Genomic DNA, 57,154 nt, shown 5'->3' with positions numbered 1-57,154 from the left:
GGTGCATGTTCGGCAGGCCGATCCAGTCGGCCTGGGCCACCGCGCCGAAGCTCACCCTCGGGTGCGCGTCGACCGCGCCGGTGCCGGCGTTGTAGGCGGTGATGTCGCCGAAGATCCTGTCGGCCCCCCAGGAGAGGAGGAAACCGATGATCAGTCCGAGCAGGATGCCGATCCGGCCGATGAACCCCTTGAAGAGCACGATGATCAGGAAGGTGACGCACATCGTGATCAGGGCGATCCACTGGTCCTGCGGCCAGTAGATGTCCGCGACCACGTACGCCAGGCCGAACCCGATCAGCATGACGACCGCGCCGGTGACGACCGGCGGGAAGATCCGATGGATGATCTGCACGCCGACGTAGTGGATCGCCACGCCGATGAGCGCGAGCACCAGTCCCACGACGAGGATCGACCCGGTGACGATCGCGTCGGCCATGGGGACGTCACCGCCGAAGGCCGCCCGGATGGCGAGCACCCCGCCCACGAACGACGCGCTGGTCCCGAGATAGCTGGGGATCTTCCCCTTCACGATGAGCAGGAACATGATCGTCGCGACGCCCGAGAACATGATGGCGACGTTCGGGTCCAGCCCCATGACCAGGGGGAAGACGAACGTCGCACCGAACATCGCGATGACGTGCTGCGCGCCGAACCCGACCATGCGCGGCCAGGAGAGCCGCTCGTCCGGTTTGACGACCTCTCCCGGTGCCAGGGTTTTTCCGTCGCCGTGTTTTGTCCAACCTGCAACCATCAAGCCCACCTTTCACCGGGCCGTCGGTCGGTGGCCGCCCCGCAGGCATCCCTCCGGCGAATCCCCATGCTGTCGTTGCGGGCACATTAGGCCCGCGATCACGCCCTTACACCGTCATGATCTGCCAAATCTGAGTCGCTGACCAGTGAAAGCGTCGCGCACGATCGGCGAGAACGCCCGGTGAACACGCGAGGAACCACGAAGACCTCCCGCGCGCGGCCTCGCCGGGCCCTTCACGAGGCGACGGTGCGAACCGCCCGATTCAACCATCCAAGCGGTGCGTAACGCACCTATGCCAGGGCGGAACGGCTGCTTACCGTACTCCCAACTCACTTCTGGAGGCCCGGATGGCTGACACCGTCGGCATGGACGACTACTCGCTGGCACGTGTGCCCGCCGAAGCGCGCTACCCCTGGTGGTCGATCGCCGTACAGCGGTTCGGCCAGGTCTCGGCCCTGACCCAGTTTCTGCTCGGCGCGACGCTCGGCTTCGGGATGGACTTCTGGGGCGCGTTCTGGGCGTTGACCATCGGCGCGGTGATCCTGGAGTTCGGGATGATCTTCGTGGGTATCATCGGCATGCGCGAGGGCCTGTCCACCTCGATGCTCGCCCGCTGGACCGGGTTCGGCCGCGGCGGCTCCGCGGTGATCGGGCTGGCGATCGGGATCAGCCTGATCGGATGGTTCGGCGTCCAGTCGGGCGTCTCGGCCCGCGGCCTGTCGGCGCTGATCGGCGGGCCGCCGGAGTGGGTGTGGGCGATCGCCTTCGGCCTCGCCGTCACGGCCATCGTCATGCTCGGCTTCCACTCCATGGCCTGGACCGCCTACCTGACCGTCCCGCTCTTTCTCGCGCTGGTCGCCTGGTCGATCATCTCCGAGCTGAGCAGTCACCCGCTCGGCGCGCTCGTCTCCTCCCCGCCACCGGGGCCGGCCATGACCCTGCTCCAGGGGGTGGCGCTGGTCGCGGGGAGTCTCATGGTCGGCGCGGTGATCACTCCCGACATGACACGGTTCAACCGGAGCGCCGCCGACGTCGTCAAGCAGACGCTGGTCGGCGTCACCCTGGGCGAGTACGTCATCGGACTCTCGGGAGTGCTCCTCGCCCACGCGGTCGGCAGCTCCGACGTCATCGCGATCGTCACCTCCTCGGTCGGCCTGGTCGGCACGCTGGTGATCGTCGCGGGGACGCTGAAGATCAACGACTGGAACCTGTACTCCTCGGGCCTGGGCATCGTGAACTTCGTCGTCGTCATCACCGGCCGCCGCCCCAACCGGGCCGTGGTCACCGCGATCGTCGGCGTGGCGGGCACGCTGCTGGGCGCGGCCGGGATCCTCGACCAGTTCACGAACTTCCTGCTGATCCTCGGGGTGGTGTTCCCGCCGATCGCCGGGATCATGATCGCCGAATACTTCGTGGTGCGCCGCTGGCGCGACCGGCTCGCCGAGGGCCGCGCGGCGGGCGCCGCCCCGTCGAGCTCTCCGATGTGGGTCCCCGCGACCCTGGTGATATGGCTGGTCGCCTCACTCGTCGGCCAGTACGTCACCGCCGGGCTGGGCAGCGTCAACTCCCTGGTCGTGGCCTTCCTCCTCTACGTCGTCTGCGGGAAGCTCGGCCTGGTGAGAGAAGTGGGAACCGCTCCGTCCGACATCGCGATCTCCGAGGGGGCCCGGGCATGAGGATCGGCATCGACGTGGGCGGCACCAACACCGACGCGGTCCTGATGGACGGCGAGCGGGTGGTCGCCGCGGTGAAGCGGAGCACCACCCGGGACGTCACCGGCGGAATCGTCGCGGCCCTCGAAGGCCTGCGGGACCAACTCCTCCACGACCGGCCCGGGGCCGGATCCCCACGGGCCGCGGGCGGTACGGACACCGCGACACTGAGCGACGTGAACGCCGTGATGATCGGCACCACGCACTTCATCAACGCGCTGGTGGAGGCCGATCGGCTCGCCCCCACCGCGGCCGTACGGCTCGGCCTGCCCGCCACCTCGGCCCTGCCCCCGTTCGTGGACTGGCCGGACGCGCTGGTCGAGGCCGTCTCCGGCCGCGGCTACCTGTGCCACGGAGGCCACGAGTTCGACGGGCGGCTCATCTCCGAACTGGATCCCGACGAGCTGCGCCGTACCGCCGACGACATCCGTGCCCGCGGCATCCGTTCGGTGGCGGTCTCCTCGGTCTTCTCCCCGGTGAACATCGAGTTCGAGGAGCGGGCCGCGGAGATCCTCGCCGCCGAACTGCCGGGCGTGCCGATCTCGCTCTCCCACGAGATCGGCCGGATAGGCCTGCTGGAGCGGGAGAACGCCACGATCGTGAACGCGGCGCTCAGGGAGCTCGCGACCGGCATCGTGGACGGCCTGGCCGGGGCGATGGCGGGACTCGGCATCACCGCGCCCCTCTACCTCAGCCAGAACGACGGCACGCTGATGGACCTGGAGTTCGCCAGGCGCTACCCGGTCGCCACCTTCGCCTCGGGACCGACCAACTCCATGCGCGGCGCCGCGGCGCTGTCCGGCATCGGCACCTGCGCGGTCGTCGACATCGGCGGCACGACCAGCGACATCGGCATCCTCAGCGGCGGCTTTCCCCGCGAGGCGACGACCGAGGTCACGGTCGCGGGCATCCGCACCAACTTCCGGATGCCCGACGTGCTGTCGATCGGCCTCGGCGGCGGCAGCCGGATTCACCCCGACCACGGCGTGGGTCCCGACTCGGTCGGCTACCGCCTGCCCGAGCAGGCGCTGGTGTTCGGCGGCTCGACCCTCACCGCCACCGACATAGCGGTGGCCGCGGGCCGGGCGGAGATCGGCGACCCCTCGCTGGTCGCCCACCTGGACCGGAGCATGGTCCAGGCGGTCCTCAAGCGGATCGCCGACGAGGTGGCCGAGGCCGTGGAGCGGATGCGGACCAGCCCGGAGCCGCTCCCCGTGGTGGCGGTCGGCGGCGGATCGATCCTCCTGCCCGACGAGCTGCCCGGCTGCGGCACCCTGCACCGGCCGGGCAACCACTCGGTGGCCAACGCCATCGGCGCGGCCATCGCGCAGATCGGCGGCGAGGTGGACCGGATCTACACCGTCGCCCCCGGCCGCCGGGAGACCGTACTCGACGAGGCCCGCCAGGAGGCCGTTGACCGGGCGATCGCGGGCGGCGCGCAGCCGGGCAGCGTCCGGATCGTGGAGTTCGACGAGATCCCGGTGCCCTATCTCCCCGGGGACGCCACGCGCATCCGGGTGAAGGCCGTGGGCGACCTGGCGATCAAGGAACTTTCGACGAAGGGAACGGGACATGCGTGAGATCGGCCTCGACGACCTCGCCGACATCGCCACGGGAGCGGCGATCCTCGGCACGGGCGGGGGCGGCGACCCCTACATCGGCCGCCTCATGGCCCGCGCCGCCCTGCGGGAGAACGGCCCGGTGAAGCTGACGCCGCTGGCGGAGCTGCCCGACGACGCGGTGGTCCTGCCGGTCGCGTCCATGGGCGCGCCCACGGTGATGGTGGAGAAACTGCCCGCCGCCGACGAGCTCTCCAACGCGGTGGAGGCCCTGTGCGGCTACCTCGGCCGTCGCCCGACCCACCTGGCCTGCGCGGAGGCGGGCGGCGTGAACTCGCTGATCCCCGTCGCCGCGGCGGCCAGGACCGGCCTGCCGCTCATCGACGCCGACGGCATGGGCCGCGCGTTCCCCGAGCTGCAGATGTTCGTCCCCGGCCTCTACGGGGTCAAGGCCTCCCCGATGGCGATGTCCGACGACAAGGGCAACCGGGCGGTCATCCACACCGTCGACAACCACTGGACCGAGCGGCTCGCCCGAGCGGCCACCGTGGAGATGGGCGGCTCGTCCACGACCGCCCTCTACGCCATGACCGGCCGGCAGGCCCGCGAGTACATGGTGCCCGGAACGCTGTCGCTCTGCGCCGAGCTCGGCGCGCTGGTCGAGCGTCACCGGACCACCGGCGACACGGCCGAGGCGGTCGCGGAGCGGCTCGGCGGGCGGGTGCTGTTCACCGGCAAGGTCCTGGACGTCGAACGCCGCACCGTCGGGGGATTCGCCCGGGGCACGGCGAGGCTCACCGACGGCTCGGCCGAGCTGCGCCTGTCGTTCCAGAACGAGCACCTGCTGGCCGAGCTCGACGGGGTGCCCGTGGCGACCACGCCCGACCTGATCTGCGTGCTCGACCAGCAGACGGGCGTTCCGGTGACGACCGAGGGCACCCGGTACGGCCAGCGGGTCACGGTGCTGGTCGCCCCGTGCGACCCTCGCTGGCACACGCCGGAGGGCCTGGCACTCGTCGGACCGAGGTACTTCGGATACGACCTCGACCCCGTGACAACCTAGAGAGGTGATCACCGAGCAGGACGTCGCCGCCCTCGACAGTGGCTGTGTCCTGCTCGGTTCCGGCGGCGGCGGTCCCAGCGCCACGATGGCGACGCTGCTGCGGCAGCGGCTCCGCGCGGCCCCGGTACCGTTCCTGGCGGTCGCCGACCTCCCCCGTGACGCCGTGGTCGTGCCGATCGGGTTCATCGGATCGACCGGACTGCTGGACGAGAAACTCCCCTCCGGCGGCGAGCCGAACGAGGCGATCGAGGTGGTGGCCCGCTGGAGCGGCGTCCGGGTGGACGCGGTCATGTCCCTGGAGGCGGGCGGCGTCAACGGGCTCGCCGCGTTCTGCTGCGGGCGGCCGGTGGTGGACGCCGACCTCATGGGACGGGCCTTCCCCAGGCTCGGCCACATGTCCACCTCGCGGGCGAACGTGGCCGCCGGGCCGTACGCGATGGTGGACGCCGCGGGCCGGACCACGGTCATGGACCGGTGCGACCCCGACGCGGGAGAACGGATGATCCGCGGCGCACTGGCGGCGAGCGGCGGCTGGGCCGCGTTCGCGCACTGGCCGATCCGCGCCGTGGACCTCCCCGGGCAGGCGATTGTCGGCAGCCTCTCGCGCGCCCTCGCCCTTGGGCGCACCATGCTGTCGCTGCCGGGGCGCGCACCGCGTGCGGCGGCCCTCGGCGGCAGGCTCGCCGGGACCGGGCGGGTCGTCGAGGTGAACAGGAGCCCGAGCGGACGGGGCACCGTGACGGTCCTGGACCACGGTGGAGCCGTGCTGCGCGTGGAGATGGAGAACGAGTACCAGGTCGTGTTCCGGGACGGCGTGGCGGTGGCGACCACCCCCGACGTGCTCTGCCTGCTGGAGTCGCGGACCGGGGCGCCGATCGCCTGCCACAAGATACGGCCCGGACACCGGGTCGAGGTCGTCCAGCTGGCATCCCCCGCTCTCTGGCGCCGGCCCAACCGCCTCGCCCAGGTCTCCCCCGCGGCGTTCGGCATCGAGATCCCCCCGTGCCTGATGGAGGACGGCGACGCCGATGACCCGGCCCCCGCCGGAGGCGGCCCATCGCGCTGGGACGGCCCGCCGCACGGAGATGACCCGCCGATTGGAGACGGTCTGCCGCAGCGGGACGACCTGCCGATTGGAGACGGTCTGCCGCAGCGGGACGACCTGCCGGACGGAGAGGGCCGATGATCATCGCGGATCTGTTCGTCCGGGCCCCGCTGGTCGCGCTCGCGGGTGAGACATCAACGAAACGCCAGGTCACCGGTGTGCGCGTGGCGGCGAGAACGGCCGGCGCGACCCTCTCTCCCGGGGAGCTGCTCGTCCTGCTGGACCCCGACCGCACCGCCTGGCGGCTGGACGCCGAGCTGAGCCGGGTGGCCGAGGCCGGGGCCGCCGGGCTGCTGGTTCCGGGGACCGAACCGCTGCTGCGCAGCACGGTCCTGCTCGCCGACCGGTTGGAGATGCCCGTACTCGGCTGCGGGGAGGATCCGCTGGAGACGGCGATGAGGCTGGCCGTGCTGGTCGCCTCCCCCGAGGTGGACGTGGCACGGCGGATTCTCGCGGCACATCGGGTTCTCGACGCCGGTGCGACCGCCCTCGCGGAGATGCGCGACCGGACGAGCGCGGTCCTGGGAACCGAGGTCACCGTACTGGCGAGGGACGGGGCCGTACTGCTCGGCCCCGCCATACCGGCTCGGGTCAGGACGACCGTCCCGGTGCGTCAGCGGCTGACGGGCGGCGGCGTCGCGGTACCGGTCCTCGCCCCCGACGGCCGGACCCCGGAGCTGTGGCTCGTCACAGGCGGCACGGCGGGCGAAGCGGCGACCGGCTCGGCCGCGGTGGCCGGCGACGAGGAGGTTCTCGCGGTGGCCGCGGCGGCGGTCCAGCGATCGCTGGCACTGCGCCGGGTGGATGTGGAGCGCGATGCCCGGCGCAGGTCGGGCCTGCTCGGCGAGCTCCTTCAGGCGGGCGACGATCCCGGCCCCTCGCTACGCCGCCGCGCGGCGGAGGCGGGCTGGCGGCTGGACGGCTGGCACACGGGCATCCGCATCGGCGTGAGCCGCTCGGTGGACGTGGTGGCGCTGAGCACCGACGTGGTCTCCGCGCTGGCCGCCGAGGGAGTCGCGGCGGTCGTCGTGGCGGAGGACGACGGCTGGATGGCCTGGGTGACCAACGACACCGAGCCCGGTCCCGGACCGGTGAACCGGCTGGCCGCTCGCGTCCGGCAGGCTCAGCGACGCCTGGCCGACCTCGACCTCCACGTGGGCATGGCCCGGCCCCACCTCGGCCCAGGCGGCATCGCCCGCACCCTGTCCGAGGCTCGTGACGCCGCCCGCCTGGCCGGGTCGCGGGTCGAGACCGGCCGTTTCCTGCACGTCGACCGCCTCGGCCTGGCCCAGCTCCTGCTTGCCTGGACCAGAACCGACACGTTCGTCCCCGCCGCCAAGGCGCTTCTCGCCACCCTGGACTCCGAGCCGGGCGACCTGATCCGGACCCTCACCGTCTATCTCGACGCCGAGTCCTCCCTGATCGAGGCCGCCGCCGTCCTGGGCGTTCACCGCAACACCATCGCCCGGCGGATCGCCAAGATCGGGCAGCTCCTCGGCGTCGACCTCACCGACCCCGACACCCGCCTGGCCCTCCACCTCGCCTGCCGCGTCGCACGCATCTGAGCCGCGCGCCTGAGCAGGAACCCGCCCGTCCGGAGCCGTTCAGCCGCGTTATCCGTGAGAGGCCGCCCGTCCGGAGCCGTTCAGCCTCGCCATCCGTGGGAAGCCGTCCGTCCGGAGCCACTCAGCCTCGCCATCCGGCAACGGGGGTTCCGCCCCGGACGACGGCCACGGGTGAAGACCGGCGGAGGTCAGCTCGCGGGGGCGACCACGCGGATCTCGAAGCCGTCACCGGTCACGACCTGCCCCGTACGGATCTTGCAGGTCTTGCGGAGCTCGATCTCGCCGTCCACCATGACGTTGCCATCGGCGATGAAATGCTTGGCCTGGCCGCCCGTGTCGGCGACGCCGCAATATTTGAGCAGGTCGCACAGTGGGATGTACTCGGTTTCCAGCTCAAAGGTCTCGTTCACGACCCAGAGTTTAGGTCCCGCCGGTCAAGGTGCCGTGCATCCGCAGGACATGCGGGACCACGACGAGGTTGGATGCCCCGCATCCGCAGGGCATGCGAGACGAGGGCGAGGTTCGGGTGCCGCGCATTCCCAGGCGTGCGGGACGAGGCTCAGGTCTCATGCGTACACAGGATGTGCGGGGCGCCGCGCATTCCCAGGAGTGCGGGACGGGGCGGGGTTCAGATGCCGCGCATTCGGAGAACGTGCAGGGCGAGGGTGAGGTTCAGCCGTAGATGTGCGTCCTCGGTGAAGCTGCCCAGCATCCGTTCGAGCTTACCGATCCGGTATCGCAGCGTGTTGTAGTGGAAGTGCAGCCGCCTGGCCGTCTCGGCGACGTTGAGGTTGGTCTCCAGCAGCACCTGCAGGGTCCGGCGCAGGTCCGCGTTCTCCGCGTCGGCGTCGGAGGCGAGCGAGCCGAGCGTCTCGCGGACGAAGGAGTGCAGCTCGGCGGTGTCGTTCACCAGGGACAGCAGGCGGTAGACGCCGAGCTGGTCGAAATGGGCGACCGCGCCGTGGCCGTGGAGCTGGCGGCCCACCCGGGCCGCCTTCAACGCCTGACCGTACGCCTCGGGCAGGGCCTCCGCCCCGACGGCGACGCGGCTGGCACCGGTGGAGAAGGTGGCGGGCAGGCATTCGGCGAAGGCGGCGGCGGCGTCCCTGGCCAGGCGGCCGGCGTCGACGGCGGCGTCCACGATCGTCACGACCTCGTGAGAGAACCCGGCCACCGCGCCGCGCGGGTCGTGGCGGCGCATCGCGGCGGTCCAGCAGGTGACCAGGCGATCCTGGGCCACGCGCTCGTCGCCCTCCGGGTCGAGCTCGGCCACCAGCACGGTGACCGGGCGCTCCAGGTCCCAGCCGAAGGTCTTGGCCCGCGAGGCGACCCGCTCGGAGCTGCCCGCCCTCCCGGTGAGCACGTCACGCAGGAAGTCCGCGCGGTATTTGCTCTCGACCGCGGTGACCGCCTCCTGCCGCGTCACCACCAGCGCGGCGACCGTGGCGGCACGTTCCAGGATGCCGATGTCGCTGTCGCCGATCGACCCGACCGGGCCGCAGGCGACGATCCGGCCGTGGTGGTGCCCGCCGGCGACGACGGGAACCGAGGTGTGGCGTCCTTCGGGGGCGTCGCGCAGCGCGGCCACGTACTCGGCGGGTCCGGCGGAGGCCAGCATCTGGCCCGCCCCGTCCAGTACGGCCACCGCCACGTCGAGCAGTCCGGCGACCTCGGCCGCCACCTCGCGCAGCCCTCCCCCGGCGAGCACGACCTGGACCAGCGCCCGGTGTGCCTCCTCGGCCCTGGCCATCACGGCGGCCTGACGGTTGAGGATGTCGGTCAGGACCTGGTTCAGGATGTCGTCGAAGCCGACGTCGTCCGGAAGCTGGATCAGCGGGAAGCCCAGCCGGTCCGCCTGCTCCACCATCTCCGGCGGCAGCCGGTCCAGATAGCGGCCGAGCTTGATCGCCAGCGCCGCCAGGCCGCGCTCGTCCAGGTCGATCACCAGCCGGTCGAGCGACTGGGGGGTGTTGCGCAGCGGGTAGCCGGTGGTGAGCAGCAGCTCGTGAGGCTTCACCCAGGCGAGGATGTCCGGGACCTCCATGACGTTGAGCCGCTGCACGATCCGGCCCAGTCCCCGCTCCCCCGCGATCAGCCGGGCTCCGGCCAGTGTCGAGACGCCGAGGACCTCTCCGACGGCGACTCCGTGGATGATCGTGCCGGTGCTGGCCAGACGCACGGGGGGTTCCATGAGGTGATTGTGACTGATGCACCCGTCTGTCAGGAAGAGCCAACCTTTAGCCAGACTGTTGGCATCTTTCTCCGTACGGCCTGGATCCATGCCCGTTCTACCGTCGCCTCAAGGGATAGGGGTGTCTGTGAGCGAGCTCAGCGAGCGAACCGCTGGAAAAGGGCCTGGAAAAAGCCCTGTGGCAAAGGTGGCCACATGACCGTTGGAACGCGTCCGAGGGCTCCGCGCGCGCACGTGCGGACGCACGGGACCGGTGCGGTCAGCACGGCACTGCGCCAGATGCTGGAGACGCCCCGCCGCCCCGCGCGAGTGCTGGCGGCCTTCCCCTCCGGGATCTACCTGGAGGTCCGCACGGAGCTCGAACCGCATGTGATCGCGGTGGTGACCGGGGACGCCACCCGCCTGCCCAACGCGATGGTGGTCACCGGCTCGATGCCGCAGGTCGCCGTGGGCGACGAGGCCTCCGTCGGCGACGGCTCGATCGAGATCGGACGGCTCAGCCTGCGGGCCCACCGCTGGTGGAACCCGGCCCCGACGCTCGGGCCCGTGGATCCCGTACGGCTGGCCCGCTCGCTGCCCGTGCTGGCCGAACTGTGCGACCGCTCACCGAGGCGTCCGGGGCTGGAGGGCAACCGTGCCGCCGACCTGCTGACCGAGGGATGCGCCGAGGCCTCGCTGCTGAAGAGCGTCACGGCCGCCGAGCAACTGGTGGGCCTGGGCCCCGGGCTCACCCCGAGCGGCGACGACGTGCTCGCCGGGCTGCTGGTCGCGCTGCGCCACCTGGGTACGGCGGCCGGGGTGAGCAGGGCCGTCTGGCTGGCCGACTGGCTGGCCGCCGCGGTCACCTTCGACGCCCGCGGCAGGACCACCCCCATCTCGGCGACACTGCTGCACTGCGCGGCCAGGGGCGAGGCCAGCGGCGAGGTGCTGGCCGTACTGCGGGGCATGGCCGGACGGCAGTCCCTGGAGCCCGCGCTGCACCGCCTGCTCCAGCTCGGCCACACCTCGGGAGCGGACCTGGCCTGCGGACTGCGCATCGGCCTGGCCGCGGTCATCGATCTGGAGGGCGGGGGCAGTTGAGCACTGATGTGGTCCGGATACCCACGGGCGTCTACCACGTGGAGGGCGGGGGCAGTTGAGTACCGATGTGGTCCGGATACGTACGGGCGTCTACCACGACTCGGTGAGCCTGATGCGGGTCAGCCAGGCACTCACCGCGCTGCCGGGGGTGGAGGTCGCGGTGGTGGCGATGGCCACCGAGCTCAACCGCGACATCGCCACCGAGCTGGGCTTCGACCTTCCCCAGACCGGCCCCGCCGATCTGCTGATCGCGCTGCGGAGCAGTGGTCCCGATGTGCTGGAGTCCGCCGACGCCGAGCTGGAGCGGCTGCTGACCGGGCTCGCCGGCCGGACGACGGGCGCGACCGCGGCCGAGCGGCCACCGCGGACCGTGCGCGCCGCCGCCCGCGGCCACGGCGCCACGCTGGCACTGGTCTCGGTGCCGGGCCCGTACGCGTTCGCCGAGGCGATGGACGCGGTCGAGGCCGGACTGTCCGTGATGATCTTCAGCGACAACGTGCCGGTCGAGCAGGAGGTGCTCCTCAAGAGGCGCGCCGGGGAGCTGGACGTGCTGGTCATGGGCCCCGACTGTGGCACCGCCGTGATCGGCGGGGTCGGCCTCGGCTTCGCGAACGTGCTCCGCCCCGGACCCGTCGGCGTGGTGGCCGCCTCCGGGACGGGGGCGCAACAGGTGACCTGCCTGCTGGACCTGGCGGGCGTGGGGGTCAGCCATGTGCTGGGCGTGGGCGGCAGGGACCTGTCGGCGGACGTGGGCGCTCTGTCCACCCTCCGCGCCCTGGAGGCGCTCGACGCCGACCCGGCGACCGAACTGATCATCCTGATCTCCAAGCCCCCGGCCCCCGAGGTCGCCGACGTCGTACGGGAAGCCGTCTCGAAGCTCGTAACACCGGTGGTGACCGCGCTGCTCGGCCCCGGCCAGGGCGACCTGACGGCCGCCGCCGAGACCGCCCTGCGCACCCTCGGCGTGCCGATCCCCGCGTGGCCTTCATGGCCCTCCACCGTGCCGAGCCCTCCGGACGCGACCCGCCTTCCCGGTGACTCCGCCGCCTCTGATGCCTCCGGTACTTCCGCCGCCTTCGGCGTCCCAGACTCATCCGGCCCTCCCGGTCCTCCCGGTGCCCTGGAGACTTTCGCAGCTTCCGGCTCCCCCGGTTCTCCCGGTGCCTCGGATGCTTCCGACTCGCCCGGTTCTCCCGGAAGGACGCTGCGGGGCATCTACTCGGGGGGAACCCTGTGCGTGGAGGCCCGGCTGATCGCCGGGACCGGGGAGTTCACCGATTTCGGCGACGACGCCTACACCCGCGGCCGGCCCCATCCGATGATCGACCCGTCGCTCCGCCTGGAGGCCCTGGCCGAGGTGCCGCCGGGCGCGGTCGTCCTGCTCGACGTGGTGCTCGGGCACGGCGCCGACCCCGATCCCTCGGTACGGCTCGCACCCGCGATCACCGCGGCCGTCGCCAGGGGGGTCCCGGTGGTCGTCGTGCTGGTCGGCTCCTCCGGTGATCCCCAGGGGCTGAACGCCCAGGCCGAGGCGTTGCACGCGGCCGGGGCCACCGTGTTCACGTCCAACGCGCGGGCCGCCGGGTACGCGGCCGATGTCGTCGCGAACACCCTGTGACCCACTAACCCGTTCCCCGCTCAGGAGTCGTCGATGACGTTGCCCATGCTCTCCGGCGAGCCGGAAGTGATCACTGTCGGCGCCGACGTGCTCGGCGAGGCGCTGGACGCGCAGGCCGTACCCAGGGTGAGGGTGGACTGGCGTCCGCCGATGCCCGGCACCGACGACGACCTGGCCCGGGTGCTGGCCGATCCGCGCAGGACCGGTGCCAACGAGACCGCCGTGGGCCGCCTGCTGTCCGCCCGGCCCCAGCTCATCGGAGTACGGCCGGCGCACGAGGTGCTCGACCTGCCGAAGGGCACGTTCCTGCACGCCGGGCCACCGATCGACTGGGAACGGGCGTCGGGCCCGATGCGTGGCGCGCTCATCGGGGCGATGCTGCTGGAGGGGCTGGCCGCCGACGCCGAGGAGGCCGGGGAGCGGCTGGCCGCCGGGCAGGCGCGGCTGGACTCCTGCCACCATCACCGGACCGTCGGCCCCATGGCGGGCGTCGTCACCCCGTCGATGTGGATGTTCGAGGTCCGTGACGCCGAGCACGGCGGCACCGCCTACTGCTCGCTCAACGAAGGCCTGGGCAAGGTGCTGCGGTACGGCGCCTACGGCCCCGAGGTGCTGGAGCGGCTGCGCTGGATGGGCGAGGTGCTCGGCCCCGTGATGCGGGCCACCCTGGACAAGCTGGGACCGCTGGACCTCACGTCGCTGATCGCGCAGGCCCTGCAGATGGGCGACGAGCTGCACAACCGCAACCGCGCGGCCACCTCGTTGCTGGTGCGTGAGCTGGCCCCCGGAATCGTGGACGCCTCCCCCGGCCACGCGGCCGAGGTCCTGCGTTTCATCAACGGCAACGACCACTTCTTCCTCAACGCGGGCATGGCCGCGTGCAAGGTCAGCACCGACGCCGCCAGAAACGTTCCCGGTTCCACCCTGGTCGTCGCGATGGCCCGCAACGGCACGGATTTCGGCATCCAGGTCTCCGGGCTGGGCGATCGCTGGTTCACCGGTCCCGCGGGCGTTCCCGACGGTCTCTATCTCGGCGCGTACGGCCCGGCCGACGCCAACCCCGACATCGGCGACTCCACGATCACCGAGACGGCGGGCCTGGGCGGCTTCGCGATGGCGGCGGCCCCGGCGATCGTCAGGTTCGTCGGTGGCGACGTGTCGGACGCGATGGCGGCCACCAGGTCCATGTATGAGATCACCCTGGCCGAGCACCCCGCCTACCAGATCCCCGGGCTCGACTTCCGGGGCACGCCGGTCGGCGTCGACGTCACGCTGGTCGCCAGGACGGGTCTGCTCCCCACGGTGAACACCGGCATCGCGGGCCGGGTGGCGGGCACGGGACAGGTGGGCGCGGGTCTGGTGAGCCCGCCCGCCTCGGCCTTTACCTCGGCTCTCGCGGCGCTGGCCGAGGTCGCCGGGCACAACCGCGCCTCAGCTATGTGATTCCTGCCAATAAATTGTGACGAAGCTGACAGTGCTGCTATCACGCCGGAGCGCATTCACCGACGTCAGCCCCTCACTCGGAAGATCGACTCCGCAGCAAGATCTGCTTCCGATAGATACCGTTATGTGCTTTCTTTGCAGGTCAACTTCCGCTAGCGAATGTTATCCCGATATCGTGGCCCACCTCACAAACGGAACTGGTTTAGGGGAACGGGGTCCGATGACCGATCGCTTGCTCGGCAAAGCCCCCCACGGGCCGGAGGGCGACGGCGCCCCGGGGACGGCGCCGGAGGGCCAGGGCAGGCTGGTGGGCAGACGCTACCGCCTGATGTCACCGGTGGGCCGTGGCGGAATGGGCATGGTGTGGCATGCGCACGACGTCCTGCTCGACCGGGACGTGGCCGTCAAGGAGCTGATCCTCCCCTATGGGATGGATCACGCGGGCAAGCAGGTGGCGCACCAGCGGATGCTGCGCGAGGCCCGCTCGGCGGCGCGACTCAGTCACCCCGGCATCGTCACCGTCCACGACGTCGTCGAGGAGGACGGCCGCCCCTGGATCGTGATGGAGCTGGTCCGCGCCTGGTCCCTGGAACAGGCCGTACGGCAGAGCGGGCCGCTGCCCGTGGTCCAGACCGCCGAGATCGGCGTCCGGGTGCTCGACGCGCTCCGCCACGCCCACGCCGCCGGGATCATGCACCGCGACGTCAAGCCCGGCAACGTGCTGCTCACCTCCGACCGGGTGATCCTCACCGACTTCGGCATCGCCGCCATAGAGGGTGACTCCACCATCACCCAGGCCGGCATGCTCATGGGCTCCCCCGCCTACATCCCGCCGGAGCGACTGTCCGGCCAGCGGATCACGCAGGCCGCCGACCTGTGGTCCTTCGGCGCCACGCTGTACGCGGCGGTCGAGGGACGCCCGCCGTACGAGGGCTCCGACTCGATGGCCGTGCTCGGCGCGATCCTCACCCAGGAGCCCACCCGCCCGCAACGGGCGGGGGCCCTGGTCGCGGTCCTGGAGGGATTGCTCCGCAAGAACCCCGCCGACCGGATGTCCGCCGCCCAGGTGTCGGACCTGCTGGACCGGATACTGCTCAGCCACGGCTCCAGCACCCCGAACCGGGCGCGCCCGCCGCACCCTCCGGCGATGCCGCCCCCCGGCGAACCCGTGCCGATGCACATGATGCCCCCGCTGGAGTCGCCGTCCGGCCCGATGCCCTCGCGGATCATCGAAACGCCCTCGGGCCCGGTACGGGTGCCCTACGACCCCGCGGCCAGCACGTCGGGCGGTTACCCGATGCCCTACGACGCGCTGTCCAGCCCCTCGGGCACGCACCGCACGGACCAGCTGGCCGCGCCCCATCCGTCCGTGTACTCCGCGCCTCCGATGGCCGGCCCGCCGAACGACGTCGCCGGCCTGTCCGGCGGGCACCAGCGCGGCTACGACGCGCTGCGCATCCCCACGGCCGGCCTCGAACGCGACGCGCCCGACGCGCCGTCCGACTCCTCGGGCGGCTTCCCCGGCGGCGCCTCCGGCGCCGGGCTGTGGCCCACCGCGGCCCCGTCCGCCCCGGCCCGTCGCGACAGCGCGCAGGACTCCCAGAGCCTGACCTCGCCCGGCCGGTCCGGCGACCGCAGGAGCCGCCGTCTCACGAACGACGGAGGCCGGAACCGCGACGGCCGCCCGCGACTTCGCCTGCTGCTGCTCGGCGGCATCGGGGCGCTGGCCGTCCTGGTCATCGCGCTGCTCGTCTTCCTGCCCGGCGACGACGCCACGGACACCGCGGCCACCACGGTTCCCTCCCCGGCGAGCTCCGCGACCTCCGGCGCCGAGCCGCCGTCCCAGGAGCCCGGCGAGGTCCCGGACGGGTTCAAGGCGCTGGAGGCGGGAGGGATCTCCGGCGCGGTGCCCGAGGGCTGGACGGTGAAGACGGGGACCGGCGGAGCCATCGTCTTCTCCGAGCCGAAGGCCGGCGGGCAGAACATCGTCGTCACCAAGGTCCCCGTCGCCGACCCCGTGACCGCGCTCGGCCGGGCCGACAAGGAGGGCCTGGAGGAGTACATCGAGGTCGGCGTGACGGCGGTGCCGTACCGCGGGTGGAAGGCCGCCGACTGGGAGTACACCTACTCCCAGTCCAACGGCGTCCCCATGCACGGGCTGACCCGCTACGTCGCCGTCAGCGGTCAGACCGCCTACGAGATCACCTTCAGGGCGCAGGACCTCGAGTGGGAGAAGAGCTCGGACGTCCTGGAGACCTTCTTCAGCACGTTCACCCTGACCGGCTGAACGATTCTCGGCCAACCGGCCCCGGCGGAACAATCCTCCCGGTTGTGTCACGAGTGATGGCAGACTTCACTCGTGACCATGACTCCGGCGAACCCCGATGTCTCCTCCGGAGATGTGATGTCGATCGCCGCCGTGCAGCGGCGGACACTCGCCGTCCTGTCCGCCACGCAGATCTCCAGCGGGATCGGGGTCGCCGTCGGGCTCTCCCTCAGCTCGCTGGTCGTCGCCAGACTCTCGGGCTCGACGGCGATCAGCGGACTGGCCGGAACCGCGACGGTGCTGGGCGCCGCCCTGCTCGCACTGCCCACCGCCAGGGCCTCCGGCGGGAGCGGACGCCGGGCCGGGCTGACCCTGGCCTACGGGTGCGCCCTGATCGGCTCCCTGATCGCGGTGCTCGCCATCTCCCTGGCCTCGTGGCCACTGCTGCTGGGCGGGCTGGTGCTGTTCGGCGGGGCCAGCGCGGGCAACCTGGCCTCCCGCTACTCCGCGACCGACCTGTCTCCCCCCGGGCACTCGGCCCGGCATCTGTCGTGGGTGGTGTGGGCGGGCACGATCGGCGCGGTCGCCGGCCCGAACCTCACGGGACCGGCCGAGCACCTCGGCCGCGCTTTCGGCCTGGCCCCGGACACCGGACCCTTTGTCCTCGCCCTGCTCACCTTCGCGGTCGCGCTGGTCATCCTCGGAATCGCCCTGCGCCCCGACCCGCTGCTGCTGGCCCGCTCGGCCGCCCTCGCCGCGTCGCTCCCCACCACACCGTCTCCCACCACGCCACCCCCCGCTGCACCGTCTCCCACCACGCGGGCCTCCACGGCGCAGGTCCTCCCCGAACATGACCCGGCCGCGCCGGCCCTCAACCCGTCGGACTCCACCGCGGCAGCCCCCTCCACGCCGGCTCTCGACGCACCGGCTCTCGACGCACCGGCGCCGGCCGCGCCGACCTCCACCGCGAAGGGCGGGGGCACGCTACGCACCGCGTGGCGGGCCCTGCGCGATACGCCAATCGCGCGGCGGGCACTCATCGCGATCGCGGTCAGCCACACCGCCATGGTGTCGGTCATGTCCATGACACCGGTCCACCTCGACCACGGCGGCGCGACCTACACGGTCATCGGCATCGTGATCAGCCTGCACATCGCCGGGATGTACATCTTCTCCCCCGTGGTCGGCTGGCTGGCCGACCGGATCGGCCGGATCCAGGTGACGATGCTCGGCATGTTCCTGCTGCTGGCCGCCGCCGTCCTGGCGGGCGGGGCGGGACCGCACGACGTCGTACAGGTGACCGCCGGCCTGTCGCTGCTCGGCGTCGGCTGGTCCTGCGGGCTGATCTCCGGGTCGGCGATGCTCAGCGAGGCCGTTCCGCTGCGGCACCGCCCCGCCGTGCAGGGTCTGTCGGACCTGACGATGAACATCTGCGGCGCGACCGGCACGGTGGTCGCCGGAGTGATCGTCGGCAACCTGTCCTACGGCGTGCTCGGCGCGGCGGTGGCGGTCATGGTGACGATCACCGGCGTGTGGCTGGCGGTGACCGGGAACATCGGATCACGACGCTAGTACGGCAGGTAGTAGCTGAGCACGTCGGCGGTGAGCGGCGGGAAGAGCGCCCGGAACAGCTCGCCGTCGGAGCCGGAGTAGACGTCGGGCCGTATCCGGGACAGCCCGTCGATCCCGTGCGGGCCGAACAGCAGCGCGGGCAGGTAGTCGGGTGCCACCCCTGCGCCGCCCACGACCCCTGGCGCCTGCATCGCACCGTCGGCGGTGACCGCGCCGAGGTCGTCGGCGAGGACCGGGATCCGGTAGTGGGCGCCGAACGTGGAGACGACGACGTCGCGGCCGGTACATCCGGATCCCGGCCGCGGCCAGGCGGCGCCACAGCACCGGCCGCAGCCGGTCCAGCAGGCCCGCCACGTCCGGGATCCGGATGTAGTACTGCTCCGCCTGTCATGTCCTGCAGCTCCACCATCGCCGGGATGTCCGAAGGCAGGGCGGCCCGCAACGCCGGCGTCCCCTCGCCGGCCGGTACGGCCCGCACGGCCCGCACGGGCGGTATGTCGATGGCGTACTCGTAACCGAACAGCCGGTAGAAGTACGGGATTCCGATCATCGCCTGCACGACGTGACCCCGGGCGGCGGAGCGGTCGTGCGCCCACCGCATGAGCTCCCGTACGAGCCCGCGCCCTTCGTACTCCCGGTCCGTGGCGACCAGTTCGACCTGTCCGGCGGGGAGCCGCACCTCGGCGACGCGCAGTTCCTCGTCGAGGAGCGTCGCGGTGGAGACGACCCGGTCGCCGTCGACCACCACGGCGCAGGCCGGCCAGCCGGCGTCGGGATCCGTCACGACCAGCCGGTGGTCGAGGGTGTCGTCGGGCTCGCCCCGTTCGGCGAGGAGCGCACCGATCTGCTCGATGTCCGTCGGGCGCGCCTCTCTCAGGACGAGGCCGTTGGCCAACGGGACGGGCGATGAAGGGGCAGCCGCGATCACTCCGGGACTATTTCACCGTCCGGGCAACCCGTCCATGGGTTTCCTCACCGCCCAGGCGGCCCGTCCATGGCGGTTCACTTGGCGTCGGCGTAACACCGCGGCGGTTCACTTGGCGTCGGCGTAACACCGCACCGCGACGGCCTCCATCGGGAAAAGCACCGGGGTCGGCCCGAACAGCAGCCTGGTCGCCTCCTCGGCGGCCCTGCCGACCGCCACGACGACCTCCTCGGCCGCCTCGGCGGGGCAGTGCACCATCACCTCGTCGTGCTGGAAGAACACCAGCCTGGCCGGGGCGGGCAACAGCCCGCGCAGCACGGCCATCAGCGTGAGCGCCCACTCGGCCGCCGTCGCCTGGACGACGAAGTTTCGGGTGAAGCGGCCCCGGTCACGGGCCGCCCGGTTCCCGTCGGGACCGGAGACCAGCTCCCGCCAGCGGGCCGAGGGCGGCGGGCAGGTGCGGCCCAGCCAGGAACGGACCAGCTTGCCCTCCTCCCCCGACCGGGCGGCGTCCTCCACGAACTGGTAGGCGCGGGGGAAGCGCTGCCGCATGACGGCCAGTAACTTGGGCGCGTCTCCGCTGGTCCCGCCGTACATCGCCGACAGCATGGCGATCTTGGCGTTGTCGCGCTCGCCGCCGAACGGCTGGGCCAGTGCCTGGTAGAGGTCGATCTGCCCGGCAGCCCTGGCCAGGCCGCCGTCACCGGCCATCGCGGCCAGGACCCGGGGCTCCAGCTGGGCCGCGTCGGCGACCACGAGCGTCCAGCCCTCGTCGGCCACCACGACCTTGCGCATCACCTTGGGGATCTGCAGCGCGCCGCCGCCGCTGGTGGCCCACCGGCCCGACACGACGCCGCCCACCACGTATTCGGGCCGGAAGCGGTGGTCGCGGACCCACTGGTCGGCCCAGACCCAGCCGTGGAAGCTGTAGATCCTGGCCAGCTCCTTGTAGGCGAGCAGGGGTGCGACGCCCGGGTGGTCCACCTGCTTGATCTCGTGGGCCCGGGTGGAGGCGACGGGCACGCCCGCCAGTTTGAAGGCCTTGACGATCTGCTGCGGGGAGTCGGGGTTGAACGCCATGCCGAAGGCCGCCGACACCTGGTCGGCCAGGGCCTGGAGCTTGGCCGGCCGCATGCCGTGCACCGGGCGCGGGCCGAGCAGGCCGGTCAGCAGCTCGTCGTGCACGTCCTGCCGCCAGGGCATGCCCTCGTGCTCCATCTCCCCGGCGATCAGCGCTCCGGCCGACTCGGCGGCGACCAGCAGCCGGAACCGGTGCGGGTCGGCGACGGCCTCGATCCGCCGGAGCTGGTCGGCGTGGACCTCCGCGACCAGATCGGCGTCGGGCGGGGGCGGCTCCTCCTCGAAGAGCGTGGCCTGCCGCGCCTGCGGCCCCTGGTGGTCCTCGAGCACCGGGAGGCCGTGCAGCCGGGCGTGGGCGGCCTGGGCCGACCGGGGCTCGCCGTAACGCCCGTCGTATCCGAGGAGCAGTCCCTCGGTCAGCGCCAGGTCGTGGCAGCGCGCCAGCCGCACGCCGGCGCCGAGGAGCGCGGGGTAGATCTCCCGCGTGTCCGCCCAGATCCAGCGCGGGTGGCTGGTCTCCTCCAGCTCCCGCACCGCCGCCGCCAGGTCGGTGACGGACCTGGCGTCCTGGCCCTCGGGACGCAGGACCCCTCCACCGCCGGAACCGGCCGCGACTGCCACATGCATACGTCACAGACTGCCACGCGACACCGACATTCTCGATCAGACGAGCGGGATGACGACCTCGTCTTCGAGCGGGGGTTCGATCTCCTGCGGCAGGCAGCCGGTTGCGGCGAAACAGCGGATCTTCAGGGCTTCCGGCGTCACGGAGATGTGCAGGAAGCTCTTGAAGAACGGCGGGGTGTCCCAGTCGGACAGCTCCGACAGGTAGCGGTGGAAGACCTTGCCCACCGGCAGCCGGAACGGCATCGACCGGCCGCCGAGGATCCGCGCCGCCCATCTCATCCGCGCGGTGATGCGGACGGGCGGGATGTCCCTGGGCGGGGTGTTGCCGATCTGCTCCGACATCAGCGCCACGCCCTCTTCGGGCGTGAGGTAGAGCCAGCGCATGCGCAGCCGCTCGCTGTAGAGCCTGCTGTAGAACGACAGCGAGTCGCCGCGCAGCGGGTAGCACTTGTAGTCGTCCTCGTGGAGGCCGCCGACCGTGACCCTGGGGATGGTGTGGGTGGCGTGCATGAAGGCCCCGGAGCCGCCCGCCACGAAATACTGGATCGTCCGATCGCCCACCTTGATCGGGAAGCGCTGGTAGTTGTGCACGTCGCCGCCTATCGCCGCGACGTAGTTGTTCGCGGGATCGACGACGATGTCGTCGATCGTGCCGCCGCCGTCGAGCGCGGACGGCTTGTAGTCGTTACGGGTGTAGATGGGCTTGCCCGTGATCAGCACCTTGGGCCGGGGGTCCCGGGAGACCTCGCGCAGCCAGTCGGCCTGCTCCCGATCGAGGTCGCCGTGGATCCCGGTGTCCACGCCCACGATGAGCAGGCCCGGAGTCTCCATCGCCCAGTACGGGGCGGGCTGCACGGCCTGCTGCTCGGGCAGCGCCCTGCGCTCGCGCGCCTTGACCAGCCGGTCCTCGTCGATCGTCTCCGGTTTGCGCCAGAGCAGCCCGCGCAGTCCCGAGGGCGACAGCTTGAATCCCTGGCGCTCCGCCTTCAGCGCGGGGGCGTCGCAGAAGACGCGCATGAAGCCGCCGAGCCCGTCGTACCAGTCGTGGTTGCCGGGGATCGCGTATATCGGCGCCCGGTAGTCCTGGTAGGGACGGAAGAACTTGTCCTCATACTCGTTCGCGGACCCGGTGGGATAGATCACGTCGCTGGCGACGACGGCGAAGTCGGTGTCCTGGCCCAGTTTGAGCATGCCCGGCACCACGGCGTACTGCGAGGCGTCGCCCTCCCCCGTGTCGCCGAGGACCAGGAAGGAGAACTCGGGGCCGACGTCCATCGGGATGCGGAAGGACGGATCGACGCCCCGGTCGCGCTGGGAGCCCACCCAGCGTGCCCGGACCTGCCCGGAGGGATCGCCGAACAGGCCCGCGAGGACCTCGTTCCTCGACCTCCAGATCGTGCGCGGGCTCAGCCAGGTGAAGGTCTCCTGGTTGGGCCTCAGGTCCTTGAAGGTGCCGACCTGGACGCAGGACCAGCCCGCCCCCTCCTCCGAGACCCGGGAGGAGACTTCGCGTCCGCGTTCCGCGGCCTGCCCAACATCAACCATGACCATATTTTTACCGCGATCTGAGGATCATGTGCGCCTCGGAGCAGAAGATCGATCTCAAAGTCGCCGAAGCACGCCCGGGCCTCGGTGGATCACCCCGGCCGGAGGGGTCTCCCGATCCACTCTGGAATATGGTTCTACCGTGTACGCCTACTGGGAAACCGTTCCGACGAGGTGGAAGGACAACGACGTCTACGGCCACGTCAACAACGCCGTCCACTACTCGCTGATGGACACAGTGATCAACACCTGGCTCATCAGGACCGCGGGCCTGGACATCCACGGCGGGGACGCCATCGGGCTGTGCGTCGAGTCGCACTGCGTCTACAGGGCGTCGGTCGCCTTCCCCGAGGCCCTCAGGATCGGCCTGCGAATCGGCCGCCTGGGCCGCTCCAGCGTCCGGTACGAGCTCGGGCTGTTCCGCGAGGACGGCGAGACGGTCGTGGCCGAGGGCCACTTCGTCCACGTGTTCGTCGACCGGGAGACCCGGCGGCCCGCCGAGATCCCGGGCCCGCTGCGCGAGGCCATGGAGAAACTCCTGATCAGTGGATGACACCGCGCGTCCGCCGCACGGGAGCCGCTTCCCCGGTGGATTGCCGGCCGCCAGGCGGGGTAAACGCCTTCCGCGACTGTCACCTGGGCAGGCGCGGCACGCAGCGCATATCCGCGACCCGGCGGACGCGATCTGAGATGCGAGGACGGCGATGCAGACCTTCCTCCCTTATCCGGACTTCGCCGCCACGGCGCGGGTCCTCGACCCGTTACGGCTCGGCAAGCAGCGAGTCGAGGCGCTGCAAACACTGCGCGCGCTGACCGTGCGTGGATACGGCTGGCGCCACCATCCGGTGGTTCGGATGTGGGCCGGCTACGAGGAGGCCCTGGTCAGGTACGGCCTGGAGGTGTGCGAACAGTGGTGCGCCATGGGACGGCCCGACACCTGTTCGATCACGATGTCACGGGAGCTGACAGAACGCTGCGGCATCGTGGCTCCACGCTCACAGTCGCTGCTGGCCGCCGCCGGAGAGCTGCCGCCCTGGCTTGGCGATCACGATCTGCACCTCAGCCACCGGTCGGCCCTGCTCCGCAAGGCTCCCGATTTCTACCGCCCGATCTTCGGCGACGAACCGGATGGCCTTCCCTATGTCTGGCCCGCCTCCGGCCGCTCCCCGTCGTACCTGCCACCCGAGTGACCGGCGTGCGAAGGTGCCGGTCGCGGACATCAGGCCCACGACCCGATCGCTGTACATTGTAGATTTTCAACGGGCGTTCATACGGACCGCGCCGGCGGGATACGGAAACGGAAGCTAACCGATCAGCACGCCGGGGTTGAGGATGCCCCGCGGGTCGAGCCGGTCCTTGATCCCGCGCAGGATCTCCACGCCCAGCTCGCCGATCTCGGCGGCGTAGCCCTCCCGGTGGTCGCGGCCGACGCCGTGATGGTGCGAGATCGTGCCCCCGGCCGCGACGATCGCCTCGCCGGCCGACCGCTTGGCCGTCTCCCACTGCGCGAGGGGGTCTCCGCTCTGGGCCGTGACGACCGTGAAGTAGAGCGAGGCGCCCGTGCCGTACACGTGGGAGATGTGGCACATCACCAGCGGTGAGCCGAGGGAGGCCTGGAGCGAGAGCCGTACGGCGTCGTAGAGCCGGGGGAGGTTGGACCAGAACCCCGCCGTCTCCAGCGTCTCCACGGTGGCTCCCACCGCGAGCAGGGAGTCGCGCAGGTAGGGGGCGGAGTAGCGGCCGTGCGCCCAGGACTCACCGGGCTCGGTGCCGAGGTGGAGGCCACCGGACTCCGACAGCACGGCGGCGGCCCGCTCCCGCAGCGCCGTCACCTCCCCGGAACCCTCGTACCCCGCGATGGCCAGGCAGCCCGCGTCCGCCGCCAGGCCGCCGAGCTCACCCGGCCTGGCCAGGCCGATCATCGTCTCGGTCTCGTCGGACAGGCGGAGCACGGTGGGCACGGGGCCCTCCTGGGCCAGGCGCCGCAGTGCGGCCGAGCCCGCCGCGAACGACGCGAACCGCCACCCCTCGTAGATTCGCCGGGTGGGGGCGCGCCGGACCCGCAGGCGCAGGGAGGTGATCACGCCGAAGGCGCCCTCGGAGCCGAGGATCACCTGGCGCAGGTCGGGCCCCGCCGCGGACTTGGGCGCGCGGCCGAGGTCGAGGGTGCCGCGCGGGGTGGCCACGGTCATGCCGACGACCATGTCGTCGAACCGGCCGTACCCCGCCGAGGCCTGGCCGCTGGAACGGGCGGCGGCGAAGCCGCCCAGGGTGGCGTATTCGTACGACTGGGGGAAGTGGCCCAGGGTGAGCCCGTGGGTGGCCAGGAGCTGCTCGGCCTGCGGCGTGCGCAGGCCGGGTTCCATCTCGGCCGTCATCGACTCAGTGTCCACCGAGATCAGCCGGTTCAGCCGCGCCAGGTCCAGCGCGACGACCCCCGCGAAGCCGCGTCTGGTGGCGACCAGGCCCCCGACGACCGAGGTGCCGCCGCCGAACGGGACCACCGCGACCCGGTGCGCGGCGCAGAGCCCCAGCAGCTCCGCCACCTCGGCGTGGGAGCCGGGCAGCACCACCGCGTCGGGCGCGTCGGAGCCGTCTCCCGCGCGCATGCGCATCAGGTCGGGGGTGGACTTGCCCCGGGTGTGCCGGATGCGGGCGTCGGCGTCGGAGCGCACGTGGCCGTCGCCGACGACGGCGCGCAGCTCGGCGAGAACGAGCGGCGAGAGTGCCACGGGGGCCAGCCGCACCTCGCCGAAGCTCGCGGCCGGGGTCTCCGGGGCGCGTACGCCCAGCATGTCCTGGAGCAGCTTGCGGAGCGGTTCGGGCAGGGCCGCGGCCTTGGCGGGGTCACCCCAGCCGGACCAGAGCATGGGTTCGGCGGCGACCTTCGGAGTTTCCACCTATACACTGTGACATATGGCGTCCATTCGTCACAATACGACTGAAAACAGCGGGGGGCCCATCCTCGACGCCGCCCGCGAGGTGATCCTGGCCGTCGGGGTGAGGCGGACCACGCTCACCGACGTGGCACGCCGGGCGGGGCTGTCCCGGATGACGATCTATCGCTCCTGGCCCGACGTGCGCAGCCTCGTCGCCGACCTGATGACCCGCGAGTGGATGCTCGTCGCGGACGGCTTCGCCACCGAGGACCCGGTCACCGCGGCGGTCGCGGTGGTCCGGGCACTGCGTGACCACCCGCTCTGGCGCAAGATCGTCGAAGTGGACCCCGAGCTGCTCCTGCCGTACCTGACGGAGCGCCGGGGATCCAGCCAGGAGGCCATGCTCGCGCTGATCGAGGCGGCGATCGCGCGGGGTCAGCGGTCGGGCGCCGTACGGCCGGGCGACCCCGCGACGCTGGCCAGGACCGTGCTGCTGACCGCCCAGTCGTTCCTGATCTCCGGCTCGACCATGCTGGCCCCCCTCGCCCGGGACAACCCCGGCGCCCCCCTCGCCCCGGGCGACCTGGACGCCGAACTCGCCACGATCCTGGAGAGGTATCTGAGGCCATGAGCTCCTCCCTCAACGCCACCCGCCGCACGCGCGAACTCGCCGAGGTCCGCGACCTCGTGGTGGACGTGCTGGTGGTCGGGCTGGGCGCCACCGGTGCCGGCGCGGCTCTCGACGCCGCCTCCCGGGGCATGTCCGTCGCCGCGATCGACGCCCACGACCTGGCGTTCGGCACCTCCAGGTGGAGCTCCAAGATGATCCACGGCGGGCTCCGCTACCTGGCCAGGGGCCAGGTAGGGGTGGCCTACGAGAGCGCGGTGGAGCGCGACGTCCTGCTCCGTCACACCGCCCCCCACCTGGTCAGGGCCCACCCGTACATGCTGCCGCTGGTCCCGGCGGTCTCCCGCGGCCAGGCGGCGGTCGTAATGGCCGGATACCGACTCGGAGACGGGCTGCGGACGGCGGCGAGCACGCCCCGCCGCCTCCTGCCCGGCCCGTCGCGGATCTCCGCCGGACAGGCGCTGGCCCTCGCCGCACCGCTGAGCCCGCACGGGCTGCGCGGCGCCCTGCTGTCCTGGGACGGGCGCCTGGTCGACGACGCCCGCCTGGTGGTCGCCCTGGCCAGGACGGCCGCCTCGCGGGGAGCCCGGATCCTGACCCGCTGCCGGGCGCTGGAGCTGGCCGGGGACGGAGCGCAGGTCCGCGACGAGCTCACCGGGGACACTTTCACGATCCGGGCCAGGACGGTGATCAACGCCACCGGGGCCTGGGCCGCCCAGCTGAACCCGGAGATCAGGATGCGGCCCTCGCGCGGCACCCACCTGGTGTTCCGCCCCGAGACCCTGCCGGGCCTCGCGGCCGGGATGCACGTGCCGATCCCCGGCGAGGGCAACAGGTTCGTGCTGGTGCTCCCCCAGCCCGACGGCCGCGTCTACGTCGGCCTCACCGACGAGCCGGTGGACGGCCCCGTGCCGGACGTTCCGCAGGTGCCGGAGGAGGACGTGACGTTCCTGCTCGAGGTGCTCAACTCCGTGCTGGAGGCACCGATCGGGCGCGCGCAGGTGGCCGGGACCTATGCCGGGCTCCGGCCGCTGCTGGCCGCCGGGGGACGCACCGCCGACCTGTCGAGGAAACACGCGCTGCTGACGTCCCCGAGCGGGGTCGTGACGATCGTGGGCGGCAAGCTGACCACCTACCGGAGGATGGCCGAGGACGCGGTGGACCGGGTGGTGTCGCTCGGGCGCCTCGACGCGGGCCCGTGCCGTACGGCACGGCTACCCCTGGTCGGCGCTCGTACGGGCGCCGCATCGGGCGGCGGCGCCCCCAGTGCCCTCAGCGCCCGCTCGGTACCCGATGTGCCGGACCGGCTGCTGGAGCGCTACGGGAGCGAGGCCGAGGCCGTGCTGGCGCTGATGGCGCAAGACCCCGGGCTGGCCGAGCCGGGACCGACGGGGATCACCGGGGCCGAGCTCGTCTGGGCCGTCAGGCACGAGGGAGCGCTGGACGTCGCCGACCTCCTCGACCGCCGGACCCGGATCGGCCTGGTCCCCGAGGATCGTGAGGCGGCCCTTCCCGCGGCGCGGGCGGCCCTGGCCTATTGACGACGATCCCACGGAGATCACGAACCCCCAGGCGGCGGATCCGCCGACGGCGAGAATCCCGGTGACGGCGAATCCGCAAGCGGTACTGCCCCATTGACAGCGAACCCGCAAGAAATGCGGGCCCATTGGCAGCAGACCCGCAGAACACGCGAATCCGGATGCCCGCGAATCCGCAAGCGATGCGGGCCCATTGACAGCCAATCCACAGGCCACGCCAACTCATTGACAGCGAATCCGCAGGCCACGCGGACTTCTTGTCGGCGAACCCGCAGATCGGGCGGACCCGCTTGGCATCTGATCCGCAAGCGGTTCGGATCCATTGGCAGCGAACCCTCAGGCGGTGCGACCGCCGGAGCCGGTGGTCGACGGGGGCGGCGCCGTTCTCCGGGAAGGAGGGCCCGTATCCGGCGCGGTTCATGAGGGCCGACCCCTTGACGGGATGCCGCCGAGAGGCATAGGGATTCAGCCACTCCAGTGCTCTGTCACCCCTCCGACACCACCCAACACCGATTAGGTTAGTCTTACCTAAGTCGAATTAGAGGGGGAGAGCGTGGCCGCGGGGAGCGTTTCGGATATGACGGTCAAGGGTTGCATGCACCCTCCGGGCTGCCATACCGGCGATCTGCCGGTTCTCGCCAGCGCGACCGTCGGCGCCCGATTCTGGCTGCTCATCGAGCATTCCGGGCCCTGGGCGGCCTACCTTGAGGACTGCCTGCTTCCCAAAGATGTACACACCCTTATCAAACGGGCCACAAGCCTCGGCATCCGGGCTCAACTGATCCGCCGACCCGGGCGACGAAACCCCACAAACACCGGCATTCACGTCATGGTCGCCAACTCCACTGGCCCCGAACCGTGGATCGCCGAGGGCGTCATCGCAGGTCCAGACGATCTTGACCTTGACAACGTGGTGGCCGGAGTGGTCCCGGAGTCCTGCATACTTGTGAGTGAGCCGGTTTTTCTGGTCTGCACGCATGCCAAGCGCAACGCGTGCTGCGCCCGCATTGGACTACCCCTCGCTCGGTCCTTGGCAAAAATGTTGCCGGACACAGTATGGGAAACATCACATGTTGGCGGCGATCGATACGCCGCCAACCTCGTGTGCTTGCCACACGGGCTTTACTACGGCAGCATGTCTCAGGCTGCCGCGATCGCGGCAGCCGATGCGTATCGGTCCGGCGAGGTCATCCTCGACCGTTTCCGGGGACGCTCAGGCACCCCAGAGCCATTGCAAGCCGCCGAGCATTTCGTCCGTATTCATACGGGTGAACTCTCGGTTGGCGGAGTGGCCGTGGAGTCCTCCAGGTTGGACGGCGACATTACCGAGGCATTGGTGCGCGGTAGTGACGCTCGTTTTCGGGTAGTGGTCGAACCCATGACGCCAACAACGGCATGTGGTACGGCTTGTGCTGACACGATCACTACCTATCGGCTGGTCACGCTGGACAGGGTAAAACCTGTGCGGTATGCCCCGTCCGCACTGACCTGACCTGAGGGAACATCACGGCCTATCCAGGCGTTGGACTCAGGGACGTCATAAACGTCCAATGCGGCATCAACCCGAAATACCTCTCACTGTAAGGTGGTTTTCTCATGTCTCAGGTACGTCGGCAGACCGCCCGGCCTCGGCCCAGCTGGGGCTGGCAGGATGACGCCGCGTGCCGGGGCGAGGACCTCGTGCTCTTCTTCGGTCCCGATGGCGAGCGTCAGCCCGAGCGTGACATCCGCGAGCGTAAGGCCAAGGCCATCTGCGCCCAGTGCCCCGTGCGCGCCGAGTGTCTCGACTATGCGCTTTCCCGCCCGGAGAAGTATGGCACCTGGGGCGGTCTGAACGAGGACGAGCGCGCCTCCGAGCGTCGCCGTCGCATGCGCCGCGCCGCCAGCGCCGGCATTAGTGCCGTCGCCTGAGCAGTACCTCCACCCGGCTTTCCCCCCACGTGTGATCTCGCGTATTCCCCTTGCGAGATCACACGTTGTTGTGTGGGGTCCGTCGTGCCCGGCCTTAGACGTTAAGGACGGCTACGACCCGGCTTCCGCATCTCCTTGTGGATGATCTTCCACTTGTTCTGCAGTTCCTTACGGAGCCGCGCGTCACTCCTTGACGCCATCCAGGCGGCCTCGCGCTGGAGTTTTCTCCAGCTCTCCAGCCGCCGTTCGGGGAGCGTCCCGTCCTCGATCGCGGCGAGTACGGCGCAGCCTGGCTCGCTGTCGTGGCCGCAGTCGGCGAATCGGCACCGGTCGGCGAGCGCTTCGAGGTCGGAGAAGACCATGTCCACGCCCTCGCCCATGTCGTACAGGCCGATGCGGCGGATACCGGGCGTGTCGATGATGAGGCCCCCGCCCTCGAGCGGGATGAGCTCGCGGTGCACGGTGGTGTGACGCCCGCGGCCGTCGCCGGCCCTCACCTGCTGGATCTCCATCACCGCCTCCCCCGCCAGGGCGTTGACGAGGGTGGACTTGCCCGCACCCGAAGCGCCGAGCACCACGGCGGTGCGCGTGCCCTTCAGATAACCGCGGACGATCTCGACCCCCTCGCCGGTGATGGAACAGATCGCGTGCGCGTCCACCCCCGGCGCCACCGTCGCGACCTCCTCCATCAGGAAGTCCAGCCCCTCGCCGATGAGGTCGGACTTGGTGATGAGCACCACGGGGAGGCCTCCGCTCTCCCAGGCCAGCGCGAGCAGCCGCTCGATCCGGCCCAGATCGGCGGTGTCGGTGGCATGCAGGGCGGGTTCGGCGACGAACACGACGTCGACGTTGGCGGCGAGCACCTGCCCCTGGGAATCGCCGGACAGGCCGCCCCTGGAGACCCTGCCGACACCGCCGCGCACAAACGCGGTACGGCGGGGCAGAAGCGCCTCCAGCTCGAAGCGGCCCTCGGGCAGCCTGCGGAGCGCGGCCCAGTCCCCGACGCAGGGCAGGTCGACCGGATCGGCGGCGGCCGCCCGTCGTACGTGGGCGCTGTAATGGACCGGGAAGTGACCGTCGGCGGACAGCACCTCGGCGGCGCCGCGGTCGACGCGGGTCACCCGGGCGGGGATCAGACCGGTGGGAAGCTCGGCGGCGAACGCGTCGTTCCAGCCGAGCGAGAAGAGAACGGAAGAATCAGAGCCGATTGGCGAAGACAACGTGGATACACCCTTTGGAAAGCCGGGTGCCCTGTCGCAAGTCGGCTAGGCGGGCACCCGGAGGTTGATGGACGGCAGGCTCACCAGAACAACCCGCATGGTCCTCACCTCCAAAGTTCGCGGCCATTCATCTGCCGAATGGCGTCTCCGCCAGAACTTTAGCGCAGCATCTCCCACTCCGCGCAAGCCGATATCCGCCCCGGCCGCATCGTGACCTCCGGCGAAGCACCGTGCGGAATCATCCGGCGAGTCGGCGAATCGGTGAATCGGTGAATCACCAGCTGAGAATGTCCGGCGAAATACGGCACGTCCGGTAAACACGACGCGTCCGGCGAAACACGGCGCGGGAGCATCCGGCACATCACCCAGGCAGGGATAAAGCGTGCGGACGGGGAGATCGCCGACGGCTCCGCCGGGATCTCCCCGCCCGGGGGCGAGCAGCACGAAGCCCCGGGACACGTCGGTCCCGGGGCCGGGTGGATCGGTTACAGGCCGGGGGCCGGGAAGTGGGAGGTCAGCTCCGTGACCTCGCCGTGGACGCGGGTGATGACGTGCTTGGCCTCGTCCTCGCCCTTGGCGACGGCGCTGACGACCTGGTCGATCCAGGCGCCGATCTGGCGCATCTCGGCGACGCCCATGCCCCGGCTGGTCACGCCGGCGGTGCCGATGCGGATGCCGGAGGGGTCGAACGGCTTACGCGTGTCGAACGGCACGCTGTTGTAGTTGGTCTCCAGACCGGCCTTGTCCAGGGCCTGGGCGGCGGGCTTGCCGCCGATGCCCTTGGGGGTCAGGTCGAACAGGATGAGGTGGTTGTCGGTGCCACCGGAGACCAGGTCGAAGCCCCGGCCGCTGAGCTCTTCGGCCAGCGCCTGGGCGTTCATGACGACCTGGCGGGCATAGTCCTTGAACTCGTCGGTCGCCGCTTCCTTCAGCGCCACCGCGATGGCCGCGGTGGTGTGGTTGTGCGGGCCGCCCTGCAGGCCGGGGAAGACGGCCTTGTTCAGCGCGGTGGCGTGCTCGTCGGAGGTGGCCATGAGCATGGCGCCCCGGGGACCGCGCAGGGTCTTGTGGGTGGTGGTGGAGATGACGTCCGCGTGGCCGACCGGCGACGGATGGGCGCCACCGGCCACCAGGCCGGCGATGTGCGCGATGTCGGCGGCGAGCACCGCCCCGACCTCGCGGGCGATCTCGGCGAAGGCCGGGAAGTCGATCGTGCGCGGGATCGCGGTGCCGCCGCAGAAGATCAGCTTGGGACGCTCGCGCAGCGCGATCTCGCGGACCTCGTCCATGTCGACGCGGCCGGTGTCCTGGCGGACGCCGTAGCGGACCGGGTTGAACCACTTGCCGGTGGCCGAGACGGACCAGCCGTGGGTCAGGTGACCGCCGAAGGGAAGGCCCATGCCCATGACGGTCTCGCCCGGCTTCAGGAAGGCCAGGTAGATCGCCAGGTTCGCGGGCGAGCCCGAGTAGGGCTGGACGTTCGCGTGGTTCACCCCGAACAGGGACTTGGCCCTCTCGATGGCGAGGATCTCGATCTGGTCGATGACCTGCTGGCCCTCGTAGTAGCGCTTGCCCGGATAGCCCTCGGAATACTTGTTCGTGAGGACGGTGCCGGTGGCCTCGAGGACCGCCTTGGAGGCGTAGTTCTCTGAGGCGATCAGCTTGACGGTGTCGGCCTGGCGCCGCTCCTCCGCCTTGATGAGCTCGGCAATCTGTGGATCGACGCTGTTAAGAGAACTCATGCCGCGTGCACTCCCCTGTCATCGTTGACAACGGGCGAAGACCCAGGCGCACGGCCTCCGCCACTCGCTCCCCGGTGGTCCTTCCACCCAACGCGCCAGTCACGGTTTAGACGATAGCGGACTACCCGATACGGCCGACGCGACTTGTGCCGCCGGCGGGCCAGAGCCGATCCACCTCGGCGTTGAGTATGGCTCCGATGAGCACCGCCAGCGCGGTGATGTAGAGCCAGAGCAGCATCGCGATCGGGGCGGCGAGCGAGCCGTAGATGGAGACCGGGGAGAACCAGGCGGCGAGCACCGCGCGCAGCACGGCGGCGCAGGCGATCCAGATGATCAGGGCGAGCACGGCCCCCGGCAGCTCCCGCCACCAGCGCGTACGGACCGGCACGCTCACGTGGTAGAGCAGGGTGAGGAAGCAGACCGAGCCGATGATGACCACCGGCCAGTAGAGGATGTCGACCAGGACGGCGTAGTCATAGGGCAGCGCGCTCCGCAGCGCCGCGGGACCGAGGACGAGCACGGGCATGACGACCAGCCCGATCAGCAGGCCCGCGAGATAGAAGCCGAAGGACATCAGGCGGGTGCGGATGATGCCGCGCTCCTCGCCGAGCCCGTAGGCGACCGAGATCAGGTCGACGTAGACGAACAGTGCCCGCGAGCCCGACCAGAGGGCCAGCACGAAGCCCAGGGAGATCAGCGACACCTTGTTCTCGGGCTTCAGCACGTCCTTGATGAGAGGGGTGACGACGGTGTCGACGGCGTTGTCGGTGAACAGCAGGTGGGCCTGTGTCTCGATCCAGACGCTGACGTCCTTCACCGTCTCGGGACCGAAGATCTTGGTGAGCTGGCCGAGCACACCGATCAGGCCGAGCACGAAGGGGGGCAACGACAGCAGCGCGAAGAAGGCCGCCTCACCGGCCAGACCGGTGACCCGGTAGGCGACGCCCGCGTTCGTGGTGGCGCTGACCAGCGCCCAGGTGCCCGTCCCCCGGACCCAGGAGAGTCCGGCGCGCAATCTGGCCCTGCGCCCACGCGGCGAGCGCCTTTTGGGTCCGGGCCGCTGCGCCGAGGCATCAGTGGACGTCATGCCACACAACGGTATTCCTAGCCACGCTTGATCACGAGTCCGGCCCGCAACGATCGAATCTCGTGTCGGCCAACCAGACCAAACAATCGGATTTCGGGTCAGCTAACCGGACTACCTGCGATAAAACGCCTCGGCCTCGTTCACGTCGACGATCCGGGCGCCCAGCGGCAGCAGCGAGACCGGGATCAGCTTGATGTTCGCGATGGCGAGGGGAATGCCGATGATCGACAGGAAGAGCGGGATCGAGGTCAGCACGTGCCCGATCGCCAGCCAGATCCCGGCCACGACGAACCAGATCACGTTGCCGACCAGGGACAGCACGCCCGCGTCGGGGTCGCGCACCACGGTCCGGCCGAAGGGCCACAGTGCGTAGGCCGCGATCCGGAATGACGCGATACCAAATGGAATCGTAATAATCAGGACACAACAGATGATGCCCGCGAGGACGTAGGCGAGCGCCAGCCAGATGCCGGCGAACACCAGCCAGATGACGTTCAACAGGGTCCGCATGATCAAAGCATCTCAGACCCCGCCCTACCGGCTCTATCGGGTGCGCCCCTGAGAGATCCCCGAGGAGGAGCCTCCCGATCCCAGGGGCGCCCGCCCCCCGCCCGGCGGCCCGGCGAACGCCTGGGCCACCGCCATCCAGGCCTCCGCGGCCGGACCGCGCACCTCCAGGGAGGTGTCGGCGAGGTGGCGCCGCTGGACCACCAGAAGGCAGAAGTCGAGCACCGTCCCCGCGACCACGTCCTCCGCGTCCTCGGGACCCGCCGACCACGGTGACCCGCCGGGCATCGTCAGCTCCACCCGCACCGGACGCGCGGGCGGCTCCAGACCGCGGATCGCGAAGCCGTACGGCATGGCGCGCACCCCGAGCATCGCCACGTGCCTGAGCCTGGCGGTCGGCGTTCGCACGACGCCGAGCGCGTCCGCCACGTCCTGCCCGTGGGCCCAGGTCTCCATCAGCCGCGCGGTGACGAAGGACGCCGCCGACATGTCGGGCCCGTACCAGGGCAGCCTGGTCCGGGGATCCAGCCGGGCGAAAGCCTCCAGGCTGCGGGCCCTGGCCGCGCGGAACCAGTCGCGGACCTGGTCGGCGGTGAGGCCGCGCGAGGCGACGACGAGCTCGTCCACCCCGGAGTACCCGCGGGCGAGGAAGGCGGGCAGGGCCGCGCGGAAACCCTCGGGGTCGGTCGCCGAGGTGGTGGCCGCGTCGTCGAACCAGGCGAGGTGGCTGATCTGGTCTCGTACGGCCCAGCCCTCGGCCGGGGTGGGAAGCTCCCAGGCGGTCGCGTCGAGCCCCCGGATCATGGCGTCGAGCTCGGCGGTCTCGGCGCGCAGATCCGCCGATAGCTCGTCCATCAGACTCACGGCGCCTCCCTGGTCACGGCGAGAAAAGAGTAACCGAGGGATGTTCTGGAAGGAACAGCCACCCGGAGTCGCACAATGGAAGGGTGATCTGCGACGAGTGCAAGCAGCGAAGGCACGACGGGTGCCGGGGCGGCTCGTGGTGCGACTGCCAGCACCAAGCGAAAACCCACCAGGAGCAACAGCCCAGTTGCTCTGGGCAGCGCGAGGAACATGATCCCGAGCCGTCCGTGAACTGGCTGAGTCAGGGCTGACCCCGCGCCGGGCAGAGGGGGAAGAGCACCCGGATTGTGGGCATCCCCGGCGGTGCCCACCCAGGATGAGAACCTGGCGGCGTCCATCTCGGCGCCGAAGAACGCGGTCACCGGGCCGGCCAACCGCGTCAAGGAACCGCGGGCGGAATTCGAGGTCATGAAGGGCGCCCAGGCGCGGATGCCGGAGATCCCGATCGAACTCCAGAGGCGCGTGAGCAGCGCGAGCGAGTAGCTCTCCCGCGTCTCATGGCAATCGATCCCGGAGACTCCCCCTCGCCTGGCGGGGTGCCGGCGACAGTTCTGGCGGCACGGGGGAGTCTCGCAGCGGCATGCCAAGCGGAGCACAGCCTGCCAGACAAGGCAGCCTTACCCACCCTTAACCCATGCTTGGGCTCCGTTTTGTTTGAACGTTCTACCAAATTGCATATTGTATGCAGTATGCAAGAAAAACCAGTCATCGGACCATCCGACCAATCGCCCGAGGGGGCAAAGATGCGTGCGGTACCTCCAGATCTAGTGCCTGGGGAGGCTCTACGGGAGCTTCGGGACTGGAACAGGCTGCTTGCCGAGGTGAGCTGGCACGAATCCATCTATTGGGTGCTACGGAGCCCGCAGAACATCAAGGCATACCGTGACCTGGCACACAAGGCCCATCTCATCAACTACTTCATGTTCCAGATTCACGACTGGCTCCTGATCCACCAGCACGAGCTGGTGAAGGACATCCTCGTGCCGTTCCACTGCCCGAAGTGCACCTACCGCATCCACCCGCCGGAGATGATGGCGGAGATCTAGTGGGTTCCCACTGCGCGCCAGAGCCGGCGCATGCGCTGCCGACCCAGCGCCTTGAGGGTCCTGGCAGAACGCCAGGACCCTCAAGGGCTCGGGAAGGTTCTCGAAGATTCGATAGACGCCAGCCGCCGCTCTGGGCCGGCCCCGACAAGGCTAGGACCGCGTCGGGCTGTCACCGGCGGGGTTAAGACCATGTTTCCGTCCAGATTCTGGACCGGACATTGGACATCTCGGGCCACCAAGGTATCGTCGTAGACATGCCAGTGGACCCATTGCTCGTCGTGCGACGCCACGTCGACCTTCTGCGTGTCCGCAGTGCCATCTGTTGTGACGTCCGTTAATCGTCGCCCTCTGCTGATTTCATCCAGCTCGGCCGCGTAACAGGCGTCCTCGTTTGAGTAACCAACGACCCCCGCACTCAACGATGAGGCGGGAGGTGCCGCCTGTGCGTGTCCGGAAATCATTCCATCGAGCAACAAAAGGACGCGCACATGACGACCCCGGCCCGGCCTGCCAACCGCCACCACAAGCGCCCGCGTGGCGAAGGTCAGTGGGCTCTCGGCTACAGCGAGCCTCTGAACAAGAATGAGGAGAACAAGAAGAACGATGACGGGCTCAACGTCCGTCAGCGGATCATCGACATCTACTCCAAGCGCGGCTTCGACTCCATCGACCCGGCCGACCTGCGGGGCCGGATGCGCTGGTACGGGCTCTACACCCAGCGCAAGCCCGGGATCGACGGCGGCAAGACCGCGATCCTGGAGCCGGAGGAGCTCGACGACCGTTACTTCATGCTCAGGGTCAGGATCGACGGCGGCCGGCTCAACCTGGCGCAGCTGCGCGTCATCGCCGACATCTCCAACATCTACGGCCGGGGCACCGCGGACGTCACCGACCGGCAGAACATCCAGCTCCACTGGATCGAGATCGAGGCCGTCCCCGACATCTGGGAGCGGCTGGAGTCGGTGGGCCTGTCCACCACCGAGGCCTGCGGCGACACCCCGCGCGTCATCCTGGGCTGTCCGCTCGCCGGGATCGACACCGAGGAGCTCATCGACCCGACCGAGCTGATCCGCGAGATCTACGACACCTACATCGGCAACCCCGCGTTCTCCAACCTGCCGCGCAAGTTCAAGTCCGCGCTGAGCGGCTGCCCGGCGCACTGCACCGTGCACGAGATCAACGACGTGGCGTTCGTGGGCGTCGTCAACGCACGCGGCGAGAAGGGCTACGACCTGTGGGTGGGCGGCGGCCTGTCCACCAACCCGATGCTGGCCAAGCGGCTGGGCGTCTTCCTGACCCCGGAGCAGGTCGCCCCCGCCTACGGCGGCGTGATCGGCATCTTCCGTGACTACGGCTACCGCCGCCTGCGGCACCGGGCCCGGATCAAGTTCCTGATCAACGACTGGGGCGCCGAGAAGTTCAGGGAGATCCTCGAGACCGAATACCTCGGTTACGCCCTGCCCGACGGCCCCGCGCCCGAGCAGCCCCGCGGCGGGCGCAGGGATCACGTGGGCGTCTTCAAGCAGAAGGACGGCAACTTCTACGTCGGCTTCGCCCCCAAGGTCGGCCGCCTCGACGGCGACAAGCTGCACATGATCGCCGACATCGCCGAGCGGCACGGCTCGGACCGGGTGCACACCACGGTCGAGCAGAAGATGGTCATCCTCGACGTGGCGCCCGACCAGGTCGACGGCATCGTCGCCGAGCTGGAGGCCAACGACCTGCGGGTCAAGCCCTCCACCTTCCGCCGCCAGACGATGGCCTGCACCGGCATCGAGTTCTGCAAGCTGGCGATCGTCGAGACCAAGGCTCTCGCGGCCAACCTGATCGATGAGCTGGAGGAGCGCCTTCCGGACTTCAAGGACCCGCTGACCATCAACGTCAACGGCTGCCCCAACTCCTGCGCGCGCATCCAGGTCGCCGACATCGGCCTCAAGGGCCAGCTCGTCGTCAACGACAAGGGCGAGCAGGTCGAGGGCTTCCAGGTCCACCTGGGCGGCTCGCTGGGCGTCAACCCCGGCTTCGGCCGCAAGGTCCGCGGCCTGAAGGCCACCGCCGAGGAGCTTCCCGACTACGTGGAGCGCGTCGTCACGAACTTCGAGAAGCAGAAGGACGAGGGCGAGACCTTCGCCGCCTGGGTCCAGCGCGCCGACGAGGCAGACCTCAAATGACCGAGCGAGCTGTTCCCTTCCACTGCCCCTACTGCGGTGACGAGGATCTCGAACCCTACGAAGGTGACGGCGGCTGGTACTGCCGCTCCTGTGTCCGCGCTTTCAAGCTGAAGTTTCTGGGAATCGGAGTGCGATCATGACCACCCTGGTGGACGTCGAAGTCGGATTACGGCAGCAGCGCGGCGCGCTCGATTTGCAGGACATCGTCGAGTCGGCCGCGCGTTTCCTGGAGGACGCCTCCGCCCTTGAGATCATCCGCTGGGCGGCGGCCACCTTCGGCGACCGGCTCTGCCTCACCGCGTCGATGAGTGACGCCCTGCTGATCGACCTGGTCAGCCGGGTCAAGCCGGGCGTGGACGTGCTGTTCATCGACACCGGTTACCACTTCGCCGAGACGATCGGCACCCGTGACGCCGTTCAGCAGGTCTATGACGTGAACGTGATCGACGTGAAGCCGTCCCGGACGGTCGCCGAGCAGGAGCGCGACCTCGGCCCCCGCCTGTTCGGGCGCAACCCCGACCTCTGCTGCTACCTGCGCAAGGTCGAGCCGCTCAACCGGGCGCTGGAGCCGTACCTCGCCTGGGTCTCCGGCATCCGCCGCGACGAGGCCGTCACCCGCGCCGGCATCAAGGTCGTGGAGTGGGACGCCAAGCGCCAGATGGTGAAGATCAACCCGATCGCCGCGTGGACGCAGGAAGACGTCGACAACTACATGGCCGACAACGGCGTGCTCATCAACCCCCTGCACTACGACAACTACCCCTCGATCGGCTGCGCCCCCTGCACCCGCCAGGTCGCTCCCGGAGAGGACCCGCGCAGCGGTCGCTGGGCCGGACTGGGCAAGACGGAATGCGGTCTGCATCTATGACGTGGCGTGCCCCCGGCACCGCGCCCACGATCCCGTTGATCGCGGTGGCGCACGGGTCGCGTGACCCGCGCGCCGCCGCGACGGTGGAGAGCCTGCTCGACCTCCTGCGCCGGGCGCGCCCGGAGATCCCCGTGCGCACCGCCTACCTCGACCACGCTCCCCCGACGCTCGGAATGGCGCTGTCCGGGCTGGCCGAGGCCGTGGTGCTGCCGCTGCTGCTCACCGAGGCCTACCACAGCCGCGTGGACATCCCCGGTGCGCTCGCCGAGGCGACGGCCCGCCGGCCGCTGCTGCGCGTGCACAGGGGCGCCACGCTGGGCCCGCATCCGCTGCTGGTCACCGCGCTGGAGCGGCGTCTGGCCGAGGCGGGGGTGGAGGCCGGTGACCCCGGCACCGCCGTGGTGCTGGTCTCGGCCGGCTCCAGCGACCGGCGCGCCAACGCGACGATCGCCCGGATCGCCCGAGAGTGGGCCGGGCTGCGCGGATGGTGGTCGGTGACCACCGCCTACGCCTCGGCCGCAGAGCCCACCCCCGAGCAGGAGGTCCGGCGGCTCGTCGAGGCCGGGGCGCCGCGCGTGGTCGTGGCCCCCTACCTGCTGGCCCCTGGCTACTTCGCCGACAAGATCCGCGCCACGACCCTGGCCGCGGGCGCCGAGGTCGTCGCCGACGTGCTGGGCGCCGCCCCGGAACTCGCGACCGTGCTGCTCGAACGGTACGAGCAGGCCGTGCAACGGGAGAAGAACTTCGCGACGGCCTGAACGGCACGCCGTCAGGGAATGGTCGGAGGCATCGTCGACTCCTTGTCGCACCGGAGCCGGACGATCTCTCCGGTGTCCGGGTCGACCTGGATGACGTTGTCGCGGCACCCCGGGGCGCCCATTCGCTCGACGTTGACGCCCCACTCGAGGTCGAACCGCTTGCTCGCCGCCAGCAGTTGCTCGACATCCGCCGTGCCGGAGACCTGTTCCGGGGTCTGTGCGTCGGTCCGCAGTACGGCGCCGGCCACGATGTGCTCGGAAGCTCGATCGTCCTGCGGTCGATCCCAATTGATCATGTAGGTCAGACCGTTCTTCCCACCGCAGGGGCCGGCATTGACCAGTTTCCCGTCAATCCAGAGCGCGGCCTTCATCAGCGTTCCGGAGCACCACAGACTCACGGAGAACTGCGAGGACCCTGTCGAGACGGTGAACTCCTTGCGGGCCCCGCCTTCCTTGTATCGTCTGTTGGCCAACATATCCAGGAGTATCGGTCCTCCCACAGCGGTGGAGACGACCCTGGGCGTCTGCGTGGGCTGGGCCATCACGCCGGTCCAGATGTCCTCCGGCACCACCGTGTTCCTCACCTGCGGCACGGTGAACGCCAGACCCGCGACGATCCCCAGGCCCGCCACCGCACCCACGACCCGCAGGCGGCGGCGTTTGATCACGCGGACGCGCCGATCGACGTCGGCGACGGTCACGCCCCTGTGCCGATCCTCGCGTCCCTCCCCGGTCAGGATCTCGCGCAGCTCGGATTCGGTGATCGTCATCTCAGCTCCCCGTGGTGATCGCGGCGATCGCCGCGGGATCGACGCGTAGTTTGGCCAGGGCCCGGCTGGCCTGGCTGCGGACGGTCGCCGCCGAGCAGCCGAGGATCTCGGCGATCTGCGGGTCCGGCAGGTCGGCGAAGTAGCGCAGGACGATCACGGCTCGCTGCTTATCGGGCAGGCCGGTCAGAACCTGCCGTACGGCCTCACGCGCCCCGAGTTCGCCCGTCTCGTCCTGCCCCACCACTTCGGGCAGGATCTCGCTGGGCACCTCTCCCCGCCATCTGCGCCGCCACCAGGAGGCGTGGGTGTTGGCGAGGATGCGGTAGACGTACGGGTCGGGGTTGTCGCCCACCCGCCGCCAGGCCATCCACGCCTTGGCCAGAGCCGTCTGCAGCAGATCCTCCGCCGTACCCCAGTCTCGGCACAGCAGGTAGGCGGTCTGCAGCAGACGGGCCGAGCGCTGCTCCACATAGCGCTCGAAGTCGGCCCGGTCTCGCATTCGGGATCCTCACTGTTCGGTGTCCATCACCGATCACTACGCTCCGGCCCCGTGAAGACGTTGCACGCATTCCCGATGCGTTTCAACCGGAGGTGCGGAAAGCGCCGCCGTGACGCCGGTTTCCACAAATCCGGAGGACCCCGCGAGTAGTGACGGGATGCCCATCTGCGTCACTCCGGCCAGGCGATCGACGGAAGCCGCCCCGCCGGGCATGAAATGGGGACACGGAAAGGTGGGCGTGACGGCGCGAGCGTGAGAGCGCGAAGAAGGCACGGGGCGAGGCCCGCGCGAGGGTCGTCTACGGCGCTGCCGTCCGAAGCCGGCAGCGCCGGCCGTCAGCGATCCCGTCGCCGGCGGTCCTCCCTGCGGTCCTCCCGCCGGGAGCGCTGCCGGTACGGGTAAGCCGGCTGCTGGGAGTACTGCTCGTACGGGTACGGCGCCTGCGCGGGAGGTTGCTGTCCGTAAAGCCCGGGGTACGGAGGGTGCTGCGGCTCGCCCATGAGCTCGCCTCGTATCTCCCGCCACTGCTCCCGCCAGGCGGCCCAGGCCTTCTTGACGGGCTCGGCGCGCGAGTCGCCGATCACCTTGACGTCGCCCATGATGGCGTACGCCTTGACCCGGATGAGCGGGACGTTCATGCCCGGGGGCGCCTCGATGACCTGGACCTTCTTGTCGCCCATGATCGCGATGCCCTCGAGGTCGACGTCCACGCCGTCCGGGACGATGATCTTCACGTCGCCCATGACCGCGGTGGCCACGATGTCCACCACCCCGCTCCGGACCTCGGCCTGGCGCAGGTCGAGCACAACGTCGCCCATCACGGCCACCGCGCCGAGCGGCTTGTCGATCCGCCACTTTCCGCGCCGCTTGGAGTCGCCCATCACGGCCACGAACCAGCGTCGCGTCCGGCCCTGTTGCTCCGCCGGAGCCTGGGCGGACGCGTAGGCGGGCGCGGGCATCGGGGCCTGGCCGGCCAGGGGCAGGTCCGAGGTGACCACCGCCAGCTCCGCCTGGGTGACGGCGGTGTAGGCCGCCTCCGTGCGCTCGCTCAGCTCGCCAAGGGTGAGACGCCCCTCGACGGACGCGACGCGCAAACGCTCGACCGCGGCTTCCCGCTCGGCGTCCGAGGCCCGCATTGCACCAGGGTCGTTCATGACACACAACATATCTCGACTTGTCTTCGCGGGGGATCCCTCAAAGGGAGGAAGCGTCATCCGTATTCCGGACGGCGTACGTCCCCCAGGTCCCGCGAACCCGGACCGAGCCGATCGGCCGAGCTCAACCGTACGGTTGGGCTGGACGACCGGGACGAGCGGCCGAGGTGTGCGATGCGCTCGCCGTACGGCCAGTCCGGGCGGTCGTGCCCGCCATACGGCCGGGGCGGGTGACCGAGCCGGGTGGTCGGGCTCGCGGTACGACCAAGACGTGCGGTCAGGACGCGCGACCGAGCCGGGCGATTGTGGCAACCCTCCGAGGTGTGCGTCTGGGCCCGGCGGACACCGCCTATGATCCGGAGACATGTACCAAGAACTTCTGGACGCGGTGACGGGGAACGACGCCGAGCGGGTCGAGCACCTGCTCCAGAGCGGCACGAGCGCCGACCCGGACGGCGCGGACGAGACAACGGCGCTCTATCTGGCCGCGATGCGGGGCCGCCTGCCGATCGTGCGGGCCCTGCTCGCCCACGGGGCCGACCCCAACCGGCTCAGCGGCGGCGAGGACGAGGGGCTGCCCCTGTCCGGGGCCGCGGCGTGGGATCACACCGAGGTCGTGGAGACGCTGCTGGCCGCCGGGGCCGATGCGGCCGGGCGGGAGAGCGACGGGTGGAGCGCCCTGCTCTGGGCCGCCTCCAACGGACGGGCCGACGCGCTGCGGGTGCTCCTGGAGGCCGGGGCCGACGCCGAGGACGCCAACGAGAGCGGTGAGACCGCGCTCACCCTGGCGACCCGGCGCGGAGCCCTGGGCGCCGTGCGCGTGCTGCTGGAGGCGGGAGCCGACCCGGCACGCTCGGACGGCGAGGGTGACACGCCGCTGATCATCGCCAACGACTGGCTCGGCACCCAGCTGGAGAGCGCCCTGCTGGAGCAGCTCACCGAGCAGGCCCCCGAGGACTCCCAGTTCGTCATCGGCCGCACCCGCGCCAAGGACGGCACCGACCTGGTGACCGTCGCGGCCGTGGGCCCCGACGGGACCCGCACCGCCGAGCTCCAGTGCCAGCGCGGCCACGCCGCCATCGCGACCTTGCTGGAGGACGCGACGAACGAGCCGCAGCCGTTCGACGACCTGGTCGAGCGGGCGCTGCCGTACCGGGACGTCGACGAGGAGGCCGAGACCTGGTGGACCGTGGCGAGCTCGCTGAGCCGGCGCGGTGACCAGGAGACCTTCGACGCCCTGGCTCGGCTGAGCGTCAGCGAGGACCCGCGCAAGCGGGAGTTCGCCGTCGACGTGCTCGCCGAGTTCGGGTTCGCCGAGGGAGAGAAGCCCTACCTGGAGGACACGCTGCCGATCCTCCGGCGGATGGCGGCCACCGAGGGTGACGAGCGGGTGCTGCGCTCGGTGCTCGGTGCGCTCGGTCACCACGCCGACCCGCGGTCCCTGCCCGAGGTGCTGGAGATCATCACCGCCGAAGGCTGGGTCCGCACCCAGGCCGATCCCGCCGCGCTGGCCGCCGTCCTGCCGCAGGGACACGCCGAGGGACTCGCGCTGCTCATCTCGATGACCGAGGACTCCGATGAGGAGGTGCGCGACTGGGCGACCATGGGGCTGGCGGGCCTGCAGGAGGACACCGAGCAGATCCGCGACGCGCTGGCCGCCCGGCTCGACGACGAGGACCTGAACACGGTGGCCGAGGCCACTCGCGGCCTGGCCGTCCGGGGCGACGGGCGCGCCCAGAGGGGTGCGGACCGCGTGCTCGCGGAGAGCGACGAGGACGACGACTACATCCGCGACCTGGTCAAGAACCCCTGACCTACGGGGGATTCATCGGGATCCACCTCCCTCGGCGAGGTGGATCCCGGAGCGGGAACAGGCCTCGGGGCGAAACAGGATCCCGGGCAGGACGGCTCCGGTGAAACCGGGTTCCGGGCGAGACGGGTCACGGCGAGACCGGCTTCTGGACGGAAGCAGGTCTGGGGCGAAACCGATCGTGGGGCGGAACGGGTTCCAGCGGGGCCCTGCCTCTCGTCGACATCATGTTCGCGAGTCAGACATCTGATCTCCACGCGGGTGGGTGGATGCGAGCAGAATGCTGAGATGAGGGACAGGACCCGATAAGGGGTTCAGGCGAGTTCATCGGAGGCCGTACGTGACCCATGACGTCTTCAACCAGGCTCCCCCGTTCAGCGGTCATGACGTGTTCGCGGACGCCACGCTGGTGGCCGGCGTGACGCGCGAGGGCGCAGGCTGGGCCACCGGCGAGCTGCACCGGCTCGGCATTCTCGCCGGGTCGGAGCAGGCCATGGAGTGGGGACGGCTGGCGAACGAGCATCCGCCCGTCCTGCGCACCCACGACCGGTACGGCAGGCGGATCGACGAGGTCGAGTTCCATCCCGCCTGGCACGAGCTGATGACCGTCGCGGTCGAGAACGGCATGCACGCCACCCCGTGGTCGAGCGCCAGGCCGGGCTCGCACATGGCCCGCGCGGCCAAGTTCTACATCTGGAGCCAGGTCGAGTCGGGACACGGCTGCCCGATCTCGATGACCTACGCCTCGATCGCCGCGCTGCGTCACACTCCCGCGCTCGCGGCGGACTGGGAGCCCCTGCTGGCCTCCCGGAGCTACGATTTCGGGCTGCGCCCGCCGCTCGGCAAGCGCGGCGTGCTCGCCGGGATGGCGATGACCGAGAAGCAGGGCGGCTCCGACGTCCGCGCCGGCACCACCCGCGCCGAGCCGCTGAGCGACGGCGGCTACGCCCTGACGGGGCACAAGTGGTTCAACTCCGCCCCGATGTGCGACGTGTTCCTGGTCCTCGCCCAGGCCCCCGGCGGGCTGTCGTGCTTCCTGCTCCCCCGGGTCCTGCCCGACGGCAGCCGCAACGCCGTGCATCTGATGCGGCTGAAGGACAAGCTGGGCAACAGGTCCAACGCCAGTGCCGAGGTGGAGTATCACGGTGCGACCGCCTGGCTGGTGGGCGAGGAGGGCCGGGGCGTGCGGACCATCCTGGAGATGGTCAACCTGACGCGGCTGGACTGCGTGATCGGTTCCGCCGCCGGCATGCGGTACGGCGTGACGCGGGCCGTCCACCACACCAGGCACCGCGGCGCGTTCGGCAGGAAGCTGATCGACCAGCCTCTGATGCGCAACGTCCTGGCCGATCTGGCCCTGGAGTCGGAGGCGGCGACCGTCCTGATGACGAGGCTGGCCGGGGCCACCGACCGGGCCATCGCCGGGAACCAGGCCGAGAGCGCGCTGCGCCGTACCGCGCTGGCCGTCGGCAAGTACTGGGTGTGCAAGCGCGCCCCCGTCCACGCGGCCGAGGCGCTGGAGTGCCTGGGCGGCAACGGTTACGTGGAGGAGTCGCAGATGCCCCGGCTGTTTCGCGAGTCGCCGCTGAACGGCATCTGGGAGGGCTCGGGGAACGTCGCGGCACTGGACGTGCTGCGCGCCCTGGGCCGCGAGCCCGAGGCGCAGGAGGCGTTCTTCTCGGAGATATCGCTCGCGGCCGGCGCCGACCGGCGGCTGGACGACGCCGCCGACCGCCTGCGCAAGTCCCTCGGCGACGGCGCCGACCTCGAGGTCAGGGCCCGGCGCATCGCCGAGGACATGGCCCTGGTCCTGCAGGGTTCCCTGCTCGTACGGTTCGCGCCCCCGGCCGTCGCCGACGCCTTCTGCGTCTCCCGCCTGTCCGGTGATTCGGGCCGCGCCTTCGGCACCCTGCCTCCGGGTCTGGACCTGGACGCCCTCATCGACCGGGCCGCGATCGCCCCGGCCCCGGCGTCCTCGATGGGACCTCGGTGACTCCCGCGGACCCCTGTGACGACCATCACCTTCCCGAAGCGGTTAAGGGGTGCTCCGGGGAGCGGCTCCGTGATCTCGGCGAGTAAGGTCGTGCATGGCTAACGCTTCGTGATCGAAAGGACAATCGCCATGGCGACGACACGCACCGCGACAACTCAGTGGAAGGGCGCGCTGCTCGACGGGTCGGGCACCGTCTCTCTGGACACCTCCGGAGTGGGCACGTTCGACGTGTCCTGGGCCTCGCGGGCCGAGCAGGCCAACGGCAAGACCTCCCCGGAGGAGCTCATCGCGGCCGCGCACTCCTCGTGCTTCTCGATGGCTCTGTCCCACGGGCTGGCTCAGGCGGGCACCCCGCCGCAGTCGGTGGAGACCAAGGCCGATGTGACCTTCCAGCCGGGTGAGGGCATCACCGGGATCGTCCTGTCGGTCCGCGCCCAGGTTGACGGCCTGTCGGCCGAGGACTTCCAGCAGGCGGCCGAGACGGCCAAGGCCAACTGCCCGGTGAGCAAGGCTCTCACCGGCACGACGATCACCCTCAACGCAGAGCTGCTGAGCTGATCACCCCCTTCCGCGACCACGCACGCCCCATCCGAGCGTGCGTGGTCGCGTGACGGGTGGCGGAAAGGCTTCGCATGCGCGGCGGCCCCACCCCGAAACCTCGTACCGGGAGTCACGCCCCTCCGCACGCCGAGGCCCCGCCCACGGGACCTCCCACCCCGGGGTTCCCAGGTCAGAGCCCTGCAATCATGCGTCGCGTCCGGCCACTTCGAGCGCATACACTCAGGCGACCCGCACCCCCGCGGACACAGCCGTCCGGAAGACCGAGGCAGCCGACACCGTGCGCGCGTCCGGGCCGACCTGTCCGGAGGCCGCCCGAGGTGGCCACGCATCCGACAAGAAGAGCAAGCAGAGCAGGCAACACGAAGACCCGCAATACCTCGTGAGCTCCCCCGACGCAGCGGCAAGGTGGGTCAGGTCAGCCTTGGCCTCCGAATTTTCCTGCCAAAGGGTGACAACAGCGACAACATGCTGCACACGAGGGCCAAACTGGAGGAGAATAGGGCCACATGCGCGAAGTCTGGCCGGGAGAATCGTATCCACTCGGTGGCACCTGGGATGGCGTGGGCACCAACTTCTCGGTGTTCTCCGAGGTGGCCGAGCGGGTCGAACTGTGCCTTTTCGGAGATGACGGCCGCGAAGAACGCATTGACATGCCCGAGGTGGATGGATTCGTCTGGCACGGTTTCTTCCCCGGGGTCATTCCCGGGCAGCGGTACGGCTACCGCTTCCACGGCCCCTACGACCCTTCCCAGGGGCACAGGTGCAACCCCTCCAAGCTGCTTCTCGACCCCTATGCCAAGGCCATCGAGGGTGATCTGGAGTGGAACGAGGCGCTCTTCTCCTACCAGTTCACCGATCCGAGCAGCCGCAACAACGACGACACGGCCCCCTTCATGCCGAAGAACGTGGTGGTCAACCCGTTCTTCGAGTGGGGCAACGACCGGCTGCCCCGCACGCCGTACCACCAGACCGTGATCTATGAGGCGCATGTGCGCGGGCTCACCATGCGTCACCCCGCCGTGCCCGAGGAACAGCGCGGCACCTACGCGGGGCTGAGCCATCCGGCGGTCATCGATCACCTGCTGAGCCTGGGCGTCACCGCGGTCGAGCTGATGCCGGTGCACCAGTTCGTGCCCGAGCACGCGATGGTCGCCCGGGGGCTGACGAACTACTGGGGCTACAACACCATCGCCTACCTGGCCCCGCATGCCGCCTACTCCAGTTCGGGGCAGCGCGGCGAGCAGGTGCTGGAGTTCAAGGCGATGGTGCGGGCGCTGCACGAGGCCGGGATCGAGGTCATCCTCGACGTGGTCTACAACCACACGGCCGAGGGCGACCACATGGGGCCGACCCTGGCCTTCCGCGGCATCGACAACGCGGCCTACTACCGGCTGCACGACGGCGACCGGCGCTACTACCTCGACTACACCGGGTGTGGAAACTCCCTCAACGTCCGTTCGCCGCACGCGCTGCAGCTCATCATGGACTCGCTGCGCTACTGGGTCCTGGAGATGCACGTCGACGGGTTCCGGTTCGACCTGGCCGCCGCTCTCGCCCGCGAGCTGCACGACGTCGACCGGCTGAGCGCGTTCTTCGACCTGATCCAGCAGGACCCGGTGATCTCCCAGGTGAAGCTGATCGCCGAGCCGTGGGACGTGGGCCCCGGCGGCTACCAGGTCGGCAACTTCCCGCCGCTCTGGACGGAGTGGAACGGGAAGTACCGCGACAGCGTGCGCGACTTCTGGCGCGGGAACGGGTCCGCGCTGCCCGAGTTCGCCTCCCGGCTGACCGGATCCGCGGACCTCTACGCTCTCTCCGGCCGCCGCCCCGTGGCCTCCATCAACTTCGTCACCTGCCACGACGGGTTCACGCTGACCGATCTGGTCTCCTACAACCGCAAGCACAACGAGGCCAACGGGGAGAACAACCGCGACGGCACCGACGACAACCGGTCGTGGAACTGCGGGGCCGAGGGCCCGGTGGAGGACCCGGAGATCGTGCGCCTACGCCGGCGCCAGCGCCTCAACTTCCTGACCACCCTGTTCATCTCCCAGGGCGTGCCGATGATGCTGGCGGGCGACGAGTTCGGCCGGACCCAGGAGGGCAACAACAATGCCTACTGCCAGGACAACGAGATCTCCTGGGTCGACTGGTCGCTGGCCAAGACCGAGGAAGACCTCCTGGACTTCGTCAGGGTCCTGTCCAAGCTGCGGCGCAGGCACCCGGTCTTCCAGCGGCGCCGGTTCTTTCACGGCCGCAAGGCCGAGGACGGCACGCGCGACATCGTCTGGCTCACCCCTGCCGGAGAGGAGATGTCCGCCTCGGACTGGCACACCGGTTACGCCAAGTCACTGGTCGTCTTCCTGAACGGCAACGCCATCACCGAGCCGGGCCCGCGCGGTGAGCAGATCGTGGACGACTCGTTCCTGCTTCTGATCAACGCCCATCACGAGGACATGACCTTCACCCTTCCCGAGGCGAAATACGGCAAGAAGTGGCAGATGGTGCTGGACACCGCCGACGAGACGCTGAAGGATCGGCCGGTTCCCAATGCGTTCTGGGTGCCGGAAGGCGCGGTCGAGGTGGCCTCGCACTCCATACAGATCCTTCACTGCCCCAGGATCCATGGAGCCTCACCGGACTCCGCGCCTAGACTCCGGACGCGACCGCGGCGGTGAGCAGCACCAGGACGAACGTCGTGAGCCCGGCCGCGCCGTGCAGCAGGACAGCGATCATGGGGAAGCGCTGCTCTGCGCCGCGGGCGTGACGGCCGCCGCCCAGCCAGCGGGTGAACATGGTGAAACCCAGTAGCGCGGACGTCGCGAGTACCCCGAACGACAGCCACGCGAGAACGCGCTCCGAGGTGAGCACGTAGGCGACCCAGCAGAGCAGCGCGGAAACCGCCAGGACCGGATGGGCGAGGATCAGCAGGGTGGGGAACCGAGTCACCTTCGTCGCCTGCTGGCGCAGTCCTCCCCCGGAGATCCACAGGTAGAGCAGGTAGATCCCCACCATCGCAGTGATCAACCACGTCACGATCGCGACCAGCCCCACGCAATCCTCCAGGTCTCCAGTCACGAATCATGTAACGAGAGTCAACAGAAGTCACTAGAAGTGTCGAATCCGTTATCGATCACGCGGAGAAACACGTACAGATCACTGCTGTGTCAAAGTGGGGAGATGCGCCTCATCCATCCCGCGAGCTCAGACGACGTCGACCTGTCACAGGTCTACGCCTATCCTGACCGTCCGTGCGTCAGGGTCAACATGGTGGCCAGCGCCGATGGCGGGACCTGGCTGAAGGGCCTGTCCGGCGGCCTGTCCGGCGGAGGCGACCGGCAGATCTTCGGGGTGCTGCGCGGGCTGGCCGACGTCATCGTGGCCGGCGCGGCGACCGTGCGGACCGAGGGGTACGGCCCGGCCAGGCCGAGAAAGTCGTGGCATCCCCTGCGGGAGGGACGGACGGCCGTCCCCCCCGTGGCCGTCATCACCCGGCGGCTGGACCTGGATCTGGCCAGCCCCCTGTTCACCGAGGCGGAGCCGTACGCCCGGACGATCATCATCACCTGCGGCGCGGCGCCCCCGGAGCGACGCCGGGAGGCCGCCGCGCACGCCGAGGTGATCGTGGCCGGGGGTGAGCGGGTGGATATGGCGCTGGCCGTGAAGGAGCTCGGCGACCGCGGCCTGAGCCGGGTGCTGTGCGAGGGCGGCTCGAAGATCAACGGTCAGCTCGCCGCGGCGGATCTGATCGGCGATCTCTGCCTCACGGTGAGCCCGATACTGATCGGCGGGGACGCCTCCCGGATCCTCAACGGCCCGGCCGCGCTCAGCCAGCTCCGCCTGGTCCACGTCCTGGAGGACGAGGGATTCCTCTTCACCAGATACACCCGGGAGTCCTGAGCCCGTACTCCGATCATCGCGGGCCCGCGTCGCACGAAGGGTCGCCGGGGGCGGGCCGGGGCGGGGCGCGGCCGGGGAAGTCGAGGATCGGTCCGACGATCTCGCCGACGCCGGATCACGGCACGGTGACGGAGCGCCCCATCGGGGGCGGCCTCCGGGCAGGATGAGGGAATGAACCTGCCGATAGCCCCGCCGGTGGCGCCGATGCTGGCCAAGCCCGTCAAGATCCTGCCCTCGCAGGACGGCACCTTCTTCTACGAGCCCAAGTGGGACGGTTTCCGGTGCATCGTGTTCCGCGACGGGGACGAGGTCTATCTCGGCAGCCGCAACGAGCGGCCTTTCACCCGCTATTTCCCCGAGCTGGTCGAGGCGGTGAGAGCGGAGCTGCCCGACCGGGTGGTGGTGGACGGGGAGATCGTCATCCGCGGCGGCCAGGTGCTCGACTTCGAGGCCCTGCAGCAACGCATCCACCCGGCCGCCTCGCGGGTGAGGTTGCTGGCCGAGCAGACCCCGGCGTCGTTCGTCGCCTTCGACCTGCTGGCCCTGGGTGAGGAGTCCCTGATGGACGCCCCGTTCTCGGCGCGTCGCGAACGGCTGGAGTCGATCTTCGGCGGGGCGGGTGACGCCATACGGCTGACGCCGGTCACGACGTCCGAGGAGCAGGCGGCCGGGTGGTTCGAGACGTTCGAGGGCGCGGGGCTGGACGGCATCGTGGCCAAGCCGGGTGGCCTGCCGTACCAGCCGGACAAGAGGGTGATGCTCAAGGTCAAGCACGAACGGAGTGCCGACGTCGTGGTGGCGGGATATCGGCTGCACAAGTCGGGCCCGGTGGTCGGGTCCCTGCTTCTGGGGCTCTACGACACGCAGGGCGAGCTCCGCCACGTCGGCGTCGCGGCGGCGTTCCCGATGAAACGCCGGTCCGAGATGGTCGAGGAGCTCGCTCCCTACGTGAGCCACGACGCCCACCCCTGGAGCGCCGAGTCCCTGCCCGGCGCGCTCTCCAAGTGGAGCGCGTCCAAGGATCTGTCGTTCGTGCCCATGAGGCCCAAGCTGGTGATCGAGGTCGCCTACGACCACATGGAGGGGCATCGGTTCCGGCACACCGCCCAGTTTCGCCGCCTGCGCCCTGACCGCGCCCCCGAGTCATGCACCTACGAGCAGCTCGAGCATCCGGTCTCCTACGACCTGGACGACATCCTGGCCCGCTGAGACCTCGTTCGCACGGACGATGGACAGGGGCGCAAAGAAGCGATATATCTCGACTATGGCACGATCATCCTCCTCCGGCGACGAATTACGCGCCTCGCTCGCAGCCCGCCGAGACCTCGGACCCGACTACGAAGACTCCCTCGTCGAGGGCTTCCTGGAGAAGATGGACCAGGAGATCGACCGGCGGGTGGACGACCGGGTCGCCGCCCGCGTCCGCAAGGAGAGCCCGCCGGTCCGCCCCTCCGTGGACGCCGGCCAGCGGCTGGCGCTGGCGATCATCTCCCTCGCGTTCGGCGTGCCCGGGACGATAGCGATCTCCTTCAGCGGCCTGAGCGGCCCGTTCCTCGGGTTCGTGCTCGTGCTTCTCTGGGTCGGCATCCTCGGGGTGAACGCGTCCTTCACCCTCGGGCGGCGCCACCACTAGCGGGGTCGATCGCTCACTCCGGATCGTGCCGGGCCTTGCTGGGCTGGACCCGCTTCGGCTCGCCGGGCATCTTCGGGTAGTTCGGCGGATAGGGCATGTCCTGCCGGCCGTCGCGCTCGAACCGCTCCAGGAGGAGCTCGATCGAGAAGGCCTGATCGTCGATCGCGGCGTGCACGTCTCCCAGCTTCGCGAACCTGGCGGGGACCGTGCGAATGTCGAAGTCGCGCGGGTCGGCGTCCGCGAGCTCGTTCCAGGTCAGCGGCGTGGAGACCGGGGCGTGCGGCTTGGCCCGCACCGAGTAGGCGCTGGCCACGGTCCGGTCGCGGGCGTTCTGGTTGTAGTCGATGAAGACCCGCTCCCCGCGCTCCTCCTTCCACCACGCGGTGGTGGCCAGGTCGGGCACCCGGCTCTCCACCTCGCGGGCGAGGGCGATCCCGGCGTAGCGCACCTCGGTGAAATCCCAGCGCGGCTCGATCCGCACGTTGATGTGGATCCCCCGGCCGCCCGAGGTCTTGACGAAACCGATGATCCCGAGCTCGCTGAGAACCTCGTGAGTCGCGAAGGCCACCCTGCGCGCCTCGTCGAAACCGGTGCCGGGCTGCGGGTCGATGTCGATGCGCAGCTCGTCGGGATGGTCCACGTCGGAGGCGCGGACCTGCCAGGGGTGGAAGTCGATGGTCGCCAGGTTCGCGCAGTAGGCGATGGTGGCGAGCTCGGTCACCCGGATCGCCTCGGCGGTGCGTCCGCTGGGAAAGCGGATCTCGACCGTCTCCACCCAGTCGGGACGCTTGACGGGCGCGCGCTTCTGGTAGATCGCCTCGCCCTCCACCCCGTCCGGATGGCGCTTGAGATGGGTGGGCCGGTCGTACAGGGCGCGCAGGGCGCCTTCACCCACGCTGAGGTAGTACTCGACCAGTTCTCGCTTGGTCCCTCCGATTTCCGGAAAGTAGACCTTGTCAGGGTTCGTAACCTTGACGACCCTGTCCCCTACCGTGAACTCGATGTACGGCGACGCCATACACAAACCGTATCTTGCCGGGGCAGGTCCGCCCCGGAGCCGCCACGGCGGCGGGACCGGGCACTCAACGGGACGGACCGTCCGACCACCTGTCTCGCACTCCGGTTCCAGGCGCTGGCGCGCCACCTGGCCGGCGGCATTCTGACCGCTCCACAACCGGTGGGACGGCCGGACAGATGATCTCACCCCTCAAATGGAAGGCGAATCACCCTCCACATCTATAAAGACGCCAAATCGGTCATGAATGGATGCTTCGCCCTTCAAGATTTTTCCGGGCGCCCAGACCCGCGCCCCCGCCGCCGGAACGCTCCGATGACCGCATAGGCTTGAGAAATGGACAAGGTGGTCAAGAGCGACGCCGAATGGCGCGTCGAACTCTCTCCCGAGGAGTTTCACGTCCTCCGGCAGGCAGGTACCGAGCGCCCCTTCACCGGGGAGTACGTCGACACCAAGACCGAGGGCGTCTACAGCTGCAGGGCCTGCGGCGCCGAGCTGTTCCGGTCTGACACCAAGTTCGACAGCCACTGCGGCTGGCCGAGCTTCTACGAACCTTCGGAGTCCAAGGCGGTGACGCTGATCGAGGACCGCGCGCTCGGCATGACCCGCGTCGAGGTCCGGTGCGCGGCCTGTGACTCCCATCTCGGCCACGTCTTCCACGGCGAGGGCTACGCCACTCCCACCGACGACCGCTACTGCATCAACTCCGTCTCGCTGAGGCTGGAGCCCACCAAGTAAACCGGGTTTCACAGCCCTGACAACCGCACGCGAGCCCCGTCGGCCCCGAGCCGGCTTCCCATCCGGCCGATGGGGCGTCGCGTGGTCAGGTGGGGTTAGCAAGGGGCCGGGAAGGGCACAGCAAAACTACGCATGGTATGCGGTCATCTCCGTAGCGTATTTTTCCTCAGGAGCCCCTCAAGGAGCCCCCGTGCATTTCCGCCACAGATGGGAGATCGTCGAGACCATCGGCCGGGTGATCACCCAACGCTGCGTGATCTGCGGCAAGACCCGAGTCCGGGTGACCTGACCGGCCACGATGATCGCTGTTCCCAGACCGCGAGTCCCATGGCGCTCGCCGTCTCTCCGCTTCGGAACACCCGCTCTTCTTGCGGAAGCGCCCGCTTCCCCGTCCGGGGCGCCCGCTCTTCCCGTACGGAACGCCCGCTCTCTTTACGCGGAACGCCCCCTCGTTCGGACGCCCGCTATTTCCCCGGCTCGGGATGGGTGACACGACAGTCGGAGTCGTCCGGGCCGAGGATGTTGGCCAGGACGGGATTGCCGTTCTCCCCGAACTCCGCCTGGACGAAGACCACGGGGTTGGGCTTGCCGAGCTCTCCGACGAGATAGTCCCGGCCCGCCTCGCAGAGTTTGATCGCCTGCTTCGAGTTGCTCGCCGAATCGGGCAGATCCGTATAAATCCTGAGATAGCCACCGACGATCCGGATGTCCTTGACCCGCTTGGTCTCCTTCCGGCTCTCGAAGTAGGCGACCGCCTCCTTGTCGGTGTGCTTGGACGGCCCCGCCGCCTCGTCCTCGCTCGCCTGCCGCTTCTTGTCGGCGCTCTTGGAGGACCCCGCGCCCTCGTCCTTCTTCTCCAGCTCACCGGCCGCCACCGGGCCTCCCCCGACCGCCTTCGGCGGGGCGGACGGCGCCGCCGAGGCCGCCGAGGCCGCGTTGGCCGCCCCTGCGCCCTGCTCCGACGAGTCTCCCCGCAACCACGGTCCGCCCAGCGCGAGACCCCCGACCGTCAGCGCGGCCACCCCCACTGAAATCTCAAGAACCCATGATCGGGACTTCTTCCTACGGCGTCCGCGTGCGCGCCCCGTGGACCGTGCCAAACCTTCGCCCCCTTTCACCCTCGGCTTCTATATAAACAGGTGATTTTCCCTGAGTATCGCAAAAGCAAAGGATGATATGGACGTTCCACCGGATTATTTCAGGGTGATATCCACCACGGGCACCACCTGTACCTCGGGAAACAACGATCCCGCCGCCCACAGGACGCTTGGGTCCGTGGCGACGGGATGCGCGGGGCCGTACCGGCCGGAGACGGGTGACAAGGTGTGCCGGCCGGCCCGGGAAGGACGGATCCGCATCCGGCCGGAGACCGGTGACGAGACGTGCCGGCCCGGGAGAGGCAGGGCCGCGTCCGGCTGGAGACGCGGCGCCCGGCCGGTTACGGCAGGGCGGCGATCAGCTCGCGGGTCGGCTTCTTGACGCCCGTGTAGAAGGGGGTCTCCTCCCGGGTGTGCCGCCGGGCCTCGGCTCCGCGCAGGGTCCGCATCAGGTCGACGATGCGGTGCAGCTCATCGGCCTCGAACGCCAGCATCCACTCGTAGTCGTTCAGGGAGAAGCAGGCGACGGTGTTGGCCCGGACGTCGGGATAGTCGCGCGCCATCTTGCCGTGCTCGGCGAGCATCCGGCGACGGTCGGCGTCATCCAGGAGGTACCACTCGAGGGAGCGCACGAACGGATAGACGCTCACGTAGGCGCGCGCCTCCTCGTCGGCCAGGAAGGCCGGGATGTGCGACTTGTTGAACTCGGCGGGGCGGTGCAGCGCCATCGCCGACCAGACCGGCTCGCTCAGCCGCCCCAGGCCGGTGCGACGGAAACGGGAGTAGGTCTCCTGCAGGTCCTCGGCCGTCGGGGCGTGCCACCAGAACATGAAGTCGGCGTCGGCCCGGAACCCGGCCACGTCGTACAGGCCGCGGGTGACCACGTCCTTCTGGGCCATCTGGGCCATCAGGTCCTCGACCTCTTCGGCCATGCCCTCCCGGTGCCCCGGGCAGGGCTCGCTCAGCCTGAAGACCGACCACATCGTGTAGCGGATCACCTGATTCAGGTCACGTGCCTTGGGCCGCGCGTTCCCGTCCGTCGTCCTCACCCCTTTGTCAGCGAATCGGCTTCTCGGTGCCATTCTCCCGCCGGATCCAGGTGGTCCAGAATCCGGGCCGCCGCCGTGCGGGCGGTGGAGATACAGGCGGGAATGCCGAGGCCATCGTATGCGGCCCCGCACAGGGCCAGACCGGGCTGGGCGGCGACGGCCGCGCGGATGCGGGCGATCCGGTCGAGGTGGCCCACGTCGTACTGCGGCAGGGAGCCGCCCCAGCGGGTCACCCGGGAGTCACGGGGCAGCCCGCGCACGCCCATGACCTCGACCATCTCGGCCATCGCCAGGGCGACCAGCTCGGCGTCGTCACGCTGGAGCACGGCCTCCTCACCGATCCGGCCGATCGAGCAGCGCAACAGGATCAAATTGGGGTCGGTCTCGGCCAGGTGCGGCCACTTGACCGAGCTGAAGGTGGCGGCCTTGATCGCCCGCCCGTCGACGGGCGGGACCAGGTAACCGCTGCCGGTCGGCGGCTCGGGGAACGCCTCGCGCGGGTAGGCGAGGGTGACGATGGCCATGCTGGCGTACTCGATCCTGGCCAGCTCGGCGGAGGCCTGGGGCACCTCGGCGGCGAGCAGGCGGCTCGCCGCGGGGCCCGGGGCGGCGACGATCACCGCGTCGGCCTCGATGATCTCCGGCTGGGGCACCGGTCCGGCCACCAGCCGCCAGCCGCCCTCGGTCCGCCGTATCTCCCTGACCATGACCCCGGTCCTGATCTCCGCGCCCGAGGCGGCGGCCACGGCCTCCGGCAGGCTGCCCATCCCCCTTCGCAGGGTGGTGAAGACGGGTCCGGTGTTCTTGGGCGTCTTGGCGATGATCTCCCGTGCCGCGTCGAGCAGCGACCTCTCGGACCTGGCCGCGATGGCGATCTGCGGCATCGTCGCGTCCAGCGACAGTCGCTCGGCCGTGCCGGCGTAGACACCGCCGAGCAGCGGCTCGATCAGCCGCTCGACCACCTCGGCGCCCATCCTGGCGCGGATGTAGGCGGCCACCGACACGTCGGCGGTGACGCGCGTCTCCGGGAGGATCTGGTCCAGCGGCACGCGGGCGAGGCCGCCGAGGCTGAGGATGCCCGACTTGGCCAGCATGGTCACGTCCGACGGCACACCCATGACGTGTCCCTTGGGCATCGACCGCATCGTGCCCCGCGTCAGGATGCCCGCCTGGGTGGTGCCGGGGAGCCGCAGCTCGTCGTCCAGGCCGACCATCCGGACCAGGTCCTTGCCCTCGGGCCGCCGGGCGAGCATCGCCTCGGCGCCGGCGTCCATCGAGACCCCCGCGACCTCGGTGGCGTGGAGCTTGCCCCCGATCCGCTCGGCGCCGTCGACGACGGTCACCCGGACGCGTTCGCCGCCCTGCCGCAAGTACCAGGCGGCGGCCAGCCCGGCGATCCCGCCGCCGACGACCACCACATGCCACCGGTTGCCTTCCATGGCTCCGACCGTACCGTCACCCGCGCGCGGTCGTGTGTCCCCCCGGCCTCCGGCGCCTCGTCCACCACTCAAACCATGCCCAGGCCGCCCGCCCCCGCCCGGTCCTGCTTCCTCCCGCCTCCGTGACCCGGCGGCACCGAGAACGTGACGCCATCGTGACTGCCTGTTCCAAACC

Annotated in this window: 50 protein-coding genes, 1 pseudogene and 1 riboswitch (1 of these 52 running past the window's edge); of the genes and pseudogenes, 30 read left to right on the top strand and 21 right to left on the bottom strand. The window is 70.2% G+C overall.

The genetic code is table 11. From position 1 onward, the window contains the following. Positions 1-751, bottom strand: partial view of a uracil-xanthine permease family protein gene (locus CHC08_RS07375; RefSeq protein ID WP_089206421.1) — the 5' portion only. 671 nt of this gene lie to the left of the window's left edge; 751 of the gene's 1,422 nt are visible here — the first part of the coding sequence; it begins with the start codon at positions 749-751; its stop codon lies beyond the left edge, outside the window. 347 nt (positions 752-1,098) lie between these two features. On the opposite strand from CHC08_RS07375, the gene CHC08_RS07370 reads away from it, so the two are divergent. From CHC08_RS07370 to CHC08_RS07350, 5 genes are read left to right on the top strand one after another with little or no spacing between them, the layout of a single operon-like run. Next, complete coding sequence (locus tag CHC08_RS07370) at positions 1,099-2,427, top strand: purine-cytosine permease family protein (protein ID WP_089206420.1); 1,329 nt, start codon at positions 1,099-1,101, stop codon at positions 2,425-2,427. After that, entirely contained in the window at positions 2,424-4,043 is a 1,620-nt protein-coding gene (locus CHC08_RS07365; protein WP_089206419.1) for a hydantoinase/oxoprolinase N-terminal domain-containing protein, read from the top strand. The genes CHC08_RS07370 and CHC08_RS07365 overlap by 4 nt, the downstream gene beginning before the upstream one ends. Further along, positions 4,036-5,085, top strand: a complete 1,050-nt coding sequence (locus CHC08_RS07360) for a DUF917 domain-containing protein (protein ID WP_089206418.1) — start codon at positions 4,036-4,038, stop codon at positions 5,083-5,085. The genes CHC08_RS07365 and CHC08_RS07360 overlap by 8 nt, the downstream gene beginning before the upstream one ends. Positions 5,086-5,089: 4 nt before the next feature. Further along, positions 5,090-6,271 (top strand): DUF917 domain-containing protein, encoded by a 1,182-nt coding sequence (locus CHC08_RS07355; RefSeq protein ID WP_089206417.1) that lies wholly within the window; start codon positions 5,090-5,092, stop codon positions 6,269-6,271. After that, a complete protein-coding gene (locus tag CHC08_RS07350) occupies positions 6,268-7,755 on the top strand; it encodes a helix-turn-helix domain-containing protein (RefSeq protein WP_089206416.1) in 1,488 nt (495 codons plus the stop codon). Before CHC08_RS07355 ends, CHC08_RS07350 begins: the two co-directional genes overlap by 4 nt. 188 nt (positions 7,756-7,943) lie before the next feature. On the opposite strand, the gene CHC08_RS07345 is transcribed toward CHC08_RS07350, so the two are convergent. Both CHC08_RS07345 and CHC08_RS07340 read right to left on the bottom strand, forming a co-directional pair. Further along, entirely contained in the window at positions 7,944-8,165 is a 222-nt protein-coding gene (locus tag CHC08_RS07345; RefSeq protein WP_089206415.1) for an RNA-binding S4 domain-containing protein, read from the bottom strand. Positions 8,166-8,383: 218 nt separating this feature from the next. Then, positions 8,384-9,946 carry a PucR family transcriptional regulator gene (locus tag CHC08_RS07340; protein ID WP_089206414.1) on the bottom strand — a complete coding sequence of 521 codons (1,563 nt, stop codon included), beginning with the start codon at positions 9,944-9,946 and terminating at the stop codon, positions 8,384-8,386. Between the two features lie 195 nt (positions 9,947-10,141). On the opposite strand from CHC08_RS07340, the gene CHC08_RS07335 reads away from it, so the two are divergent. The 5 genes from CHC08_RS07335 to CHC08_RS07315 all read left to right on the top strand — a co-directional run bounded on the left by CHC08_RS07335 (position 10,142) and on the right by CHC08_RS07315 (position 17,925). Then, a complete protein-coding gene (locus tag CHC08_RS07335) occupies positions 10,142-11,026 on the top strand; it encodes an oxamate carbamoyltransferase subunit AllH family protein (RefSeq protein ID WP_089206413.1) in 885 nt (294 codons plus the stop codon). A gap of 55 nt (positions 11,027-11,081) precedes the next feature. Next, positions 11,082-12,644 (top strand): FdrA family protein, encoded by a 1,563-nt coding sequence (locus CHC08_RS07330; RefSeq protein ID WP_089206412.1) that lies wholly within the window; start codon positions 11,082-11,084, stop codon positions 12,642-12,644. 33 nt (positions 12,645-12,677) lie between these two features. Next, positions 12,678-14,087, top strand: coding sequence for a YlbE family protein (locus tag CHC08_RS07325; RefSeq protein WP_089206411.1), 1,410 nt, complete (start codon positions 12,678-12,680; stop codon positions 14,085-14,087). A 220-nt stretch (positions 14,088-14,307) separates the two neighbouring features. Then, positions 14,308-16,374 carry a serine/threonine-protein kinase gene (locus CHC08_RS50570; RefSeq protein ID WP_218825149.1) on the top strand — a complete coding sequence of 689 codons (2,067 nt, stop codon included), beginning with the start codon at positions 14,308-14,310 and terminating at the stop codon, positions 16,372-16,374. Positions 16,375-16,452: 78 nt separating this feature from the next. Continuing rightward, a complete protein-coding gene (locus CHC08_RS07315) occupies positions 16,453-17,925 on the top strand; it encodes an MFS transporter (RefSeq protein WP_245878201.1) in 1,473 nt (490 codons plus the stop codon). Here the strand turns inward: CHC08_RS07315 and CHC08_RS51300 are convergent. From CHC08_RS51300 to CHC08_RS07300, 4 genes and pseudogenes are all read right to left on the bottom strand, one after another. Further along, positions 17,922-18,116 (bottom strand): hypothetical protein, encoded by a 195-nt coding sequence (locus CHC08_RS51300; protein ID WP_245878182.1) that lies wholly within the window; start codon positions 18,114-18,116, stop codon positions 17,922-17,924. The genes CHC08_RS07315 and CHC08_RS51300 overlap by 4 nt on opposite strands. Positions 18,117-18,487: 371 nt before the next feature. Then, a pseudogene (locus CHC08_RS52885) lies at positions 18,488-18,670 on the bottom strand (GNAT family N-acetyltransferase); the annotation flags it as partial. 288 nt (positions 18,671-18,958) lie between these two features. Beyond that, positions 18,959-20,557 (bottom strand): bifunctional 3'-5' exonuclease/DNA polymerase, encoded by a 1,599-nt coding sequence (locus CHC08_RS07305; RefSeq protein WP_089206409.1) that lies wholly within the window; start codon positions 20,555-20,557, stop codon positions 18,959-18,961. A 36-nt stretch (positions 20,558-20,593) separates the two neighbouring features. Continuing rightward, the gene (locus CHC08_RS07300; RefSeq protein ID WP_089206540.1) at positions 20,594-22,102 is read right to left on the bottom strand and encodes a metallophosphoesterase family protein; all 1,509 of its coding nucleotides are present in this window, start codon (positions 22,100-22,102) and stop codon (positions 20,594-20,596) included. A 142-nt stretch (positions 22,103-22,244) separates the two neighbouring features. Between CHC08_RS07300 and CHC08_RS07295 the strand changes: the two genes are divergently transcribed. Together CHC08_RS07295 and CHC08_RS07290 are read left to right on the top strand one after the other, a co-directional pair. Continuing rightward, the gene (locus tag CHC08_RS07295) at positions 22,245-22,655 is read left to right on the top strand and encodes an acyl-CoA thioesterase (RefSeq protein WP_245878180.1); all 411 of its coding nucleotides are present in this window, start codon (positions 22,245-22,247) and stop codon (positions 22,653-22,655) included. Positions 22,656-22,806: 151 nt separating this feature from the next. Next, positions 22,807-23,292: an MSMEG_6728 family protein gene (locus CHC08_RS07290; RefSeq protein WP_089206407.1), complete on the top strand. Its 486-nt coding sequence runs from the start codon at positions 22,807-22,809 to the stop codon at positions 23,290-23,292. 114 nt (positions 23,293-23,406) lie between these two features. Here the strand turns inward: CHC08_RS07290 and CHC08_RS07285 are convergent, their stop codons facing one another. Further along, positions 23,407-24,972 (bottom strand): FAD-binding oxidoreductase, encoded by a 1,566-nt coding sequence (locus CHC08_RS07285; RefSeq protein WP_089206539.1) that lies wholly within the window; start codon positions 24,970-24,972, stop codon positions 23,407-23,409. A gap of 46 nt (positions 24,973-25,018) precedes the next feature. Here CHC08_RS07285 and CHC08_RS07280 point away from each other — a divergent pair, with 46 nt between their 5' ends. The 4 genes from CHC08_RS07280 to CHC08_RS07265 all read left to right on the top strand — a co-directional run bounded on the left by CHC08_RS07280 (position 25,019) and on the right by CHC08_RS07265 (position 29,058). Next, positions 25,019-25,612 carry a TetR/AcrR family transcriptional regulator gene (locus CHC08_RS07280; protein WP_089206406.1) on the top strand — a complete coding sequence of 198 codons (594 nt, stop codon included), beginning with the start codon at positions 25,019-25,021 and terminating at the stop codon, positions 25,610-25,612. After that, on the top strand, positions 25,609-27,150 hold the full coding sequence (locus CHC08_RS07275; protein WP_089206405.1) for a glycerol-3-phosphate dehydrogenase/oxidase: 1,542 nt from the start codon (positions 25,609-25,611) through the stop codon (positions 27,148-27,150). Before CHC08_RS07280 ends, CHC08_RS07275 begins: the two co-directional genes overlap by 4 nt. Positions 27,151-27,724: 574 nt before the next feature. Continuing rightward, a complete protein-coding gene (locus tag CHC08_RS07270) occupies positions 27,725-28,639 on the top strand; it encodes a sucrase ferredoxin (RefSeq protein WP_179281928.1) in 915 nt (304 codons plus the stop codon). 104 nt (positions 28,640-28,743) lie between these two features. Further along, on the top strand, positions 28,744-29,058 hold the full coding sequence (locus tag CHC08_RS07265; RefSeq protein ID WP_012893126.1) for a WhiB family transcriptional regulator: 315 nt from the start codon (positions 28,744-28,746) through the stop codon (positions 29,056-29,058). 101 nt (positions 29,059-29,159) lie between these two features. On the opposite strand, the gene rsgA is transcribed toward CHC08_RS07265, so the two are convergent. The 5 genes from rsgA to CHC08_RS07240 form a co-directional block, all read right to left on the bottom strand. Next, entirely contained in the window at positions 29,160-30,278 is a 1,119-nt protein-coding gene (rsgA, locus tag CHC08_RS07260) for a ribosome small subunit-dependent GTPase A (RefSeq protein ID WP_089206403.1), read from the bottom strand. A gap of 485 nt (positions 30,279-30,763) precedes the next feature. After that, positions 30,764-32,020 (bottom strand): serine hydroxymethyltransferase, encoded by a 1,257-nt coding sequence (glyA, locus tag CHC08_RS07255; RefSeq protein WP_089206402.1) that lies wholly within the window; start codon positions 32,018-32,020, stop codon positions 30,764-30,766. 33 nt (positions 32,021-32,053) lie between these two features. Beyond that, a riboswitch (ZMP/ZTP riboswitch) is annotated at positions 32,054-32,133 on the bottom strand. Positions 32,134-32,141: 8 nt separating this feature from the next. Then, positions 32,142-33,107, bottom strand: coding sequence for a YihY/virulence factor BrkB family protein (locus CHC08_RS07250; protein WP_245878179.1), 966 nt, complete (start codon positions 33,105-33,107; stop codon positions 32,142-32,144). 111 nt (positions 33,108-33,218) lie between these two features. Continuing rightward, positions 33,219-33,617, bottom strand: a complete 399-nt coding sequence (locus CHC08_RS07245; RefSeq protein WP_089206538.1) for a YccF domain-containing protein — start codon at positions 33,615-33,617, stop codon at positions 33,219-33,221. Between the two features lie 33 nt (positions 33,618-33,650). After that, a complete protein-coding gene (locus CHC08_RS07240; protein ID WP_089206400.1) occupies positions 33,651-34,469 on the bottom strand; it encodes a TIGR03084 family metal-binding protein in 819 nt (272 codons plus the stop codon). A gap of 312 nt (positions 34,470-34,781) precedes the next feature. On the opposite strand from CHC08_RS07240, the gene CHC08_RS07235 reads away from it, so the two are divergent. The 6 genes from CHC08_RS07235 (at position 34,782) to CHC08_RS07210 (ending at position 39,321) form a co-directional block, all read left to right on the top strand. Next, on the top strand, positions 34,782-34,961 hold the full coding sequence (locus CHC08_RS07235) for a hypothetical protein (protein ID WP_089206399.1): 180 nt from the start codon (positions 34,782-34,784) through the stop codon (positions 34,959-34,961). Between the two features lie 338 nt (positions 34,962-35,299). After that, entirely contained in the window at positions 35,300-35,524 is a 225-nt protein-coding gene (locus tag CHC08_RS07230) for a hypothetical protein (protein WP_089206398.1), read from the top strand. Positions 35,525-35,778: 254 nt separating this feature from the next. Further along, positions 35,779-35,862, top strand: coding sequence for a putative leader peptide (locus tag CHC08_RS52880; RefSeq protein ID WP_364250218.1), 84 nt, complete (start codon positions 35,779-35,781; stop codon positions 35,860-35,862). A gap of 150 nt (positions 35,863-36,012) precedes the next feature. Further along, positions 36,013-37,695 (top strand): nitrite/sulfite reductase, encoded by a 1,683-nt coding sequence (locus CHC08_RS07225; RefSeq protein WP_089206397.1) that lies wholly within the window; start codon positions 36,013-36,015, stop codon positions 37,693-37,695. 136 nt (positions 37,696-37,831) lie between these two features. Continuing rightward, positions 37,832-38,563 (top strand): phosphoadenylyl-sulfate reductase, encoded by a 732-nt coding sequence (locus tag CHC08_RS07215; RefSeq protein WP_089206395.1) that lies wholly within the window; start codon positions 37,832-37,834, stop codon positions 38,561-38,563. Beyond that, positions 38,560-39,321 (top strand): sirohydrochlorin chelatase, encoded by a 762-nt coding sequence (locus CHC08_RS07210; RefSeq protein WP_245878178.1) that lies wholly within the window; start codon positions 38,560-38,562, stop codon positions 39,319-39,321. The genes CHC08_RS07215 and CHC08_RS07210 overlap by 4 nt, the downstream gene beginning before the upstream one ends. Before the next feature lie 11 nt (positions 39,322-39,332). On the opposite strand, the gene CHC08_RS07205 is transcribed toward CHC08_RS07210, so the two are convergent. The 3 genes from CHC08_RS07205 to CHC08_RS07195 all read right to left on the bottom strand — a co-directional run bounded on the left by CHC08_RS07205 (position 39,333) and on the right by CHC08_RS07195 (position 41,744). Continuing rightward, on the bottom strand, positions 39,333-40,091 hold the full coding sequence (locus CHC08_RS07205; RefSeq protein WP_089206393.1) for a hypothetical protein: 759 nt from the start codon (positions 40,089-40,091) through the stop codon (positions 39,333-39,335). 1 nt (position 40,092) lies between these two features. After that, positions 40,093-40,590, bottom strand: a complete 498-nt coding sequence (locus CHC08_RS07200) for a SigE family RNA polymerase sigma factor (protein WP_089206392.1) — start codon at positions 40,588-40,590, stop codon at positions 40,093-40,095. 335 nt (positions 40,591-40,925) lie between these two features. Beyond that, on the bottom strand, positions 40,926-41,744 hold the full coding sequence (locus tag CHC08_RS07195) for a DUF1707 SHOCT-like domain-containing protein (RefSeq protein ID WP_089206391.1): 819 nt from the start codon (positions 41,742-41,744) through the stop codon (positions 40,926-40,928). A gap of 364 nt (positions 41,745-42,108) precedes the next feature. Here CHC08_RS07195 and CHC08_RS07190 point away from each other — a divergent pair, with 364 nt between their 5' ends. The 4 genes from CHC08_RS07190 (at position 42,109) to glgX (ending at position 48,786) form a co-directional block, all read left to right on the top strand. Continuing rightward, positions 42,109-43,557, top strand: coding sequence for an ankyrin repeat domain-containing protein (locus tag CHC08_RS07190; RefSeq protein ID WP_089206390.1), 1,449 nt, complete (start codon positions 42,109-42,111; stop codon positions 43,555-43,557). 337 nt (positions 43,558-43,894) lie between these two features. Beyond that, positions 43,895-45,547 carry an isovaleryl-CoA dehydrogenase gene (locus tag CHC08_RS07185; protein ID WP_089206389.1) on the top strand — a complete coding sequence of 551 codons (1,653 nt, stop codon included), beginning with the start codon at positions 43,895-43,897 and terminating at the stop codon, positions 45,545-45,547. 129 nt (positions 45,548-45,676) lie between these two features. Continuing rightward, on the top strand, positions 45,677-46,105 hold the full coding sequence (locus CHC08_RS07180; RefSeq protein ID WP_089206388.1) for an OsmC family protein: 429 nt from the start codon (positions 45,677-45,679) through the stop codon (positions 46,103-46,105). Positions 46,106-46,614: 509 nt separating this feature from the next. After that, positions 46,615-48,786, top strand: a complete 2,172-nt coding sequence (glgX, locus tag CHC08_RS07175) for a glycogen debranching protein GlgX (RefSeq protein ID WP_089206387.1) — start codon at positions 46,615-46,617, stop codon at positions 48,784-48,786. On the opposite strand, the gene CHC08_RS07170 is transcribed toward glgX, so the two are convergent. After that, positions 48,758-49,162, bottom strand: coding sequence for a hypothetical protein (locus CHC08_RS07170; RefSeq protein ID WP_089206386.1), 405 nt, complete (start codon positions 49,160-49,162; stop codon positions 48,758-48,760). The two genes, glgX and CHC08_RS07170, sit on opposite strands and share 29 nt — an antisense overlap. A 126-nt stretch (positions 49,163-49,288) precedes the next feature. Here CHC08_RS07170 and CHC08_RS07165 point away from each other — a divergent pair, with 126 nt between their 5' ends. The 3 genes from CHC08_RS07165 (at position 49,289) to CHC08_RS07155 (ending at position 51,641) form a co-directional block, all read left to right on the top strand. Next, positions 49,289-50,008, top strand: a complete 720-nt coding sequence (locus CHC08_RS07165; RefSeq protein ID WP_089206385.1) for a pyrimidine reductase family protein — start codon at positions 49,289-49,291, stop codon at positions 50,006-50,008. A gap of 171 nt (positions 50,009-50,179) precedes the next feature. Further along, a complete protein-coding gene (locus CHC08_RS07160) occupies positions 50,180-51,217 on the top strand; it encodes an ATP-dependent DNA ligase (RefSeq protein ID WP_089206384.1) in 1,038 nt (345 codons plus the stop codon). Positions 51,218-51,272: 55 nt separating this feature from the next. Then, positions 51,273-51,641 carry a hypothetical protein gene (locus CHC08_RS07155; protein WP_089206383.1) on the top strand — a complete coding sequence of 123 codons (369 nt, stop codon included), beginning with the start codon at positions 51,273-51,275 and terminating at the stop codon, positions 51,639-51,641. A gap of 13 nt (positions 51,642-51,654) precedes the next feature. Here CHC08_RS07155 and ligD read toward each other — a convergent pair whose 3' ends face one another. Beyond that, positions 51,655-52,659: a non-homologous end-joining DNA ligase gene (ligD, locus tag CHC08_RS07150; RefSeq protein ID WP_089206382.1), complete on the bottom strand. Its 1,005-nt coding sequence runs from the start codon at positions 52,657-52,659 to the stop codon at positions 51,655-51,657. Between the two features lie 333 nt (positions 52,660-52,992). On the opposite strand from ligD, the gene msrB reads away from it, so the two are divergent. Further along, positions 52,993-53,394, top strand: a complete 402-nt coding sequence (gene msrB / locus CHC08_RS07145) for a peptide-methionine (R)-S-oxide reductase MsrB (RefSeq protein WP_089206381.1) — start codon at positions 52,993-52,995, stop codon at positions 53,392-53,394. A gap of 464 nt (positions 53,395-53,858) precedes the next feature. Here msrB and CHC08_RS07140 read toward each other — a convergent pair whose 3' ends face one another. The 3 genes from CHC08_RS07140 to hemG form a co-directional block, all read right to left on the bottom strand. After that, a complete protein-coding gene (locus CHC08_RS07140) occupies positions 53,859-54,416 on the bottom strand; it encodes a hypothetical protein (protein WP_089206380.1) in 558 nt (185 codons plus the stop codon). Positions 54,417-54,832: 416 nt separating this feature from the next. Then, positions 54,833-55,540: a hydrogen peroxide-dependent heme synthase gene (gene hemQ, locus CHC08_RS07135; protein ID WP_338055665.1), complete on the bottom strand. Its 708-nt coding sequence runs from the start codon at positions 55,538-55,540 to the stop codon at positions 54,833-54,835. Continuing rightward, positions 55,537-56,979: a protoporphyrinogen oxidase gene (gene hemG / locus CHC08_RS07130; protein ID WP_089206379.1), complete on the bottom strand. Its 1,443-nt coding sequence runs from the start codon at positions 56,977-56,979 to the stop codon at positions 55,537-55,539. Before hemG ends, hemQ begins: the two co-directional genes overlap by 4 nt. Between the last annotated feature and the right edge of the window lie 175 nt (positions 56,980-57,154).

This window comes from Streptosporangium subroseum, assembly GCF_900188345.1.
In the GTDB taxonomy this organism is placed as follows: domain Bacteria; phylum Actinomycetota; class Actinomycetes; order Streptosporangiales; family Streptosporangiaceae; genus Streptosporangium; species Streptosporangium subroseum.
The sequence above is the reverse complement of the archived record's forward strand: the minus strand, read 5'-3'. Positions and strand labels throughout refer to the sequence as shown.

Bases quoted from the DNA above. Each gene is read 5' to 3' on its own strand.
- CHC08_RS07215 (WP_089206395.1), top strand. From the start codon at position 37,832: ATGACCACCCTGGTGGACGTCGAAGTCGGATTACGGCAGCAGCGCGGC.
- CHC08_RS07265 (WP_012893126.1), top strand. From the start codon at position 28,744: ATGTCTCAGGTACGTCGGCAGACCGCCCGGCCTCGGCCCAGCTGGGGC.
- CHC08_RS07190 (WP_089206390.1), top strand. From the start codon at position 42,109: ATGTACCAAGAACTTCTGGACGCGGTGACGGGGAACGACGCCGAGCGG.
- CHC08_RS07210 (WP_245878178.1), top strand. From the start codon at position 38,560: ATGACGTGGCGTGCCCCCGGCACCGCGCCCACGATCCCGTTGATCGCG.
- CHC08_RS07350 (WP_089206416.1), top strand. From the start codon at position 6,268: ATGATCATCGCGGATCTGTTCGTCCGGGCCCCGCTGGTCGCGCTCGCG.
- CHC08_RS50570 (WP_218825149.1), top strand. From the start codon at position 14,308: ATGACCGATCGCTTGCTCGGCAAAGCCCCCCACGGGCCGGAGGGCGAC.
- CHC08_RS07365 (WP_089206419.1), top strand. From the start codon at position 2,424: ATGAGGATCGGCATCGACGTGGGCGGCACCAACACCGACGCGGTCCTG.
- CHC08_RS07335 (WP_089206413.1), top strand. From the start codon at position 10,142: ATGACCGTTGGAACGCGTCCGAGGGCTCCGCGCGCGCACGTGCGGACG.
- CHC08_RS07240 (WP_089206400.1), bottom strand. From the start codon at position 34,469: ATGGACGAGCTATCGGCGGATCTGCGCGCCGAGACCGCCGAGCTCGAC.
- CHC08_RS07250 (WP_245878179.1), bottom strand. From the start codon at position 33,107: ATGACGTCCACTGATGCCTCGGCGCAGCGGCCCGGACCCAAAAGGCGC.
- glyA (WP_089206402.1), bottom strand. From the start codon at position 32,020: ATGAGTTCTCTTAACAGCGTCGATCCACAGATTGCCGAGCTCATCAAG.
- CHC08_RS07300 (WP_089206540.1), bottom strand. From the start codon at position 22,102: ATGGTTGATGTTGGGCAGGCCGCGGAACGCGGACGCGAAGTCTCCTCC.
- CHC08_RS52880 (WP_364250218.1), top strand. From the start codon at position 35,779: ATGCCAGTGGACCCATTGCTCGTCGTGCGACGCCACGTCGACCTTCTG.
- CHC08_RS07340 (WP_089206414.1), bottom strand. From the start codon at position 9,946: ATGGAACCCCCCGTGCGTCTGGCCAGCACCGGCACGATCATCCACGGA.
- CHC08_RS51300 (WP_245878182.1), bottom strand. From the start codon at position 18,116: ATGCAGGCGCCAGGGGTCGTGGGCGGCGCAGGGGTGGCACCCGACTAC.
- CHC08_RS07305 (WP_089206409.1), bottom strand. From the start codon at position 20,557: ATGCATGTGGCAGTCGCGGCCGGTTCCGGCGGTGGAGGGGTCCTGCGT.
- CHC08_RS07155 (WP_089206383.1), top strand. From the start codon at position 51,273: ATGGCACGATCATCCTCCTCCGGCGACGAATTACGCGCCTCGCTCGCA.
- CHC08_RS07275 (WP_089206405.1), top strand. From the start codon at position 25,609: ATGAGCTCCTCCCTCAACGCCACCCGCCGCACGCGCGAACTCGCCGAG.
- CHC08_RS07280 (WP_089206406.1), top strand. From the start codon at position 25,019: ATGGCGTCCATTCGTCACAATACGACTGAAAACAGCGGGGGGCCCATC.
- CHC08_RS07205 (WP_089206393.1), bottom strand. From the start codon at position 40,091: ATGACGATCACCGAATCCGAGCTGCGCGAGATCCTGACCGGGGAGGGA.
- ligD (WP_089206382.1), bottom strand. From the start codon at position 52,659: ATGGCGTCGCCGTACATCGAGTTCACGGTAGGGGACAGGGTCGTCAAG.
- CHC08_RS07165 (WP_089206385.1), top strand. From the start codon at position 49,289: ATGCGCCTCATCCATCCCGCGAGCTCAGACGACGTCGACCTGTCACAG.
- CHC08_RS07180 (WP_089206388.1), top strand. From the start codon at position 45,677: ATGGCGACGACACGCACCGCGACAACTCAGTGGAAGGGCGCGCTGCTC.
- CHC08_RS07325 (WP_089206411.1), top strand. From the start codon at position 12,678: ATGACGTTGCCCATGCTCTCCGGCGAGCCGGAAGTGATCACTGTCGGC.
- glgX (WP_089206387.1), top strand. From the start codon at position 46,615: ATGCGCGAAGTCTGGCCGGGAGAATCGTATCCACTCGGTGGCACCTGG.
- CHC08_RS07285 (WP_089206539.1), bottom strand. From the start codon at position 24,972: ATGCTCTGGTCCGGCTGGGGTGACCCCGCCAAGGCCGCGGCCCTGCCC.
- CHC08_RS07200 (WP_089206392.1), bottom strand. From the start codon at position 40,590: ATGCGAGACCGGGCCGACTTCGAGCGCTATGTGGAGCAGCGCTCGGCC.
- CHC08_RS07195 (WP_089206391.1), bottom strand. From the start codon at position 41,744: ATGAACGACCCTGGTGCAATGCGGGCCTCGGACGCCGAGCGGGAAGCC.
- CHC08_RS07315 (WP_245878201.1), top strand. From the start codon at position 16,453: ATGACTCCGGCGAACCCCGATGTCTCCTCCGGAGATGTGATGTCGATC.
- CHC08_RS07270 (WP_179281928.1), top strand. From the start codon at position 27,725: ATGACGGTCAAGGGTTGCATGCACCCTCCGGGCTGCCATACCGGCGAT.
- CHC08_RS07160 (WP_089206384.1), top strand. From the start codon at position 50,180: ATGAACCTGCCGATAGCCCCGCCGGTGGCGCCGATGCTGGCCAAGCCC.
- CHC08_RS07370 (WP_089206420.1), top strand. From the start codon at position 1,099: ATGGCTGACACCGTCGGCATGGACGACTACTCGCTGGCACGTGTGCCC.
- CHC08_RS07290 (WP_089206407.1), top strand. From the start codon at position 22,807: ATGCAGACCTTCCTCCCTTATCCGGACTTCGCCGCCACGGCGCGGGTC.
- CHC08_RS07360 (WP_089206418.1), top strand. From the start codon at position 4,036: ATGCGTGAGATCGGCCTCGACGACCTCGCCGACATCGCCACGGGAGCG.
- CHC08_RS07245 (WP_089206538.1), bottom strand. From the start codon at position 33,617: ATGCGGACCCTGTTGAACGTCATCTGGCTGGTGTTCGCCGGCATCTGG.
- CHC08_RS07225 (WP_089206397.1), top strand. From the start codon at position 36,013: ATGACGACCCCGGCCCGGCCTGCCAACCGCCACCACAAGCGCCCGCGT.
- msrB (WP_089206381.1), top strand. From the start codon at position 52,993: ATGGACAAGGTGGTCAAGAGCGACGCCGAATGGCGCGTCGAACTCTCT.
- hemG (WP_089206379.1), bottom strand. From the start codon at position 56,979: ATGGAAGGCAACCGGTGGCATGTGGTGGTCGTCGGCGGCGGGATCGCC.